Genomic DNA, 55,301 nt, shown 5'->3' on the forward strand with positions numbered 1-55,301 from the left:
CGCAACTCGTCACAAGATTGCCAAAGGGAGGAATAGAGCTCGGATTTCTTTATTGCCATAATTTGCTTTTTTAAATTTCTTATTTGATACAGAGGGTTATGTGACTATTCTAATTTACATGCACATGCCACCATCTAAATTTATTAACTACTAGATTAAGCTGATATCTTCATCATCGTCACCCTCAATATCAGCACCATCAGCCATTAACTGGTCTAGGTACTGCGTGCGTACATCTCGTAGAGACTGTTTAGTGAGGGGGTCCAATAACCAAAAGCCCCAACCGTTAATTGCCCTCTTTCTAAGAAATTTACCCGCACCAGATGGTGTATCAGAAATACTGACGCCAATGCCAATCGAGCCATCCTGAAGAATCACTGCAGTTTCGTCTATAGATTTTGAATTGCTGGGATAAAGAACTTGACCTGGATGCAAAAGATCGGCGGCAATTAAGTCCTGAATGGTCACTCTGATCGTACTTACTTCCTTTTTAGTTCTAGCACTTGATTGGTGCCCAGGAGGGACTGGCCATATCGCCAGGATGTCATCAATCAAGCCTTCTGTTCGGTCATCAATCTTCCCCTCATCCCAAACTAAAGCAGCATCATCAGTAACGGATCTATTTAGAAATAAAACATCGCGCTTAAGCAAGCTATGCCTTTTACCTTCTTCGCCACCCCATAAGCCATTAGATACCGAGCTATTTAACTTACTACTAAGTAAAGTTAAGTTACCCAGCTTATGAATACGATCATTGCGATTTTGCTCCGTACATCCATCCGTTAATGGCCAATGCCTCTCCCAGCTCTGTGGCATAAGATGTTCAATTGCATAAGTACCGCGACGGACTCGCACGCCTGACATGGAAACTTGATCTCCAATCCAGCCGCGACGGTAATCTTCGATTGCCTCTAGTACCATCCTTAACCTACCGCGCCCAATCTTTCTGTAAATCATTAAATTAGAAAGCTCGCTCTTAACTTCCTTGTCATCCGGCCAATAGGAGCTATCACTTGTTTGATTTGAAAGGAATGCTCTTAAGGCGCTACTCAGCTGTCCTGCCGGAGTTTTTTGAATGACCTTGATCATCTCAGTCATAATTTTGTTATAGGCTTTAGTTGTGCCCCTTACCAACATGCGCCTAATAAGCCATGACTCAATGATTTCTAAAGATGCATTGGTATCGTTAAGGTCTATTTGATCTTGGTCTCTATCAAATATTGCCAATAGCACTGGCTTTACAACCTCCATCTCCATTGCTTTAGTGCGATATAGGAACAGGCCAATACGGTCTATAGCGCCCTCAAGCACATCACCCCTATCAATAAAATCTTTGTACTTGATTGATGCCGCATGAATTCTTGCCAATAGTTCGGGCATTGTCATAGGCGTGACATCGTAATCTGCGAAAGATTTAAATCTTGAAAACACCTCCCTAGATACAATTTCCTCGGTGGTTTGGCAGATTAGCCAATGGTTCAAAAAGATGGACGATCTTGGTGCTTTGACGCGACCAACGCTAATCTCCTGCTCCCAAAATCCTGTTTCAAACTGTTTCCAGTGATTGGAGTACGAGCTTTCAATATCTGCGCCCTGCTCTAATAGCCTTTGAAAAACAAAATTCTTAATAAGGTCTGCGGCAGTTAACTGAGAGCCTCTAGCATTAAGGGTCTCAAAGATCTCTTGGGCGTTTTCACTAGCAGTTAAGTCGATCACCACGATCTGAAGTAATTCTCGCGTTGTACGCTCAATAGCCTTCACACGTGCCGGAATCTCATCAGTCCCACCCTCATTTAGCCACCGCTTAAATTGCTCGGAAAAGAATTGATGAGCAAGCACTAGCTTTGAGCCTTTATTCTTAATGCTCTGGTAAGTAGCTGGCATGTCCATAGCCATTACTTCATTGAAGGCTTGACGATCTTTATTAGTTGGCCAGACTTTAAATTGATCCTCATGATGATCGCAATATTCTTTAGGATTTCTAATAAGCAGCTCTAGTCTTTTTGATGCATCAGACTCGCCAACTAAATTAATTTCAGCGTGTAAAGAGTCAAGCAAGATTTGTAATGTAGTTAGTCTTTGCTGGCCATCAATAACCGTTCTTTGCTGGAGATTACCCGTAGGATTTTGAATCTGCTGAAAAACTACTGCGCCCAAAAAATGAGGCTGATGTTGGTCTGAGCTAGCTAACAGTCGATTTGCTATCCTTTCTAAATCCTGCCACAAGGGCATCCATTGACTCTCCTGATTCCAGACATATGGTCGCTGAAAGAGTGGTACCAGCAACCTCTGGGGTTGCATAAAAATTTGCTGTGGAGTTCTTACTTGTGTATCCATATTATCAACCTGCTACTAGGGGCTCTAAATTAACTAATTTGTTGGTCTTATTAGCATATTAAGGCATTAAAAATTACTTTCATTTTTAAAACTTTATTAGCTAGTAGCCCCACATAACAGCCATTGAAAGAGATTTAGATTTAGGCGCTAGCTCTCCCCATTCGTGAATTTGTATTTTTGACCTCTAATTAATTATCTATTTACGTAGATAGGATTGAATATAGGCTTTTCTCAGCCCTGCTTGGCTAAAAGCGATTTGATCTGATGATGTTTGCAAGATGGCCAAGGGTTCTTGCATGATGATTTTTTCTGCGAGATAACGGTTACCATTGCTATCTCTGAGTTTGAGCTTAGGTAAACCCAGTATGCGGGCGCAATCGACTACCGCAGCCACCATCAGAGGCTTATCGAGCACATGGGCTGGCTTGATACTTGGGCTCATCTGTAGTGGCAAGATTGTCATGAATACGAGGGCACTGGTCAGCATGTGGCTCTTTTGTTGATTTATTTAGATATTTCATTTTCTTGAGCTACTAGCTCATTAGGTGAGCTTTGAGGTTTTTATTCTGTTGATATGAAAACTCTTAAGAGGCTCACCATGAAATACCTCATCACCCTTCTTCTCTTGGCTCAGTGCGTCATCTTGGCGCGTACTGCTTCTGCGCAGGCCATCTATGGTCCTGCCGGTAACTATTTGGGCTATAGCCAAACTGCACCCAGTGGTGTTACCAATGTCTATAACGCTACTGGTCAGAGCGTGCAGTCATTTCAGACGGATAGTGGGCAGACTAGTTTCTATAGCCCTAGCGGCACCCATCAAGGTACCTCTACTGCACCAGTTATTACGACACCCAATTCCACGATCAACTCACCACGTCAAGTGCCACAAGCACCCTCTGTGAAAGGCTGGTAATTCAAATGGGTAACTTGAGGCTAAGGCTTCAAACCCATCGATGTACTTTTGGGTTTATCCAATACGCTCCTGATTAATGAAGTTAAAGGTAGATAGTCTGCTTAGAGGCCCGCCTATTTATCAATAATTTCCTACAAACATTTCAGTAAAAGTTGATGTAATATACGTATCATAATTGGTACGCTATTAGGATGAGAAATCCCATCCTGGAGGTCTACTTTTATGCAACTGAACAAGGCAATGAGCCTGTAAGACAGTGGCTACAACTACTGAGCTCAGCAGATAAGAAGCGAATTGGTGAGGACATTAAAACTGTTCAATTTGGATGGCCATTAGGAATGCCACTTGTAAAGCATCTTGATGGGGATATTTGGGAAGTACGAATACATCTGAGCACAAGCATCGCTAGGGTGTTATTTGTCTTAGATAAAAATTCGATGATTTTGATCCATGGTTTTATCAAAAAACAGCAAAAGACCTTAAAGTCTGATTTAGATTTAGCAAAAGACAGAGTAAAGAAGCTAAGGAAACGCACATGAAGAAAAAACATATCGGCAGTAGCTTTGATGATTTCTTGAGAGAAGAATCCATCTTTGACCAGTCCACTGCTGTAGCAGTTAAGCGAGTGATTGCCTGGCAGATTGAACAAGAGATGATCAAGCAAAAGCTTACTAAGACAGTAATGGCCAAAAAAATGCATACAAGCCGAGCTGCTCTTAATCGATTGCTAGATGAGTCGGATACCAGTCTTACGCTACTCACACTCACTAGCGCTGCATCTGCCTTGGGTAAAACAATTAATCTCAAGCTTAAGGGAACAACTACCAAGGCAGCTTAACTATAAAAAAATGGCTGGGGCCTGAAGTGGGCTCTTTGAGGTAATTCAGCAGAATTTTGTCTTTTGGCACCCTTGGCTCATCGGGTGAGCTCCTATCCTCCTAGTATTAAATCGTTAATCCTAGGAGATGATCATGAAACGTATTCTTTACACCCTTACTTTTTTTCTAAGCAGCCTTGCCAGCTCGCTCTTACACGCCCAAGTCACGAGTTGGGAGAACAGTCCGCTCAATTATCAAAATAGCCCGCTGAACTATCAAAATAGTCCACTCAATTACAACAACAGCCCGCTGAACTATCAAAATAGTCCAATGAACTACAACTCCAATAATGGGGTTTACGACAACAGTGGAAAACGTATTGGCTATGAAGTCACTGCACCTTCTGGCGTGACCAATATCTTTGATAACAATGGCAACCGCACTGGTTACTCGCCATCAAAACGCTGATTTAGCACTTTAATTACTTCAATTTTCCCTTAGCTCAAAAAATGAGCTATAAAGTGTCTAAAGTTCTGAAAACAATAAATGTTTCTCTTCTTTAGATTGGGTCAATATGAGCGATATGGAGCGGTTGCATCGTATTAAGTACATGATTCAGCAGCGTAAATGCGTGCCTCGCGAGGACTTTTTGTCTGAGCTGGAGATCTCTCCTGCTACCTTTAAGCGAGACCTTGAGTATCTACGTAGCCGAATGCAGGCATCTATTGTGTATGACCGCTTTATGGGCGGATATAAGTTTGAGAATTCCTCCTCGATTGAGAGAATTGAGATGCCAGGTCTCTGGTTCTCAGAAAAAGAGGCTACTGCCTTAGTACTGATGCAACACTTACTCTCCTCTCTGGATCAAGGCGGCTTGATTGGCCCTCATATTGAGCCCCTTACAGCCATCATTGACGGCATCCTAGGGCAGAGTGATGCTACAGCTAAAGAGCTGCGCAAACGCATCAAGGTGATTGGCATGGGTTCACGCAAGAACTCTATTGAGAACTTCTCGGAAATTGGTTCTGCCCTACTGAAACGTAATCGTCTAGAGATTCACTATTACTCTAAAGGCAAGGATGAGAACACTGCCCGTGAAATCTCCCCTCAACGCTTGATCTATTACCGCGAAAACTGGTACCTCGATGCGTATTGCCACTTACGCGATGGTTTACGGAGCTTTTCTGTAGATGGCATTCAGAATGCGGTACTGACCAATAAGAAAGCGCAAGAAGTTTCTGAAAAAGAATGTCAGGAACACTTTGCACAAAGCTACGGCATCTTCTCTGGTAAGGCTACGCAAAGAGCCAAGTTGCGCTTTAATCCCGAACATGCTCGTTGGGTAGCTGGTGAACATTGGCATGGCCAACAAGTAGGTAGCTTTGATAAAGACGGCTACTACACGCTCGAGTTTGATTTTGGTCAGGATCCGGAGCTCATTCGGGACATCATGAAGCATGGCTCTGGTGTAGAGGTACTGGGGCCGGCCAGTCTTAAGGCAAGGGTGAAGGCAGAATTATCTAAAGCACTCAGTTTGTATTGAGGCTTTAGCTAATAGCTTTATCTACATCCACTAAATCTGATCTCCAGCCTTTGTTGCGAACCTCGCGAACAAGGATGTTCTGGTGAATGAGCCGCTCCACTGCACTAATACGCGCCATCACTGAGCTGATAGCTTGATCCCCATCTACGTGAGCAATAAATAGAACTCGGATCAGCTTGTCCGCCCATTTGGGTAATCGTCCATGCTTCTCCCAGCGGGCAACTGTTTGGACATCAACACCCATCATCGAAGCTAATCCAGCCTGAGATAGCAACATCCCCCCACTTCGTACGTAACGGAATTCCACTCCAGTTAAGGAGCTAGACTTATTGGTTAAAGCCAAGCAGATCGCCTTGGTTAAGCCATCTACGTCATGTATAGCCACACCCTTCCCATAAGGTGTCTTACGGACCTCAAATCCGTTCTGGAGCCAAACATTTTTTAACCCCCCATCGGTATAGTGAAACATTTTGTTTTTCATGAGATCCCAAATACGGTTATTACCACCACTCCATCAGACGGAAAGTCAACATTTACCACCACGGCAATATTGCTACCACCGCTGTATCGCTCCATTTGGCACTTGATGCCACTGTGTCTTAAATCTGGCTCAGGTTCACGGCGTATCAATCCATGCCTCAACACATCGAACAGCATGGCATTAGTTATCTGGCGCTCACGCATACGAACATTTGCATGCTGTGTAACAGTCACATTGATAGACACCATAGCTACCCGTCTAATATGAGTCTGAAACTGAATTTTGCTCAACTTACTCAAATTCAGCACCTATCAAATTGATAGGTCTCCATAGTATATCAATTTGATAGGTAAGGATCATATATTCCCAGCTAATTAAAGGCAGTGTTGCCTTGAGCAAGAAATCTTAAAGGTGTCAATAAACCCAATTAGATAGTGGGTAAGGCACTTTTGGCAAATACTTCATTCATAAGCCAGATCAATAATGCTGATTTCATTACCCACATTAATACACGTTAGAAAACGATATACCGCCAATAGCTTTTCCGTAGGTAAAAAATGGAATTGATGAGTTGTTGCTCTGATATGTGACATCAATACTGGGGCGCAATCCAAGAATGTAAAGATCCCTCTTGGTTACCGAAAAGAAGTATAGGCGTCCTGCATCTTGTCTCACCTGCCCCCACAGTGGGTCAGATTCCCAGTAATTTCTCTGTAGAGCTGAGGCCTTGATAGTTGCCTGCACATTCGTTGCATCATGAGCGAGTTGAGTGCCCAGCGTGGCATACATTCCATATGAGCTATAGGCTTGTTGAGTAGCAGTGGTTCTATCTATGCCCGCTTCAAGATAAGCGCTTATATTTCGCGTGATGTTGTGGTTGTAGAAGGCTGAAGTAAGAGCCTGCACACCACTTAAATAAGAATAAGTTGGGTAGTCAATAGTTCCGCCCTTCAAATTAAATCCGTAATAATCCTGATTTGTTGAGTTAAATACGAAGCGGGTAGATACATAGGGATAGTTGTAATAGGTGTAGCCACCGTAATACATAGTTTCAAAACCGAGTTTCACATCTTTGTAGTTGTAATCTTGCCATCGCTTAGTCACACTCGCATCGTAAGTTTGCTTGTTGTAGGCACTGGTTTGATAAGTTAGGGTGTTAGCTCCTAATTGGGCAAAATAGCCAGACCCAGTCCCAATCTCTCGCTCTGCTTGCACTCCAACATTTAAAGCTGTTTCTGTCTTAGCAGGCTGAGCTGGCTGATAGCTCAATGTTTGACCCAAAATACTGACAGTTCTAGTGCTTGTGATGTATCCAGGATTTGAGTCCTGAAAAAGGCTTACGGTAAATCTGAAACTTTGTTGCTTCTGAATTTCACCCACATACCATTCCACCTTATCCCTAACAGTAATAGGGATAGATTCTGGTTTATTCAAAATATCAATAAATTGCACCTTGGCTTCAGATAAGCGTCCAGCAAGATACAGGCTCCTTGCCCACTCCAACTGAATACGAACCGCCTTAGTTTCTTGATATAGATCCCCAAATATTTGTGCTGCTAAGTTAGGGTTAGATCCCATGACTGCAATACCCTCTTCAAACCGTTGTTGGTATATTCGAGGAGTATTGGCTTGCGTATGGCCGACAAGAAAAAAGGCGCTCATCACAAGCGCCTTGAACTTAATGTGCATGACTCTGATTAACGTTTTCCTCCGAATCCACCTATTAAGGACTCCAATCCACTACCAGCTTTGACGGCGTATGTACCACCAATTTCCGTTGCAGTTGGACCATAGAACTTACCAATAGCGTTGCCGGTTAGCCCTGATCCAGCACCCGCAGCCGTTACTACTCCACTAAATGCATTGGCACCAGCAGCATAGGTAAGAGTCCCCGACATATTTAAGTCACTTCTTGCAGTAAATGACGTAAAGTTATTGGTCGTGTTCGTGGTTGATGTTGAAAATCCAACCGCTCTTGTACCAAAGTTAACAGCAGCACTCATGTCGGCAATCGTAAAAGAAGAAGCCCCTGATGGAGCGACATAAAGGCCTCCAGCTGTACCTACAAATGTAGCTATACCTGTTGCAGGCATTCCCGTTACTGGAGTAGCGCTACCAACCGATGCAGCACCAGCAGTTCCGTTACCCAAACCAGTCGCCGGATCAATTCCATTGATCCAAACTCCATATGACTGATAGTTCCATCCACACGGATTAGAAGGGCACGGCTCTGCAAACAATCCAACTGCAGAACCATTGGCTTTTGCTGCAATATTCACGTCTCCTGCAAACGGCCCAACTGCCAGCGGCTCTATAAAATCGCCAGCAGATTTATCAAAAGTAATTGTTTGCCCCAAGCCGGAATTAATTGTTGCTGAATTAATTAAGCTTGATCCATAAGACAAGGTCATTGAGGCACCGCCAGAGGTTTGAGAGGCAGTGGAAATGGTACTTACTAGCCCTGTACTTGGATTATCGACATAAGAGACTTGGGAGGCATCTCCATAAGCTATTACAGTTGTATTTGGCTGTATAGAACTCCAACTGGTAAATGGCGTTACAGTTACTCCGCCGCTTGAGGATGATCCACCTCCACCCCCGCCGCCAGCACAAGCAGTGAGTGTTAAAGCAGCAATAGATATAGTTAATAAGCTGAAAGTTTTATTCATTTGTAGCCTAGATAAGGGAGTGGACAGAAATAAAGTTTGCATTTTTTACATCTGCATTTAAAGACCGAGTATCCATATCTAAACCAAGCAAAACAATTAAAATCGAGACCTAAATTTATGCATATTAAATGTGCATACTTTCATGAGATACATTGTTTTGCGTCCCACCAGACTCTAGTAGTCCATCTACCAAATGAATAAGTTTGTCTGTAGCATTTACAAGCCGATGTCGCTTGTCGTGAACACCATTTGAAAGAACAATCCAACCATCATCGATCAGTAGATTGATATGTTTTCTGGTATTGAGGGTGCTCCTAATTGATCCAGTGCACAGCTCTTTGATTGTGAGATTTCTATTCTCTAAGTGCGCCTTCAACACATCAAGGATCAAATCGTAGGTAATTAATGCATGTCCGGAATACAGTTTCTTATCCAACACTTCTCTAAGTTCTATCAGTTTATTTATATTTTTAATATGCACTTTTTCCATCCGTCTATATATAAAGACTGTTTATAAAAAAATCTATAAAAGAAATAGAATGAAAGTTAAGCAATTAACTATGCATAGTTACGTTATCTACTTCCCATTGGCTTTCTGGGTTTGAGTAGATTAGTAAGTTGATAGCTCATCAACTGAGCTTACTGAAAACAAGTTCAAATATTTATAAATACTGTGTTTATATACAGTATCACAATAAATAATTTATTCATGTGCTCGAAGTGCGTTCAAAAATTTTCTACGAAGAAAAGCAAAGTCATTGCAACTCGAAGTTTGATTACATCTAATACTTTGAATTGGTCATGGATAAGTTGAAACATGGCTCTAGTCAATGGGCCACAGCATTAGATTGAAATGAAATCTATTTATGATTTATGGCACGCAGAACTTAAGCTTGGGGTTGAGCTCGTCTACCCTCTCCAATAGATTTGATATATGTCTATTGCCTATAGAGCAACGATTGCTGCCTATTTGTATTAGATATTGCTATTTTTTAGCACAATCATGCTACTATTTAGCAATGTCTCTATCAAGCGCTCTTTTCTCACCCAGTCAAAGCCTAGTTCTAGGGTGGATCTTTGGTCACCCGGAACGAGAATTCCATCTTAGTGAATTATTACGCCTAACTAAATTAAGTAGCGCATCACTTCAGAGGGAGCTAAACCGACTTTCAGAAAGTGGGATTATTAATTCATCAAAGCTTGGAAACTTGAGAATCTTTAAAGCTAATCAAAGCTCACCTGTTTACAAAGAACTTCATAGTCTCGTAAAGAAAACATTAGGCGTTGATCATGAAATCAATGTTGCATTAGCATCTTTGCATCAAGACTTACAGCACGCATTGATCTACGGTTCGGTAGCTAAAAATACCGATACAGCAAGTAGTGATATTGACCTTCTCTTAGTCGGAAAAAATTTACGTCTTAGTAAAATATTGGATCTACTCACTCCAGTTGAACATAAGTTAGGACGAAAAATTAATCCCACCTGCTACACACTAAAAGAGTTTGAAAATCGTCGCGCAGAACGAAATTCATTTGTTAATAAAGTTTTAGGACTAGCTACTATCTCCGTGTATGGTACCTCAATTGACTAATAAAAATTTAGATAATTTAGTCAAAATTGGTCAACTTAAATCAGAACCTTCTGAAGGAATTGAAATACTGAGGATGCTTGAGATTGCCTATAGACGTTTGCTAGACTCCGGAATCGCGGAAGTGTCTATAGAGGGTCGATTTACGTCTGCCTATAATGCTGCTCATGGTGCGGCACTTGCTGCCCTGCGCTGGCATGGATATAGAAGTGAAAATCGATTTATGGTGTTTCAATGTCTCGGCGACACGCTAGGCTGGCCAACTAATAAATGGCGAGTTTTTGATGCAGTTCATCAAAAGCGCAATTTGGCTGAGTACGAAGGCTATTTAGAGATTGAAGAGTCAACCATTGACGAGTTACGCGACCTAACAGCATCTTTGATTAAGGATGTTATGGTGCTCGTCAAGGCACAATAGCTACCTAACCAAACGCTACCTAAAGAAGCCCTCATGCCCCAAGCCATTATTTTTGATGTAGAAGCAACCGATAAGAACGATGCCGTCATCATTGAAGCGGCTTCTTTAGATGTGACCTCTATTAATCCATTGGCTGTTGGCAATCCTTGGGTGCAACGTTACAACCCTGGTAAACCGATTAGCTTGGGTGCTTTAGCCACCCATCACATCCTTGATGAGGAGCTGGTTAACTGTCCCGCCAGTAGCTCATTTAGATTACCTGCTGGCACCAAGTACATCATTGGTCATAGTGTAGATTTTGACTGGGAGGCTATTGGCAAACCTGAAGTGAAACGTATTTGCACACTTGCTCTTGCCCGTAGTCTTTGGCCTCATTTAGATAGCCATACACAAAGTGCCCTACTCTATTACTTTGAACGCGCTACTGCTCGCGATCAATTACGTGATGCGCATAGCGCATTAGCCGATGTGTGGATCTGCTCCAAAATTCTTGGGCAGATTATTGAGAAGCTTCACCCTGCTTCTCTAGATGCTTTATGGGAAATGTCTGAGAAAGCCCGAATTCCGACGATCATGCCTTTTGGCAAGCATAAGGGTGAGTTAATCAGCCAGGTGCCATCAGACTATAAGCAATGGATGCTACGTCAGGACAACGTCTCCGAATACCTTCGCAAGGCCCTGCAGGCCTAATTTTTGTTTAACTCTGATTTTGTTTTAATGCTGCTTATGTGCTGAGGTCACTAGCTTTTCTGTATAGGCAATCGCTACAGCTGACAACACAAAGGTAATGTGGATTAAGGTTTGCCACATGAGAGTCTTTTCATCATAAGAGGCTGCGTTGATAAAAGTCTTCAGCAAATGGATTGATGAGATACCAATGATGGCGGTTGCTAGCTTTACCTTGAGTACGCCGGCATTGACATGCGATAGCCACTCAGGTTGATCTGGATGGTTCTCTAATTCCAAACGAGATACAAAGGTTTCCCATCCACCAACGATCACCATCACCAGCAGGTTAGAGATCATTACGACATCGATCAATCCTAGGACCACCAGCATTAGCGCGGTTTCAGTCATCGACTTATCCGCCATCATGCTAATGAGATGAACCAACTCTAACCAAAACTGCCAAACATAGACACCTTGGGCAACAATCAGGCCAATATAAAGTGGCGCCTGTAACCAGCGGGACATAAATATCCAGCGTGGTAATGGTCGTAATTTTTTATCGAGGTAGGTTTGCTTATCTTCAGTCATGTTGGAATTTTATCCATTTTTATGACTTTCCCATGACATCAATGCGCCCATCTAATGTAGGGGAATTATCTTTTTTTCTCTTGAAAGCTGCCCAGCACAGGAACAGTAAAGCTAGAGAGGTTATGGCTGCAGGCCACCTCAATCGCTCGCGAGCCCTAGACCGGACCTCACGCATCACAAATGTTTCACCTTTAATCATTTCATTATAAGACTGTTGAAACGATGAAATCTTTTGCACCAAGAAGTCATCAGTCTCAGTATTCTCATAACGATTGCGCGCCTCCATCTCACCAAGACGATTGAGCTCCGCTGTGTATCGAGTAATATACCGCTGGGCATCCTCGTGCATTAATTTTTCATTCATGGTGAAGTAAGTATTACGAATGCCAGGAACATATCTTTCAACAGAGTCTAATAGGGGCTGATCAGCCCTCGGATTTATCGCAAGCCATCCAAGCGATGCAGCAAGCAAGAGCAGTAATCCCAAGGCACCAGCCCTGAGCAATGATGCTGCCCCAAGACCACTCTTGCGGCAGACATATCCTAAGAGGAAAAGTATCAAGAGCAATCCAAACGCGCAAACAATGGTTGCACCTGTTGATGTATCTAGCCAGTAAGATGCCAATAAGCCAATTAAAGCAGCAAGGCAACCGACCATAAATCCATATAGCCATTGACGTATCGTGTCTCGCGCCAAGAGGAGGCCGATCAGTGCAGGAATAATCAAAAATGAAAATACTAGCAACACACCTGCAATTGCAACAGAGCTCGTAACAACCAGACCAAACGCTGAATAAAAAATAAGGTCTACCACCCACCCTTTTGCACCACCTACTTGCAGCCATTGTTTTTTAGTGGCAATGGCTAATAAGCTTCCAATCACAACATAGAGTGCTATGACGCCATAAAGATCGTTGATATCTACCGTCAGAACACTTCCAGTGAGGATTTGCTTTAAGTGCTCCGCACCCTGAGGAGCTCTTTCAATTAAAAGAATCGCTGCTGCTGCAGAAACGATATACAACACTCCAACCAAAGCTTCTGCAGGAATTTTTTCTGGAGCAAAGCGTACAAGAGATAGAAGCAGCGCAGCCGATAAGGCAAACCCCAGAGACCAACTATAAGCACCTAGTGACTGAGGAAGATGCCCCTGCATAAATGCTACTGTCGCCCCAAGTGCAGCGCATTGCGCTAGCGCTAAATCAACAAAGACGACATTTTTCTTTAAAACATGTAAGCCAAATTGGCAATGTATTGCAACCAATATGACGCATGCAAAAAATGGTACCGCCAGTAACCCTAATAAATCAGTCATTTCGAATTCTTATTAAATGCAGCTAGTAAGTTTTTAATATTGTTATCCATCATTTGGATATAGCTCTTTGCACCATCATCTCCAACAGAAGTACTCAATACAGCGATTTGCGCTCCCAATTTTTTTACCAAGAAATTAACCTCGCGATTAGGTTCTTGTGGACGCTTCACAATCACATGAATCTTTTCTGAGCCCATCTTAGTAAGAAGGCGGGATAACTCAGCAGCACTTGGAGATACTCCAGGCCGCGACTCAACGGTCCCTGCAAAGTTGAGACGAAAGCGTCTAGCAAGGTAGGGCCAATTGTTATGGTAGGTCAGTAGTGGCTTGCCCCTCAGAGGCTCAAGCTTCTCCTGCCACTCTAGGGTCTTGCGATCTAAGCTCGCCAGAAAATCAATTCTTTGCTTCTCATAATATTTTGCATTGGGTACATCAATACGTGCCAATGCTTCTACGATATTTCCGGTAATGACAGCGGCATTATTAGGATCAAGCCAGTAATGCGGATTGCCAGCTCCATGGGCATGGCCACCGCCGCCTATGCCTCCCCCCTTTACCTCCAAAAGAACAATCGCATTGGATGCATCAACATAAGCCGCTCCACCCTTAACTAGCTCAGGCCTGCCAGTTTGGCGCAATATGCGATCCAACCATAGGTCATAATCCAAGCCTACTCGGACAACTAGGTTTGCAGTCTTTAGGCGATCTAGGTCTTGAGGTTTAGGCGCGTAGTCTTCTGCCTCGGCACCTGGCAATACCATAGATATCGCCTGAACCTTATCGCCGCCAACATACTCTACAAAGCTCTTTAAATCTGTGGTCGTAGTCACGACCTTAATTACGGCAAATGCCGCACTACTCATGCAAGTAGCACTGATCAAAACACCAATAAAAAAGGCGCGAAAGATTACTCTCTCGCGCCTGAACTTAAAAATCATTTTTTAGCAGTTACCCAAACACTCTTAGGCAATACACAATGAATGGATTTTTGAGGACCGTTCATTTCTCCAACACGGCAGTCCATAGCTACGGAAGCGAGTCCATAAGCATCAAGACGTGTCATACCTTTTTTCTGCTGCAACAACTCAATCATCGCCATTGAAGCGGTATCCATTGCTTTATTGGCATCAGCATCAGTACCCACAGTTACAAACTCAGTTGGCGTTTCAGCTGTTGGACGTGGAGGAATGCCTTTAACCTTGACATCCTTAGGCGTCATGCAGTGAATACCTTTTTTCACGTTCACCACTTGCGATACGCGGCAATCGGAAATACTAGGCATCAACTTGGCTGCTGCATCAGGACTAACACCTCTTTGCTCAACGATAAATTTGACAGTCTGGGCTTTTGCACCATCGATAGCTAGATTGAGATCCTTATCAAAACCTACAGTAATCCAGCTCTTATCTGTTTCGATACGTGGCATATCAAGCTTCTTGTTCTTGAGGACCTCTACAGAGACATTGAGCTCTTTATATGCGGTTTCAATGGCAGTCAAGTTGACCTCTCCGTTACCTTGTGCGGCATGAGAGTCACCAGACCAAAATAAAGCACCCTTAACCCAAACAGGCAGATACAAGGTTGCACCCTCTGTCATGTCACGAATATCCATATTTCCACCGTATTCTCCTGGCGGCACACTTGAGTACTGGCCCGGCTCTGCTCTGGCCACACCAATAGTTCCAGGAAATGGTCGTAAAGGAATTTCAATTCCAGGGGCAAACTCTGCAACCTTGCGATTCATATCTAGGTAGAGATATTTAACCTGTCCATCTTGGAAGTCTTTTGGAAATTGGCCAAACATGCCTGGAATATTGAAGTTAGTTCCGTATGCGCGTGGGACGATGCGGTTTAGCTTCACTTTTAGCACGTCGCCAGGCTCTGCGCCCTCAACATAGATAGGGCCAGTTAATGTATGTGGTCCACGTCCAGGATTATCAGTACGGAGTTTTTTCAACTCTTCAATACTGACTCCCGGGATCACCTGATTGTGCGCATGCATCATGGTTTCCATCACCACCGTATCACCAGACTTCACCTTCAGTACGGGCGGTTGCGCATTATTAAACCAGCCCCACTGTGTAGTTTCTAGGGTTGCAGGGAGCAAATAGGTTGTTCCGGGGAATTGACTGGCATCAGTCTTTGATTGTGCGGATAAAAAACTTGAGGCTACCGTGCCAACAACGGCGAATGTGGCAACAGCTGATAAATGAATTAATCTCTTTTTCAAGCACTTCTCCTTGATGTTTATAAGTACTGGTTAGTATCGACACATCATCGAACACCCCACATGTATTACTCACTTCAAGTTTCATATTGCCATCTAAAAATCGATTGAAGATTTCAATGTGAACCTTATTGGTGACACTAGCACCAAAATTGTGCTTCAGTAAGAGCGTCAATCAACTTTTAATACTTATCCGCACAATACTGGTGAAAACACCTAGCCTGTAATTGAGTTTGTATGCGTTAGCTGTACAAGAAAAAGGGCAAGGAATCCGTGATTTCCTTGCCCTTTACTTTTTTAAACAACAGATCTTCTTATTGCCTGCGTCCTACTGCTGCTAGCCTTACTGATACTTGCGGCTGAATACTTGCGCCTTACTGCGCTGATGACGCTTCGTGTTTTTTAATACTGCGCAGTAAGACAAAGCAATGATTACTACGAGTGAGATGCCGTTGAAGTTATTAATTAGTTCCATTTGATTTCTCCTGATGTGTACTTTTGTTAATGAGTTTTTTACTTCTATTTAGCTTCTGTTTTGTTTCAATGTGTTCAGAATATTGACTTACTAGCTCAGAAAATGAGCTAGTAAAATTAGCTTCGTTATTCATTGTTTTTTGTTGTTCCTTTATTCATCTTTTTAATGCTTCCTTGCTTATTCATTAGCGCACTACGGGCAATTCATCCCACTGCGTGGTGTAGTTCGGCGATCTATTGCCTGATCTCATCTTCCAGTCTTGCTTGGTTCCAGCGGCTGCAGTTTTGATAGCAGCATTACCAAAACGACTATTAATCGAGTCCATGGCTTTCATGAGGCCAGCAGATTTACCTTTGACTTCTACATCATCAAAGAGCGATTGCTGCATGGTGGGTTTGTCAGCTAAGAGGTTAAAGATCACTCCTGCCTTCTTGTACTTAAAGCCGGTTTTGTATATTTGCTTTAAACCTTTTAATGCCGCGCTGGTCAGCGTCAAGGTGTTATCACTAGGGTCACTCAGAGCGACTGTGATGCTTTGGTGATGCTGTGGCTCAAACGGTTTATGCGAATTAGTTTGCACAAAAATAGTGAGTGCGCCCGTGACTGACTTTTGGCTTCTGAGTTTTTCAGCACCTCTTGCAGTATGAGTCGCTACAGACTCAGCCAACTCTTCCATGGAAGTTACGGGCTTGCCAAAACTTCTTGAAGAAATAATCTGCTGTTTAGATGGCGCTACTTCTTCAAGCTGCAAGCAAGATACGCCACGTAGTTCATAACAAATACGCTCAATCACAACGCCAAACTGTTGGCGCATGGTTTGAGGGGAAACTTGTAGCAAGTCAAAGATACTGTTGATCTTGAGCTCTTTGAGTTTCTTGGCAGTCTTGCCACCAATCCCCCATACCTCACCTACTGCCGTCTCTGTCATCCATTGGTAGAGCATTTCTTTTGGCATAGCGCTGATGTCACAAACACCAGCAAACTGAGGATTCTTTTTAGCTAAGTGATTCGCCAACTTAGCGAGCGTCTTGCTAGCGCCAATACCTACACATACGGGTAAACCTGTGGTGTCTTTAACATCTTGTTTAATGATTTGACCTAGGCTTGTAGGGTCAGCATATTGCTTGAGCACCGTCTCAATTTGCAAAAAGCTCTCATCAATACTGTAGACCTCTAAATTGGGTGTGAACTTTCTTAAGACCTCTACTACTCGGCTGCTCATATCACCATACAAGGTGTAGTTGGAGGAATAAGCTTGGATGCCGTGCTGCTTAGCTAGGTCTTTCATCTGAAACCAGGGAGTACCCATCTTGACGCCTAGTGCTTTGACTTCAGCACTGCGCGCTACGGCGCAACCATCATTATTCGATAGCACCACCATCGGCACATCTTCTAACTTAGGTGCAAATACGCGCTCGCAAGATACATAGAAGTTGTTGACATCGACGAGCGCAAAAAGTTGCCTGGTTTCGCCTGCTTGATTCATGGTGCTCATATCGATTTACCATTTCTGCTGCTAGCGTGACTGTACTTACGCACTACTCCAACGACGACACCCCAAATTTGGAGCTGGCTACCCTCATGAAAAGTGATGGGTTCGTAGCTCGGGTTTTCTGGCTGGAGCTCAGTTTTTCCGCGTAACTGATACAGGCGTTTAATGGTGTACTCATCATCGACTACAGCTACTACGATGTCTTTATGTTTTGGTTTGAGGGCTTTATCCACTACTACCTTGTCACCATCGCAAATACCCGCACCCATCATCGAATCACCCTTGACGGTGAACATGAAGGTGGCTGGCTTGTTTTGGACGAGGTAGCTGTTTAGATCGAGGCCTTCCTCCGCATAATCAGCTGCTGGACTCGGAAATCCCGCTGAAATGCGGTGACTCAGAAGCTTGAACTCATAAGCACCATTGGCCACCAAAGCTTGTGGGGCCTGGGTTAGAGTGCTTTCTGAGGAGCTTTGTGGAAGTGCGATAAGTACCATGGGTTCTAATATACTGTATATCCATACAGTATTTCAATACCTAGGCTTTATTTTTTCCAAAACGTGGTTTTTGACCCCTTTTTAGGAGGGGCTGGCATAACAAGCCCCTCTGAAATCCGGCTGCAATGTATGGCCTAGGTAGCCCCTGGCGAGGGGTATATTCGCCACTCAATGGCTGTAATCGACCCGAAGCAGTCCCATAAAGAAAAACCACCCGAAGGTGGTTTTAGTATTTCTTGCCTGGGGCGGTATCGACCAGGACCCCAAATTCTTTGCAAATATTAATTTAACTTGCGACTTTAAACTTCAAAGCTATCAACGTCGTCTATTTGGGGCACCAGCAAAAGATTGCCTATTCTCAATATGTCTAAAGGTAATACGGCCTTTACTCAAGTCATATGGCGAGACCTCTAAAGAAACCTTATCTCCAGCCAATATTCGAATGTGGTTTTTTTTCATTCTTCCGGCTGTGTAGGCGATAAGCTTATGACCATTGTCTAAAGTAATCCGATAACGCGAATCCGGCAGAATTTCATCAACAAGACCTTCCATTTCAAGCAACTCTTCTTTAGCCATTTAACACCCTTAATAAAAATAAAAAGCCCAGTCATGCTGGGCTTTGGGCCAGGCAAATAGTTTTCGCCTGGCATTTACTACTGATTTAAGCAACTTGAATATTGGATGCCATTTTGCCTTTAGGGCCTGTAGCAATATCAAAAGTCACCTTTTGACCCTCAGCCAATGACTTAAATCCATTGCTGTTAATTGCTGAAAAATGAGCGAACAAATCATCTCCACCTAGATCAGGGGTAATAAAGCCGAAGCCTTTAGCGTCGTTAAACCATTTCACAATTCCGTTTGCCATATCTGACTATTCCTTAAAAAAATTTACAAAAGGGCATATGCCCTAATAGGGCGAGAGTCAAGAATGGCGGGGGAGATGCTAAGAAGAACTATCGCAGAATTGCGGTATTAATTACTAGTACAACACACTATTAGCTTGAAAATCGCTGTGATCACTTTACCCTACTTATTCAGTAAAAGGTGAAATAGATACAATTCGATGACACAAGCTTCTCAATGGTGTTTTTTCTCTCGAATCACCGACACAAGAATTTTCAATCTTCTACTTTATCGACTGCTCTTGGCCGAAAGCAGACTATCGGCGCCAAAAGAAAACCACCCGAAGGTGGTTAGCGCAAATAAGTTAACTGGATTCCAGCTGGCTGGATTATCAAGGAAGGCGTTAGATGTATAGATGCTTGCCCAATACAGTCAAGCATGCCCCACTTCGATGAACTCGATTACTCGCTCCATTAGCCGAGATAATCCGCTTTACCCAACTCAACACCGTTGTGACGCAAGATGTTGTAAGTGGTTGCTATATGGAAATAAAAGTTTGGAATGATCCAAGTCATTACATATTGCTCACCCACAAACTCAAAGCTCCACTCTTTAATCGAGAACTTGATCTCTTTTGCTTCTGTGCCATCAATCTGCTCAGGCTGAATGCTATCCATAAAGGCAATTGTTTTAGCAATGCGCTCTTTTAATTGAGCAAGCGTGCTTTCAGCATCGTCAAATTTAGGCGCTTCAACACCAGCCAAACGCGCTAAACCAAACTTCACTTGATCACAAGCAATTTGCACCTGCTTAGCCAGAGGAAACATATCCGGAAATAAGCGCGCCTCTACCAAGACCTTGCCATCAATTCCTTTTGCGGCTGCATACTCTTCAGCCTTCGTCAAAATGGTAGTCAGGTTGACCAGCATTTTCTTTAACTGAGGAACCGAGGCTTGGTACATGGAAATTGCCATAAATACTTTCTTATATGGATACTAGATGCAGAACGAATTAAACATCACTCATAAAATCGCCACCACCGCTGTCATCCCATGAGCTTGCACCACCATCATCCCAAGAGCTGGCGTCATGCACGCCAAAATTAGGATCTAAGGATGCTGGACCGCCCACTTGGTTCATATTAGGATTGGCATTGGCGCCGGAATGACCACCATCGCGACCACCCATGAGGCTACCTGCTAATGCTTGACCAGCATACATACCAGCACCTAAAGCTGCGCCAGTAGCCAAGCTACCCATTAAGCCGCCACCCATGCCACCTGCTGCTGGAGCACCAGGGTAACCAGGGCCGCCAGGGGCGCCGGGTCCACCCGGATGGCCAGTAGGGCCGCCTGGAGTACCAGGGTAACCAGCGTTTGGAGCGTTATAGACCTGCAATGCCTCTGCCTTACGGCGCTTCATCACAATAATGACGCCCACTACCAAAATGGCAATCAAACCCCAAAAGAGTGGATTGCTAAAAATGGAAGATGAAGATGCGCCAGCAACAGAACCACCTGCGCCACTCGCGAGTTGTACTTGCAGTTTTTGCACGGATTCTGGTTGAGCAAAAGGCAGGCCCGGAGCTAAGTTTTGCGCTTTGATGAAATGATTACGCGCAAGCTCTACCTTACCCTCTTTGAGATAAAGCTCAGACGCCACATAATGCGCCTTTGCACTATTAGGATGGTTTTGCAGCACTTCTTTCATCATGGCATCTGCTTTAGCCATCTGCCCAGATTGCACCGCTTTATATACCTCGGGCAAAGTGGCCTCGGCAAATGCTGCGTTGCTAGTGAGCAATACCGCCGCTGCGAATACGCCAACTACTAAATTGATTACCTTACGAATGTTCATCAAGACTCCTTGTAGGATGTTTCGTGCGAATTTCATTATCCCTAGTTTGGGGATTTTTGCTACACCCTACTGATATAGGGTCTTTAGGGTAGATTTCAAGGTGTTGTTTGATAAATTGAAATCGTAATTCCCTTAATTTTTGTAGCTATATAAATTCATTGCTGATATGATTTAACGTAACTACAATATTTCCGATAAAATTATCTTATGATTCAGCTAAAAATGATTCAAATATTCAGAAACATGGTTTATCGCTTGCAGAGGCTAGACTGCTTGAGTGGAATACAGCCCTAGAGTGGATTGATGGCAGGAAAAATTATGGTGAAGAAAGATACATAGCACTAGCCCTAATGAAGCAACGCCTGTACTACGTCGTTTACGTTGAACTAAAAATAGGTATCAGAGTTATTAGCTTGAGAAAAGCAAATATTCGAGAGGTAAAAAAGTATGAAAAAGAAAATAATTAGGCCTACTGCAGCAGAAGATGCTGCAATCACAAAAGCTGCCATGGCAGATCCAGACTCCACTCCATTTACCGATGAAGAGTGGGAGCAAGCTAGACCCACAATGGTTCGTGGTCGCGGCAGACCCTTGGGTAGCGGCAGCAAAGAGCAAGTTACCCTGAGAATCGATAAAGATGTTTTAGATTTTTACAAATCCAAAGGGGAGGGTTGGCAAACCTTTATTAATCAGGTGTTAGGTGAAATTAAAAAAGAAGCTAAATCTATATCGGTGGTTGAGAAGAAAATCATCAAGGGCAATTTAATATCAAACAAACTAAAAATCGCCGCCTAAGAATGCACTTAATTGACTTCCGCAATCTCACCTCTAGCAGAGATTAAAAAGGCCTTCGCTGGCTTATCTGGACGAATCCTACCGAGCTCCTGCTTGTAGTTGTTTAGTTGTGCGCGGTATTTGTTGTGAGTCCTACCGCCTACCTCGGGGATCGTGAGTTTGTAATCGAGGATGGCTAAGTGATCGTCGAACTCCACCAAGCGATCTAGGCGGAAGCTCTTGCCATCTAGGCTCACAAGATCAATCTCATTCCAGGCCTGTACCCACTCATCATCGGTGAGGTAGGGCTTGAGACTGGGTGCACTCATCACACTCTGCACTCGCTCCATGAGTTTTTTGGCGCGTGCTTGATCAATGCTGAGCCAATCCATAAGCTCTTGCTCGCTTGGCATCGGAACTGTTACCTGGCTACCAGAGTGTGTAGTTAAGAACTCCAATAGTTTATGAAAATGCGTACCCTCTTCCAAAATCTCTGGATCGGGTTGCTCTAATACTTGCGCCCGCTCTTTTGCTTTTTTGGCAATTGCTAGTGCACCACTTTCAATATTGGCAATCGTTTCTTGATGAGATTGCTTGGCAGCATCCCATGACAATTGGAAATGATTCATTTGGAATGGTTCACTACCGCTGGAATTAATCTTCTCTTGCTCTTGGGCTGGCGCTTCACCTAACTGGGTCATATCTAAGGTCTCTATCCCCGCTGCAAGCGCCCTGCCATACCAAGATTTTTGGCTAATGCCATCTTTGATATGAGATTGAACGCCACTAATCCATAAACCTTGCTGCGCACGCGTCATGGCAACGTAGAGGACATTCCAATTTTCATTCTCACTCACTTCATTCTCTTTTGCGTAGATTGCCGCGCGCCCCTCAGTCAAAGACTTGGCGGTGTAAAGAGAAAGGTGGCTTGGACTCACCTCATCCGGAGGCCAATCGAGTAGTACGCCACGATTGGGCGCTTTCCACTCGGTGTGGTTGGCATCGAGCATGACGACAAAGGGTGCTTCCAAGCCCTTGGCACCATGGATCGTCATAAGGCGGACACGCTTGTGCCGATCTTCCTCAGACATTTCGCTATCAAGATCTACTTCACCAATATCGTCTTCAGCCTCTGCTTCTACATCTCCCTCATCCGGGGTCTCATCATCGTCACCCCGACGCATCGCATTAATCTCTTCGATAAAGCGACTCAAGCTTGGATAACGACCACCATCCTGATTTAAGGCAAGCTCCAAGAAAGCATCTAAATTAGCTAATACTTGTGCACGCGCTAGATTTTGAGAGGCCACCGCATAACTGACTCGTAAATGACTCTCTTGATAAATCAGATCCAGTAGATCGTGTACAGGTAATGCTTCACCCAGACCTCTCCAGCGCTCTAAATAGCGTGCCGCCCTCTGAACTTCTGCCTCAGAACTGCTTTGCAAGGCATCCCACCAAGAAACTTGAGTTTGACCCTGACTTTCGATATGGCTGTAGCTGTCGCCCACATGACTACTGAGCTTTTGCATTTGTTGCTCAGTAAAACCAAAGATAGGGCTACGTAATACTTGCGCCAGCGGCAAGTCATGTCTTGGGGATACCAAGACGGTGAGTAAAGCAATTAAGTCATCAATCTCTAGAGTATTGAGCAGACCTCCTAAGCGAGAACTATCGTAAGCCAAGCCTGATTCACGCAGGGCTCGCTCAAATTGCGGCAAGTAGGCGCGGCGTTTGACGAGCAAGATAAAGTCGCTAGCCCTTGCTGGTCGCCAGCACTCTTTACCATCTTTCTTATCAATCACTTGGCGTGTTGCCAGAACATGATGAATTAAGCGACTGACTTGTTGACCTTCCCAGTAGCGCTGCTGCACGCCAACAGTCAGGCCCGAATCCTCAATCGGATTATCCAGGGCACTACCAGTGCGTTCAACTTGGTCTTGCTCGACACGCTCAATCAGTGGCAATAACATCGCCTCACCCTTGGCGGCAAACTGATGATCAGCAATACCTTCTGCTGGCGCCTTCCAGTCCGTATCTTGCTCGGCAAACACATAACTTGATGGAACTGAATCCATCAAAAAAATACTATTTACAGCCTCATTAATTTGATCGGCATTTCTGCGGGTAGTGTTCTTTTCCAAATACTTCGCTTGCAAAGTAGATTCCAAAAATTTTCTAGCGCTAGTAAATAGTCTTGGGTCAGCACGGCGGAAGCGATAGATTGACTGCTTGGGATCGCCCACAATAAATACGCTGGGACGAGATCCATCTTGGCCATAACCCTCTAGCCAAGAGCGCAATATCTGCCATTGCAGTGGATTGGTATCTTGAAACTCATCAATCAGAATGTGACTGTACTTGGCATCTAGTCTTGCCTGCAGGTAAGCGGCATTGGCTGGGTCGGCCATCAACTGACTAACACCAATTTCTAAGTCGTCAAAGTCTCGCACACGCATCGACTCTTTGGTCTTTTGCATATGACATAGCATGGCTTCACTCATAGCAAACCAAGCGGCATTGATTGCACTAGCATCTTGATCTTTTTTCCAAGGGAACCATGCCTCATATGCATCTATCCAGGCATTCCGAATGGCGGCGATCTGCGTTGGGTCGCCGCCAGTCGTAGCAAGGTACTTTTGCATCGGCGAGGAGATCTTAGCGATATCTTCCAATGGAGTGAGTGTGCTTTTAGCGTAGAAACAGATTTGCCATTCATCTGCAATCTCCGCGATAGATTGCCCTGCTGCGTGAAGCGCAATTGCCCTCTGAATCAGTGGCACCCTTTTATTGTGAGTGGCAGTGCTATTACTGAAGCAATCGAGCATCACCTGTAAGTCTTCTTTTGTGCCAGGGCGTCGCCAAAATTCTTCTAGCGGGTTTGGTAAAGACAAATTGGGTAGGCATTGCGCTAAAGCCTCGACCGGACTGATGCCCCTAGCCTTGCAAGAAGCCAAAAAGAATGTCCAAGCGCCTCTTTGTTTAAAGAGGCTGTAATTGCCCATCAAGAACTTATCAGTCTCAAAGGCGCCAAACTCTCTGAGCAAAACATCGTAGTGTTTTTTAAGATCAGCAGGTAAATCTCCCCACCAGTCCTGCATGCACTCTTCTTGCAAGCGCTTGGCGTCCTCACGAAGATTAAATCCTGGCTGCACCTCTGCTGAGATTGGCGCCGCTCCGAGCAGCCTACCGAACCATCCATGAAAGGTGTCAATCACAATTGATTGAGGACTCATCAAAACCTTGAGATACAGGGCCCTTGCTTGCGGTAGCAACTTCTTAGCCTCCACATCATCCAAGCCTCTGATTGTGAGCTCATGCATGAGTTGCTCGTCCGTCATTTGAGAAAACTGCTCTAGCAATCCGTATAAGCGGTCACGCATCTCTTGCGCAGCTTTACGAGTAAAGGTCAGAGCAAGAATCTCTTGAGGTTTAGCACCAGCCAGCAATAAGCGCACCATGCGAGCCACCAAGAGCCAAGTCTTGCCACTGCCAGCACACGCGGAAACAATAACTGAATTATTCGGGCTGCAGGCTAGGGGGTAATCAAACTTATCGTTCACCACATCCCCTTTCTACAAATGCCTCTAGCTTCGCAATACTGGCAAACGCTATCAGGTGCAAAGGCTTTCATGGGCTTGCGCGCCCATAGGACTTCTAGGTCTTCATTCAGTTGATCCGAAAACTGCTCCATCATCTCCGGCATCTGCTCCACCGAATATGCTCTGACAATTTTGTCCTCGGCTTTCTTAAGATCTGCTTTTAATGAAACCCACTCGGCCTGCTCAATGGTGCGCCCAGGAAGATGTGCTGCAATGGCATTCTCATTTACAGCGCGGGCATAGATTAGTAATTGCGGATCATCTAATAGACGCTCCGCTCGCTTCTTGATTTTAGTGATGCCTTGGTTCTTGTAATCAATGACTGCTGCGGCAGTAGGATTATTAGCATTTACATCAAAGCGGTCGGCGCGCCCCGCAATCCCAATCTCTCTCTGCACCCCATCAGGGTCAGTCATCGTCACCATGAATCCAACTGGTAACTCTGCATCGTGATATTGCCAACCATCTGCCTCACGCTTTAGCTGCCAATCTACAAAGTTAGGAATCTGCTTTTGCCAATCGCGTAAAGTACCCGTGACCCTAGCATCATCCTTAATCAAGCGCTCAAACTCTTTTTCGGAGTGCTTTGTAAGATGTTCTTGCATCCAATCACGACGTGCATCTTCACCTTGATGAATACTCGACAGAGATTTTTTCTCTTCCGTTTTTAATGCCTGAAAGAAGTTTTTTAATAAGGTGTGTAGTACCTGCCCTGCTAATGAGGCATCAAACCCCTCCTCAAATTCTTTTGCCTTACGCAAACCCAAGATGCTGCGAACATAGTATCGATAAGGACAATCTCTTAATGCTTTATAAGCGCTAGGAGACATGCTAATCGGCAAAGCAATATCTGAGTTAACCGTTACAACTGACTCCAGCAATGGAGCGGAGTGACCTACATGGGTGTCAGACCTTGCCTCTAATATTGGCCAATCTGGAAGTTGGGTACGTAGGCGACTAATCCAAGCTGATGGCCTGAGGGGCTCACCGCTTTTACTTTTACTTTGCCAAAGCAAATCCACCTGAGGACAAGAGATTAACAGTTGGGACAAGTCCCTTGCTTGCTGAATATATTGCGCCGTAACAGTAGAGGCTTTTAATAAACGATTGAGCGTATCCGAGAAAAATAATGGCGGCTCAGAAAATGCTGGCAACTGTTGTTCATCGCAGCCCACCAAGACAACAGCATCAAACTCACGCAAACGTGTTGAGCTCAGAGGCAGAATACTCAAAGTTGCCTCGGCCTGCTGACCTACTTCTTGATAAGAGGCTTCTTCAATAATCGTCTTGAGTAAGCTCAGCCATTCTGGTAAGCGCATAGCGACCTGTCGGTAAGTCCCCGTACCTAAATCAAAGGTCTTGAGTACTTCTAGCAATTGCTTGCCGGCAGAATCTTTTTCAAGTTGCTGCGCCATACCCATCTCTTGTAGATTAGCATTTAGAAGCGCATAGGCATTTTCACAATCAAGCTTGAGCTCTAACCACTGAACGTGATGTCGTTGCAAGAAAGTGAGCAACCCCAAGAGTGACTCATGAGGCACGCTACCACGCGATGATGAATAAGCATTGGCTCTCTCAATAGCCATTCTGAAGGTTTCCCAACCCGACTTCGCTTGGCTTGCAATCAAGATGTCTTCAAGCTGCGCAATCAGGCTGACACAGGCCTCTGCCGGCCTTTGCAATGTATGCGCAATATCAAAAAATGGATTTTGTAAAAACTCGAGCAAGGCGCTTGCACTCGGCCCTTCTTTGGGCGAGCGAATCAGCTCTAACCAACTATTGAGCGATGCGGCAGCACGGGTGGTTGACAGCTTCCAACCGGTTTCATCACGAATGCGAAGACTGGGGCCAAAGCGTGACAACAAAGCCCGCGCCCTCCTTGCGGCCAAACGATCTTGTGCAACTAAAGCAATATTGGTCTTACCGGCAATTAAGTGTGACTCAATAGATTTGGCCGCTGCCCAAGCCAATTCCTCAAAGCGTCTAGCTGCTAGCAACTTCCAGCCATTGTGAAAGCTGGCTTGAATATTACGATCAATCAGCATCTGTTGTTCATCATCTACTGGCTTGAGCTGCCCTTCCAGATCTTGACCAGTTAATGCTTCAGACCACAGGGCTACTGAATGCCAATCCATTCCAATACTCACTACAGGGGCAAATTGTGAATACTCAAACAAATACTGAGAGATCGCCTCTTGATCAATTGGCTTAGGATCGGCAGTCTCTACCCAAATCAAAGGTCTTGCCAGAGATTGATTGGCGCTTGCTACTTGCAAATGGGCAGCTAATGCAAAATGCTTACGTATGACAGGATCCCCAGGGCTACTAAGGTAGCGCCAGAAAGCCAACAAAACTGTGGATTCTTGATCAACGACTTTTCGGGATAACCCAACGTAGGCTTTAGCGATCGCTTGATCTAATAGCGTTTCTACTTTCTTGACCCACAACTCTGCATCGAGAGTTTGGTTTTGCACTAAGGTATTAATCTCGCTTTGCATTAGCGGCACGACTGCTTCTGACAATGCATCGCATGCATCGATCACCGCTTGCGCTAAACCCCAAGCTCCCGCTTCACTCTCAGCCTTAAACCAGCTTTGCAATGTTTTGTGTTTGCGTAGATTGATGTAAACAGATAACCAACGCTCAAGATCCGTTTGTTTCTTGGGAAACTTCCATGCACCTGGCGCTGCTTCTAGCCAGTCGTTAAAACTCATGACTTGAGGTAAGAATGCGATATGGCTGGGTAGATTATTGGGTCGATACTTTTCTAGAGCCGCCCTGACACCCATCAGCGGTCCAGCAGTGCTCAGTACCACCAAGGGGCGCTGGTTTGTTTGCACCGCACAATTCCAAATGCCCTTTGCAAGCTCTTTAAGCGCGCCCGCATTGGGTGTAACGGCCCAAGCATGAGGCCGCTCTTGATGAGAAAGCGTTGGAAATGGCTGAAACATGCGAAATGGAGTTGGTCTTGTTTTAGGGCTGATTGAGAGTTTTGGGCAAAAAGCTTAGCTTATTGCTAATATTAGCTTTGTATTGCAATCACTATATAAAACTAAGTAAGACCAAATAAGGAATTTTCATGAGTGCCGGCATCAAATATGTAACTGACGCTTCTTTCGAGCAAGACGTTCTCAAGTCCGATAAACCTGTATTGCTCGACTTCTGGGCTGAGTGGTGTGGCCCTTGCAAGATGATCGGCCCTATCCTTGAGGAGCTCGCTGGCGAGTACGGCGATAAGATCCAAATTGCCAAGATGAACGTCGATGAGAACCAAGGTGTTCCTGCCCAGTTCAATATTCGGGGCATTCCGACATTGATTCTCTTTAAGAACGGCACTGTTGCTGCTCAAAAAGTAGGCGCTTTGGCTAAATCCCAGTTGACTGCATTTATTGATAGTCATCTGTAAATAGTCCCAGATCACAGGTTCACTGAGTGAGCCTGTGGTTTTTAACGGTTTTTAGTGTAATATCTAATTCATCAGTATTCCAACGCACTTTCAGTGCCCCTCTTTTTAGTAGACTCCCCCAAATTTCTGTTTTCCCCAAATCTGTCTGATGTCCATCTAGACAGCAATACCCCAAAACACATTCATATCCTTATTTACACCCGAGAACCACATGCAATTATCTGAACTCAAAGTACTCCACGTATCCGCCCTGCTTGAAATGGCAGCTAGCCTGGAAATTGAAAACACCCAACGGATGCGCAAACAAGAATTGATGTTTGCCATTCTCAAGAAGCGCGCTAAAGAAGGTGAATCCGTTTTCGGTGACGGTACTTTGGAGGTATTGCCTGATGGCTTTGGTTTCTTACGCTCTCCAGATGCCTCTTACATGGCCTCTCCGGACGATATCTATATTTCTCCCGCACAGATCCGCCGCTTTAACCTGCATACTGGTGATAGCGTTGAAGGTGAAGTTCGTACCCCTAAAGATGGTGAGCGTTACTTTGCACTAGTTAAAGTGGACAAGATCAATGGTTTGGCTCCTGAGGCCTTGAAGAACCGCATCATGTTCGAGAACTTAACGCCACTGCACCCAAATCGTGTCATTCAGTTAGAGCGTGATATCAAAGCTGAAGAAAATTTAACTGGTCGCATCATCGACATGATCTCCCCGATTGGCTATGGCCAGCGTGGCTTGATCGTGTCTTCACCTAAGTCCGGTAAGACCGTGATGATGCAGCACATCGCTCATGCGATCTCTGCAAATAATCCTGATGCGATCTTGATCGTATTGCTTGTTGATGAGCGTCCTGAAGAGGTTACTGAAATGCAGCGCTCTGTACGCGGCGAAGTGGTTGCCTCGACTTTTGATGAGCCAGCAGTGCGTCACGTTCAAGTTGCCGAGATGGTGATTGAAAAAGCGAAGCGCTTGGTAGAGATGAAAAAAGATGTCATCATCTTGCTCGATTCGATTACCCGCCTTGCTCGTGCTTACAACACCGTGATTCCTTCATCCGGAAAAGTACTTTCTGGTGGTGTGGATGCAAACGCATTACAACGTCCAAAGCGCTTCTTCGGTGCAGCGCGTAACGTTGAAGAAGGTGGCTCACTCACCATCATTGCAACCGCCTTGATTGAAACTGGTAGCCGTATGGATGACCTCATCTATGAAGAATTCAAAGGTACCGGCAACATGGAAGTTCACCTTGAGCGTCGTTTGGCTGAGCGTCGTGTTTACCCATCGATTAACCTCAACAAGTCCGGCACCCGCCGTGAAGAATTGCTGGTTAAAGCAGAAAACCTCCAGAAAATTTGGGTTTTACGTAAATTGCTGGCCGATATGGACGATATTGAGGCGATGAACTTTATCGTCGATAAACTCAAATCCACCAAAAATAATGGTGAATTCTTCGATTTAATGCGTAAGGGTGGCTAATTTAACCATTCCAAGTAGGTAAAAGCGGGCTTTATTGCTGATTTCATGGCATAATTTCGCCTTTACTGCTTTACTAATTTGCATTTAACTTGGGTAAGTATTTGGGTCCGGTGTTTATATACCTCCACCAAACGGCTGCCTGCTAATAGGACTCAATAATGAAACCTGGCATTCACCCCGAATATCGTGAAATCGTCTTTGTAGACGTTTCTAATAACTTCAGCTTCAAGACTCGCTCCACTATGTCTACTAGAGAGACAATCAAGTGGGAAGATGGCAAGGAATATCCATTGTCCAAGATCGAGACTTCATCTGAGTCACACCCTTTCTACACTGGCACCCAAAAGATTATGGATACCGCAGGTCGTGTTGAGAAATTCCGTCAGAAGTTCGGTACTAAAGCAGTTGCTAAGGCAGCTGGTGATGGCGCCGCTAAAACTGCTGAGAAAAAAGCTGCTGCTGCAGAAGCAAAAGCTGCTGAAAAGCCAGCTAAAAAGAAGGCTTAATAATAGGCTTACTCAATACAGGGATTGGGCATTCGCCCTCCCCTGCGAGATAATGAAGGCAGCGTTTGCTGCCTTTTTTATTGCCCGCTGTAGATGTACTAATTTGCATTGCCCTACTTGAGCTACCTAACGCATGGTTAAACTCACCGCCGCTGCTACCACCTCGATTCCCCGCATTATCATTTTTGCGTTGACCTTGATCTATGGTCTAGCTGGACTCTTTGCACGCGATCCCTGGAAAAATGAAGATGCTATCGGCTTTGGTGGCATGTGGGCTTTGCAGCAGGGCAAAACACTGGATTGGATTGTTCCGCACTTAGCTGGTCGCGATACTTCTCTTGGGGCGCCTTTCCCATACTGGCTAGGTGCCACCCTCATGGATTGGTTTGGTCCATTAATCGGCATGAGTAATGCTGCTCGTCTCTATTCCGCAATCTGTTTCTTTTCTGCCGCCCTGGCAATTTGGTACGCCACTTACCTTTTAGGCCGTCGCCAAGAGGTACAACCAATGGCACTAGCAGTTGGCGGTCAACCGGGCCGTAAAAACTACGGCATGACATTGGCTGATGGGGCATTGCTGATTTTCTTGGCCTGTATCGGTCTGGCGCAACGCGCCCATGAGACCACGCCAATGATGGCGCAGCTCATGGGTATCAGTATTGTGCTGTACGGCACAGTACGTGGGCTAGATAAGCCCTGGCAAGGCGGTCTGTGGACTGGCCTCGGAATAGCGATTGTTGCCCTCTCCAGCAATCTCACGCTCAGCTTACTCATCGTGAGCTCTACCATCATTGCAGTGATTGCCAGTAATGCCAAGTTGCGCTTTCGCTGGACCTTAACTAGCACTGTATTGGGCCTCATTGGTTTTGCCATTTGGCCAGCACTTTGGTATCTCGGTAACCTGACTCCAGAATGGCAGCATACTGCATTAGAGGGCTGGCGCAATGTGCCAGAAATGCGACCCACTCCGTCCATTGAGTCCCTCGGATTTTTGAGTGTGAACTTTTGGGCTTATGCCTGGCCAATTTGGCCATTGGCCATCATTTCTCTCGCACATTGGGGTCGAGTAAAAGAAGCAGGTCAATGGCGCGCACCTCATCTTTGCATTCCACTCAGCTTGTTTGCCGCTTGCTTAATTTATGTTTTGTTCAGACTTGAAGCCAATGAACATGACTTGATCATTTTGATTCCGAGTCTCTCGATCATTGCTGCATTTAGTTTGCCAATTTTGAAACGCAGCCTCATTAGCTTCATCGACTGGTTTGCGATGTTTAGCTTCACAATGATTGCCTTGGCCATTTGGATTATTTGGTTAGCAAAAATTACCGGCTATCCAGAATCTACTGCCGCCAATTTAGCGCGTCTCTTACCTGGCTTCCAGGCGCAATTTGATTACATCGGCTTTATAGTTGCCCTCCTGATTACTGCCGTGTGGCTGGCAATTGTGCGCTGGAGAACTTCTCGTGCTCCAAAAGAAATCTGGCGCTGCCTCATTATTTCCGCATCCGGCACGACGCTCATGTGGGTGCTATTAATGACATTGTGGTTGCCAACTATTAATTACGCCAAGACCTACCGCTATGTCTCCGATCGTTTGGTAAGCATTATTGCTAACACCCCCGGATGCATTGATACCAGCAACCTAGGCCCCGCTCAATTAGCCTCATTTAGCTATTTCACTAAACTACCTTTACGTGATGATCCTAGCTGTAATCTCATGCTGACCCATAGCTCTCTTGAGGCAAAGGCATACGCTAGCCTGAATAAAAAGACAATTGAATTGCTTTGGGAAGATCGCCGCGCAGCAGACCGAGATGAGCGTCTGCGCCTTTACCAAATTACACCTGCAGGCAAAGAATAAATCGTGCTGCACTTTAAGTTATCGCGTTTGCGCGAGGATGTTCCCTCCCTTTTAAAGCTGGCCGGACCGATACTCATTGGTCAGCTGGCAGTGATTGCCTTCGGCGTTTTAGATACTGCTATGACAGCCCGCTACTCTGCTGATGACTTGGCAGCCCTAGCAATGGCTTCAGCTATTTTCATAAGCATCTATGTTGGCCTTACTGGGGTTATCTCTGCGCTGGCACCAATTGCCGGACAGCTCTTTGGCGCTAAACGGTTTAGTGAAATTGGTGAGGAGGTCCGGCAAGCGATGTGGCTAGCTGTGGGTCTCACGTTATTAGGATGTGTAATCCTACTCAATGCCGATCTTTTATTAGAAATTTCACAAGTCACGCTCGATATTGAGGGTAAGGCCCGTCTTTATCTCAGCATTCTGGCGATTGGATTGCCAGCAAGTATGGCGATGCGCGTCTTGATCGCCTTACACAATGCCGTCTCAAGACCCACGGTGATTACAGTCGTCCAACTCGTTGGTCTCGGTTTAAAACTGCCACTCAATCTCTTATTTATTTATGGTGGCTTTGGGATCGAAGGTATGGGCGGGCCTGGTTGCGCCGTTGCAACTGTCCTCGTCAGCTGGTTCTGGCTCATCTCTACTCTAGGCTTCGTACTATTTGACCGCTTTTACAAACCCTTCAAGATATTCGCACGTTTTAGTTGGCCTGACTGGCATCGTATTTGGACGCTACTCAAATTGGGTGCACCGATAGGTTTTAGCTACTTGATTGAAGTAACCTCATTTACCTTTATGTCGCTGTTCATCGCCCGTCTCGGTACCACTGCTTTAGCGGGACATCAAATTATTGCCAATATGGGAACCGTGATTTATATGGTCCCCTTATCTCTTTCAATTGCAACGATGACTTTAGTCTCGCAATCGATTGGCGCGAACAAACAAGAGCGTGCCGAAGAAATTGGTTGGTCAGCAGTATTCTTCACCACTACTTTGTGCGTATGTATTGGTATAGCGGTATGGATATTTAGAGTGGCCCTATTGGATCTTTATGATCCACCCGAAGAGGTGAAGGCGTTTTCGATTCCACTGTTTTTGTTTATCGCCTTTTACCAATTTTTTGATGCCCTACAAATTACCGCGGCATTTATTCTGCGCGCCTATCGTATTGCCTTTTGGCCGATGCTCATATACGCAGGTTCACTATGGGGTGTTGGGCTTGGTGGCGGCTACTTGATGGGCTTTAATGTATTTGGCAATACCCCAGAATTTTTACAAGGTGCCAGCGGTTTTTGGGCTGGCAACAGTTTGAGTTTAGGCCTAGCTGCACTCTTACTGCTTTACCTCTTCAGAAGAACGGCAGCGCGCTTTGAGAAAACGCATCCGCCGGTCGAGGTTTAGTAATCCGACTTACTGAATAGGTCTGAAGCCGCTATTCGTATTGGGAGGAGCGTAATTAGATTTCCCTCCCTGCGCTGGATAGCTAGGAACTTGATTGCCTTTGGAATACATGCACTGTTGATAAGCAATGTTGTATTGCACCTGTCCTTGATTTTGTTTCCCAGAAGAATTCATGGCGCCTAAAGCAGCGCCACCAAGTAAACCAATGCCGGCACCGGTTCCAATGTTTTGACTACTTCCACCTTGAATGACTGCGCCGGCCGCTGCACCCAAAGCAGCGCCAATGGCTGCACTAGTCGCACCTTCTTTTAATGCGGCGTTACTTGTATCTTTGATTGCATTCGCAGCAAACTCACGACATTGCTGGTCTTCTTGCTGAAATACTTCAAAAGGCTTTCCCTCGCGCGGCATGATAGCAATCGTTGGGCCAGTTGGTGCGGACACGCAAGCAGCTAAGGAGCTAATTGCGATCAGAGTCAGTACAGTGCGTTTCATATTCAGTCCTTGAATCTTTTCTTCTGTTAATTGAATCAGTTTTGAGTGCGTTTAGGTGCAGCGTTGCTTGATGCACTAGACGGCGGTACTGCTGGCTGTGTTTGCCAGCCCGAAGCGCAGCTTTGTACATACGGAAAATATTGCCCACTAGCTTCACAGTAATACCAAACCGGTGGTTGTGGTTGCGCTGCCAATACCATCGGTTGTGACGGGGTTGCAGGAGCTGCGAACACCACTGGTGGCGAATAGTAGCCTGCCGCATAAGGGTAGCCGTAGCCTGGGCCGTAATAAGCACCACGCCAAGCAGGACCCCACCCACCGCCCCACCCTGGGCCATACGCTGGACCATACGCTGGACCATAGGCTGCCGGTCGCCAACCACCTCCATAGCTTCCACCGTAACCACCGCCAACTGAGACCGCCCAGCCAACATTGCCAGCCTGGGCTGTGAGAGGAGCGAGCGCGATTAAACCGGCTGCGCTGAAAAGTGTCAGGACTGCTTTGTATGCAAGTAATTGAAGTTGCTTTTGGCTTGTTTTCATAGTGGACCCTATTAGTTGGTCGCCTCCTACTACCTATAACGCTTCATCCAAATCCAGGCTGACAGGAATTGGGGTTTTTATTGACTTATTTATTCAATCAATGATCACATCACCGTAAAAGGCTATTGCTCTAATTTTGCGCCTGATCTGTAAATGACTCTACCCCATTTATTGGTTTCAGATTGAATCAATTTGGAGAGGTCTTGGGGGCTGCCTGGTGCAGGATCAAGCCCGCTTGCTAGAAGCTTGTTTTTAACATCAGCTTGATTCAGGGCTTGACGAGTCAGGGTATTTAAGCGCTTTTGCAAGCCAGGTGGTAAGTTAGCGGGCGCCATGAGCGAGAACCACGAGGTTGCCTCAAATCCAGGCAAGCCTTGCTCAGCCATGGTTGGTATCTCCGGAGCGGCTGGGGAGCGTTTTAAGGTGGTTACCGCCAAAGCCTGCACCTCTCCTGACTTAATGAGGGGCAAAGATGAGGAAAGATTGTCAAAGAGCATCGAAATACGCCCACTAATTAGATCAGGCAATGATTGCGCCCGACCCTTATACGGAATATGACGAATTTGGACGCCCGCCATTTCCTTAAACAATTCACCTGACATATGCAAAGACGTTCCTACTCCGGATGATCCAAACGTCAGTTCATTGGGTTTCGCTTTGGCCAGCTCGATCAGCTCATGCAGGTTGTTCACACCCAACTTCTTGTTCACCACCAACACATTAGGGGTGCTGGCTAAAAAACTAATAGGCGTGAAATCGTGGATCGGATGAAAGGCTAATTTGTCATACAGAGCGCCATTAATCGCATGAATACCTACCGTACCGATTAATAAGGTGTAGCCATCCGGCTCACTCTTAGCTACTAAGTCGGCACCAATATTGCCACCATAACCAGGGCGATTTTCAACCAATACGGGTACACCTAAACTTTGCTGCCAACTTTCAGCGAGTACGCGCGCCAGAACATCGGGGGCGCCACCAGGGGTGAAGGTCACCACAATCCGAATTGCTTGTTTAGGCCAGGCGCCATTGGATTTATTAGTTTGAGCTTGAGCGGGGCTGTTGAAGATGATGCAGATCAGCAGTAATGCTAAGTTCTTTATGAGTCCTGACACTACCGTCATGCAATCACTGAGGCTGGATTAAAAACCAAAACGGTTGCACAACCAAATCCATCCATCGTATTGAACAGGATCATCTGCACAAGGACCAATGCCACACTCCAGCAGGGTGGACACCAGGTTAGCAAAAACGATAGTAATAAATGAGATCACCAAGATATTGGCAATCAATGAACGAGAGCGGACATCACGATTCGGCAACATCAGCAAAATAGCGAGGCCAGCAATCAAACCAACATAACCAACAAACGCCCAAGTATAAAAATGCAGTTCTAGAAAAGTTGCGCCAAATCCTTTATCGCCAGGCAAAATATGTAAGAGCACTTGACGCAAAGAAACCATCATCCCGACTAGGCCGCCAATAATGCCCCACCCATAATGTGCTGAGTGCGCACCACAGCGAATGTTGAGCACCAGCGCAAAACCAATAATGACAAAACCCATACGCTGCATCAGACATAGTGGACATGGAAGTTCACCAAAGTAGATCTGATCTACAAAAGCGTATGACAGCATGCCAATGATGGCAACCAAAGCCAACTGGTTACCAAGGCCCGCTAGAGAAGGAGAGGCAAACTTACTCACAGTGATCGCATTTCCTCACAGACTAATATTGAGATGACTTGTGGCATGCACTCGGAACCAGAACATCAGAATGCCGACAGTAATGGCCAGCATGATTAAAGCGGCCAGACGTTTCTCAAACCATACCAGGACTAGGCCGATAAAGGCTGTCAGAAAAGGTAGGAACATGTACATAGAAGAATTCTATCTCAGGTCGATCTTGATCTGAAAAACAAGCCTTTAGAAGGGTCTTTTGCTCAGGAGGGGGTCATAAACCCTATCCTGAACTTGATCAAACAATCTTAGTTTTGAGTGGTGTTAGACCTTCCACCATTCCCTCAAGCACATCACCCTTTTTAACGGGACCAACACCTGCGGGGGTGCCCGACATAATCAAATCACCTGGTTCCAGCGTGAATAAAGTAGAGAGATAGGCGATGGTATCGGGAACATTCCAAATCAATTGATTGAGGTCACCTTCTTGGCGTACTTCACCGTTTACCAACAATGTCACTTTACCTTTGCTAGGGTGGCCAAGTTGCGCAGCAGGCGTGATGGCAGCACAAGGAGCAGATTGGTCAAATGCTTTGCCAGTATCCCAAGGGCGCCCCATCTTCTTCGCCTCGCCTTGAAGATCACGACGAGTCATATCTAAACCGACACCGTAACCATAGACGTGCTCTAACGCTTTATCAGCAGGAATATTTGCACCGCCTTTACCGATGGCTACAACCATCTCAATCTCGTGATGCACATCCTGAGAAAGATTCGGGTATGCCATATCTTTGCCATCTGTGACGATCGAGTTCGCTGGTTTCATAAAAAAGAATGGTGGCTCGCGATCAGGATCATGGCCCATCTCACGTGCATGATCAGCATAGTTACGGCCAACACAATAAATCCGGTTCACAGCAAAACGACGGGTATCACCCACCACGGGAAGTGAAGCAACAATTGGTGGATCGATAACGTAAGTAGTGCTCATGAATAACCTTTCTAAATGGAATCTAGGGTTTTATATAAATGCTGAATAAATTATGACATCCCCGAAAAGAATGTCATTTTGTTGGGCCAGCGCGAAGTTTGAGCACCAGAATGCTCAGCGCTAAGGCAAAGGTCAAGGCATTGGCCAAAATGAGGGGCCACTTTTCAATAATGAGGCCGTAGATCAGCCACAAACCAACTCCTGCAGTAAAAAGGCTATACATCCCTACTGAGATGCCAGAAAGATCTCGAGTGCGCCACGATTGAATAGCCTGAGGTAGAAAGGCAATCGTTGTCAGAAATGCGGCGCAATAACCAATGATTTCGATTTGGTGTGGCTGCAGATCCATTGAAATGGTGAGGTGGTTAAGCAAGTAGATTAAGTGAGGGGATTAATCTTGAGTTTACTTTTTCCTGTTTAAGTCAGCCTTACGCGCTTCAATTTCTTTATTGATGGCGGTAAGTGTTTTTGCATCGGGCGACTTCCAGTTGCCGCCAGACTTATTGACCATATAAGCTACCGCATCCGAGAAACCCTCAACGCTGAGATTGGGATTACCACCCTTAGCAGGCATGCTGCGTACGCCAACATAGCCATGCGCTGTCAACACAACCTGCCCTTCAGCAATCAAGGGTGCCCACTTTGCTTTATCTCCAACCTTAGGCGCATTCAAAACGCCCGAGCTATGACAAGCTGCGCAGACTTGTTTGTAGGTATTCTCACCAGGCTCAGCGAATGCGTTTAGGCTGAGAACGCAGGCAAGAGCCAGAATCCATAGGCGGAGTGATAAGTTCATGTGGAGCACCAATTAGTAGTTCATCGTGATTAACGACAATGTATCTCAATTTGCACTTAGCCGCCCAAAAATCGCCCTAAACGTAGCTGTAATAAGCTGCCATCCGTTGGTTTGTAAAGACTCTAGACCCCAAAAAAGATTACTTAACCCTATCGAGGGATAGAGTAACCGTTTTTCACCAAGATCTGCTTTGCAGCAGCTCCCTGAAGATAGTCATACAGTGCGACTGCGGTAAGTGGCGGATTTCGCTTGAGAACCATGCGTTGCAAAATAGGCTCATATAAATCATCCGGCAAAGCAAGATATTGAATCGTTGAGCTCAACTCAGGAGATTTTGCTAGAGATAAAGCAGTAATACCAACCTTGATGGCTCCAGTACTTACATAAACAGTCGCAATGGAAATATTTTCTGCGAATATCAAGCGCCCCTGCACCTCATCCCATAACTTCATCGCCTGAAGATACTGAACGGCGGCTCTACCATAAGGCGCCAAATCAGGATTGGCTATCGAGATCTTCTGAGCGTTTCTCAGCAAGGTTTTAATACTTTCCGGGTCTGCACTTAACTTGAGACCAGCGGCAGAATTTGTAATAAGCGCCAAATGCCCGGTCGCATAAACCACTCCGCGATCACGAGTCAGGCCAGCCTCTACCAATCGCAGGGGATAAGACTCGTCTGCAGAGATAAACAAATCATAGGGTGCGCCCTGCTTCATCTGGCTGGCGAGATTACCCGATGATCCATACACAATTCGAATATTGCTACCTTGGGGATAAACCTGCTTGAAGCCCTTGATGATCTCCTCAAATGCTGGCTTGAGATTGCTAGCTATGGCGATAGTGACTGGCTGCGCATAAGCAAAAGAGCTCAGTAGACTCCATAGCAGCAATCCCAACAGGCCGATACTTTTTCTCATGTGGAATAGTTTATAGCCAACCTGCAATCTGTCTCTTCAAGCCAATTGACTTGTATCCCGGAGTCTCACCGGAAAGCGCCCGAATTTTTCGCATCAGTCTAGCAAGGTCTTTATTAGTACTCAGCTCCTCACCCATAGCCAAGAAAAAGATTTCGTCTTTTAATAGAATAAAGTCGAGGCCATTCTCGATGGCGACACTCTTCACGCCCATGCCTACATCTGCCTTTTTCGCCAAAATAGACATCGCGATCGCGGAGTGGGTGAACTCTTCGTTCTCGTAGCCTTTAATAGCGCGTGGGTCGATTCCCTCTTTATTCAAAACCTTATCTAGTAGTAGACGAGTGCCCGACCCTTTTTGTCGATTAATAAAGCGGATCTTCGTTCGCAAGAGATCTTTTGGGGAGGTAATGTTGTGAGGATTGCCTTTTGCCACCATCAAGCCCTGAACACGCTTCATTACTGGAAATATTTTCATCCCCTCTTTTTTTAGCCGCTGCGAAATAATCTGAGAGCTTGGTGCATCAGAGATATGAAAGCCTGCAATATCAACCTCATAATTGAGTAGACGCTCTAAAGCCTCGCCTGATCCTGCCGTGCTTAACTCAAAGCCGCCGACATCCATTACCGCCTTCTGAATAATCGGGTCACTACTACTAGCGAGTCGCCACTGTTTTTTTGCCTTGACCCTAAACTCAGCAAAGCCTTCTTCTAAGTGCGATAGGCTGGTTTGACCTAAACGCATTGTCTTTTGATCAAAATCATCGGTAAATTGAATCAAGTATTTGGCATATTCAGATAGTTGGGACCCATGGCCCCTCACTCTGTCCATGAGCTTGAATCCTAGAGCTTGCTCAACTTCATTGAGTTTTTGCCAAACATTGCGATAGGAAAGCCCCATCTTTTTACAGGCAGACATCAAGGTTTTGCCGTGCTCAATGTCTTTTAGCAAGCTACAGAGCCATACCAAGTCGACAACAGCCGGATCTTTTGCGTTTTTATTACCAAAAACAAGGGTCGGCCGAATCTGAATTCTCATATGTAATTTTTTGCATATTCATTGTTTGTATTATGTCAAATCTTAACCGAACATATACAAGGAAGCGAATTCAAATGAAACCCTCATTTAACCGAATATTGGCTGCCGCCATCACCGCGGTCACTTTATTTACCAGCCCTGCCTTTGCACAAGAAAAAAGTATTGTGCTGTCCTCCACTACCTCTACAGAACAATCCGGCTTATTTGGCTTCATGTTGCCAATTTTCAAAATGAAAACAGGTATCGATGTCAAAGTAGTAGCCGTGGGTACAGGCCAGGCACTCGATATCGGCCGTCGTGGTGATGCTGATGTGGTTTTTGTACATGACAAACCGGCTGAAGAAAAGTTCGTCAGCGAAGGTTTTGCCACCAAGCGTACTGAAGTGATGTACAACGACTTTGTGTTAATTGGGCCAAAGTCAGATCCAGCAAAAATTGCTGGCGGCAAAGATATCAAAGTCGCATTTCAAAAGATTGCTGCAGCACAAGCACCCTTCGCATCTCGCGGCGATAAAAGTGGCACTCACGCTGCTGAATTGCGCTATTGGAAGGATGCTGGTGTTTCTGTAGCGCCCGGTCCTACTTGGTATAAAGAAACTGGATCAGGCATGGGTCCAGCTTTAAACACTGCTTCAGGAATGAATGCTTACATCTTGGCTGATCGCGCTACCTGGCTCAGCTTTAAGAATCGCGGCGATCTTACTATTCTTGTTCAAGGTGATCCAAAACTCTTTAACCAATACGGTGTCATGTTGGTGAACCCAGCCAAGTATCCTCATGTGAAAAAAGCTGAAGGCCAAGAATTTATTGATTGGATTACCTCTAAGAACGGTCAAGACGTCATTGCTAGCTATCAAATCGGTGGCGAGCAACTCTTCTTCCCTAACGCTAAGAAATAAGGCTCATGAGAAATCCACACCTACTAATCAGCGCACTGCTCACCACTCTACTCATGGGGCTTGGCATGCAAACATCCATCGCGCAATCCAACCCTCCAAAAGTAGAGGCCACGTATGGACAAGGCGCTAAGAGTTTTAAATTAGCAACGGGTAGTCCTGGGGAACTAGGTCTATTACAGGCACTTGGTGAAGCCTTTGATAAAAAAGAAGGTGCGCGCCTGGTGTGGATTAAGGCTGGAAGTGGTGCATCCCTCAATCTACTGAAAAGTCAGCAGGTTGACATGATCATGGTGCATGCACCTGACGGCGTTAACAAGGCTATTGCTGAGGGATGGGCAACCGGCAGAACGCTTATTGGCTCTAACGAGTTTTATATTGTTGGTCCTAAAGCAGATCCAGCTAATATCAAATCTTCAACCAGTGGCGCAGATGCCTATGCAAAGATTGCGAAGGTGCAGGCTAATTTCATCTCCAGAGGTGACAAATCCGGCACGCACCAAAAGGAAATGGATATCTGGAAAAAGGCAGGCATTGCACCTGCAGGGAGTTGGTATATCTTAACCAATGACTTTATGACAGCCTCACTGAAGCGAGCCAATACAGATAAGGCATATTTCATGACCGATAGCAGTACCTGGGTTGCAGAAAAGGATATCGCTCCTGATTTGCAAATTTTGTACCGTGGTGATCCCTACCTCGTCAATACCTATGACGCCTTAGTGGCTCCTGTAGGCGCCACTGAGAATCGCGATATTGCTGCGAAGTTTATTCAATTTGTGGCATCTGCTGAAGGTCAGGCCATTATTCGCAATTACGGAAAAGCTCAATATAAAGAGCCGCTCTACAACGATGCTGTCTATGCTAAACAATATGTCTACTAGGAAAAATCATGGAACTTAAAGTCAAACTCAGCGCACGCAATACCCTCAGTGGCAAAGTTGTTGAACTCAAAATGGGTCAAACTACTTCTCACGTGAAATTGGATATTGGTGGGGGTCATATCGTGACCGCATCGATTACCAATGAGGCTGTAGATGAACTTAATCTCAAGGTGGGTGATCAGGCTTGGGGTGTAATTAAGGCCTCTGACGTCATGATTGCTAAGGACGCTTAATCGGGCGCTTAATCAGACATTTAACTAGACCTGAATCATTTCTTGTTGTACAAAAGGCCCGCATTTGAACTGACCCACAAAAGCTGGACAGTTTAATTAGGTTAGCACGAGGGATTGAGTTCGGTAATTAACTGGACTTAATCCCTTTAGCTTTTGTTTGATCCGATCATGGTTGTAGTAGTCGATGTATTCCCTCAGTTGCGCTTTAAATAATTCGATAGTCTCAAACTTCTGTTGGTAGAAGAACTCGGTCTTCATCACTCCAAACCAGTTTTCCATGACAGCGTTATCCAAGCAATTACCTTTCCTGGACATGCTCTGAGTAATGCCTTGCTGGTGCAGGGCCTGCTGATAAATACCCATCCGGTATTGCCAGCCTTGGTCTGAGTGCAGCATGGGTTTATCTTTTGGTTTTAGTTGCTTAAAAGCTTTTTGGAGCATCTGCATGACTGAGCTAATCTGTGGTCGATCCGCAATCTCATAGGAGATGATCTCTTGGTTATATAGATCTAAGATGGGTGAGAGATACACCTTCTGCCCTCCGATATTGAACTCGGTGACATCAGTAACCCACTTTTGATTGGGTTTGCTAGCTACAAAGTGGCGCTCTAGCAAGTTGGGGGCTACCTTACCCACAGACCCCTTATAAGACTGGTAGCGCTTAGGGCGAACGGTGGATTTGAGTCCAAGTTGTCCCATGAGCTTTTGTACAGTCTTAGGATCAAGGTAGTGTTGCAAGTTACCGAGCTCCAAATGGACTCGCCGATAACCATAGCGCCCTTTGTGGCGATGGTAGATGGCGCTGATCTGGGTCTTGACTGCAAGATAGGGATCAGTCTGCTTACTAAGCCCCACCTGGTAGTAATAAACACTTCTAGCCATCTTGGCGACAGCCAAGATGATCTGTAAGGGGTATTGCTGCCTTAACTCAGTAATTACTTGGGCTTGTTCTTGCTTGCCAAGTGTTTTTGCTGGGCTAAGGCCTCGAGCTTTTTTAGGTAATCAGTCTCCACCCTGCGGTACTCAAGCTCTTGCATGAGCTCTTGTGGAGTCATCTGGGTCACCGGCTTATTAGTCGGAATAAATGGTTTACAGGGTTTTGACATGGGTGGCCGTCCCTTGGGCTTAGGTTCTAGGGCTGTGATACCGCCTTCATTGTAAAGACGTTGCCATTGACCAATCGTGCTGGGTGCGGGGATATTAAAGTGGGCTGCCGCTTGATTAATGGAGAGCTGGTGCTGCCCCATATGCTGCAAGACAGATAGCTTGAAGGTAGGCGTGTACTGGACGTAACTCTGATTGAGGCTGTGTGGGCCATGGGCTTTGTAAGCATGAACCCATTTGCGAACATAGGCGTATTTAACGCCGTATTGATCTCCAATAGTTTTAAAACCACCCCTACCGGAGAGGTAATGCTGAATAACTACTAGCTTAAACTCTTTGCTGTATTTGGACATGAGACTGACCCTGTTGAGTTGGATTGGGTGTCCAACTTTTGTGGGTCAGTTCAATTGCGGGCCTTTTTATTTACAACCTCAGCACTTAGTAGTGATGAAGTTAAGGTTTTAAATGCTTACTTCTTTGGCGTTACAAAACCAATCGCTGTATCGTCAACAAACTCTACGATGACTTCATCACCAGCTTTGAATTTCTCGAGGCCTAGCACGCTTTGATCCACTTTCACTCTTTGCTTCTCACCTGAAGGCAATGTGAATGTCACAACACGAGTTTTTGCATCGATCGTAGTGATTTTCACTGTTGCATAAATAGTGTCAGTAGTTTCTTCAAACGGCTTAACAGAACCTTTGCCAGCAATTACAACTGAACGCACGCCAGAAACGCCTGGTTTTGCACCTTTAGGGGCTGCCACTAAACCAACTGCAATCGCTTGAGCATGCTCAACAACAAAAAGGTCGCCCTTCTTCACTTTGTCCAAATCATTCACTTGCTTAGATACGTTCATTTGCGCCAAATTACCGTTAGCATCTTTCAACACGACGATACGCTTCTGAACATCAACAGAATCCACAGTAGCAGTTAATACGACTGCTTCAGCGGCCAATGGCATCATTTTTGTTGGGGCCTGAGCAAATGCAGAGCTGGCAACAACTAAACCGAGTGAAGCGACTAATGTAGCTAATAAAGATTTCTTCAAAATAACTCCTAGATAAAGGTTTTTTAAGGAGGCGCTGAATTACCAGCACTTCAAATTCATTCTAACCCTGAAGTGTGTTGCTTATATGACCTATAACTAGTATTTGAGGCACAAAAAGACTCTATTTGTTACATTAGAACGTGTAGGCCACCACTTTACTTTTGATAAATAGACACCGTGATATTGATAAAACCCTGGAAAGATGCTCTAAAAGAGGCCTACCCCATCCGTAAGACTGTTTTTATTGAAGAGCAAGGTGTTCCAGAGTCCATGGAGCTAGATGAATTCGACCCCCTGGCTCAGCATGCCTTAGCCTACCAAGGAAGCCACTGTATTGGAACCGCCAGACTGATCCTCTTGCCTGGACATCAGGGTCATTGCGGTCAAATTGGTCGAATGGCTGTATTGTCAGCCTATCGAAATCAGGGTGTTGGTGGGCAACTACTCCACGCCTTGCTTGAGGCGGGTCAATCTTTAGGTATTCGTCAATTTAAATTGCATGCCCAACTTTCAGCTATTCCGTTTTACGAGCTCCATGGATTTATCGCGCAAGGGGATATCTATGATGAGGCGGGGATAGCGCATCGCGATATGATCTGCACTATCTAATGGCTACACATTACTTCTGATTGATTACCCATGATCCCAACAACTAACCCACCCTTCCTTTTTCGTGTCTGCTACTCAGATACCGATGCAGCAGGATTTATCTATCACGCTCGCTACTTGGAAATCTTTGAGCGTAGCCGCTCAGAGTGGCTTCAGCAAAGAGGATTGAGCCCAACAAAACTAATCAATGAGTTTGGCATCTTGCTACCAGTTCGTGAAATCACTATGAACTTTCATAGACCGGGGCGCTTGGATGATCTGTTGAGCATCGATCAAGTTATTGAACATCGTGGTCGCACCCAAATTGCAGTTAAGCAAACTGCTCAACGCATTACCGAGGGTGCTGAGCCAGAACTCATTGCCAGCGCCCTACTGCATATTGTTTGCGTTGATACTAAAACCCTCAAACCCAAAGGATTACCAGATTGGCTTTTTAAAGCCGATGAGTAATATTGCCATTCAGGAGGGCACGATGCACGAAGGTAAATTACTGACATTTGTAAAAAGTCTTGCCATGCTTCTAGAAACTGATCCTAACGAAGAGCTTATTTTTTCTCAGGGAAGAGTCCTGTTAGAAAACCTGATTAAGGTAGATGACTGGCTACCCCCTGAGTTTTGCAAACCGCATCCACAGTATTACCAGCAGTACCTACTCTATGCAGACCCACTGGATCGCTTTTCAGTAGTCAGCTTTGTTTGGGGCCCTGGACAAAAGACCCCGCTACATAACCATACTGTTTGGGGAATGGTGGGTCAGCTACGAGGACAAGAACGAAGCTCAAACTATTGCCAACAATCCGATGGCAGCTTCAAGGCGGATGGATCGGTTGTTTGTAAACCAGGTCAAGTGGCAACGGTATCTCCTCAAACGCATGATATTCACATGGTGGAGAATGATTTAGAGGATCAAATCTCGATTAGCATCCATGTATATGGCGGTAATATTGGACGGATTGAGCGGGCAGTTTTTGATCCCATTACCGGTACTGAAAAATTATTTATCTCAGGCTATGCCAACACCGTAACCCCGAATCTTTGGAATACCACTGTCAGTCCTACCTAATAGCTTAAAATAAGGCCTCTTTCTGCAGACACTTCAAGTGTGGCAGCTCACCCCATTGGCCGGGACAGTCGTTTAATTGAATACGGGCCAATATTTATTTGGCTCCTATGTTATTTACAGATCTTGGTTTATCAGAATCCATTCTTCGCGCTATTAGCGAGGAAGGCTATACCAGCCCTACCCCTATTCAAGAAAAATCAATCCCTGCCGTTTTAAAGGGTGGCGATTTACTTGCTGCAGCTCAAACCGGCACCGGCAAGACCGCTGGTTTCACCCTGCCGATTCTTCAGCGCCTAACGACTACCGCCAAGACTACTGGCAAGCGTCAATTGCGCGTGTTGATTTTGACTCCCACCCGTGAATTGGCCGCTCAAGTTCAAGAATCCGTAGTCACCTATGGAAAATATACTGGCCTCAAATCCACGGTGATTTTTGGTGGTGTCGGCGCCAACCCGCAAATTAAAGCTATTGCAGCGGGGCTTGATATCTTGGTGGCAACGCCCGGCCGTTTACTGGACTTAATGTCTCAGAACTGTGTTTCCCTCGCTCATATTGAAATTCTTGTGCTCGATGAAGCTGATCGTATGCTCGATATGGGCTTTTTGCGTGACATTAAAAAGATTTTGGCTGCACTACCAAAGCAGCGTCAGAACTTACTATTTTCCGCAACCTTCTCAACTGAGATCAAGGCTTTAGCCGATGGTTTACTAAACTCTCCGGCGCTAATTGAAGTGGCTCGCAGTAATAGTACAAATGATGCGATTGCTCAACTGATCCATCCGGTAGACAGAACTCAGAAACATCCCTTATTGGCGCATCTGATTAAAACCAATCAGTGGCAGCAGGTCCTGGTGTTTACTCGCACTAAACATGGCGCTAACAAACTGGTTACGCAACTAGAAAAAGATGGTATTACAGCCATGGCGATTCATGGCAACAAGAGTCAAAGTGCGCGCACTAAAGCATTGGCAGAGTTTAAGGATGGAAAAATTACCGTCTTAGTTGCTACTGATATTGCTGCACGTGGTATCGATATTGATCAGCTCCCCCATGTTGTGAACTATGACCTGCCAAATGTCTCAGAGGATTATGTGCACCGCATTGGTCGAACTGGTAGAGCGGGCTCTAACGGGGTCGCAGTCTCTTTAGTCTGCGTTGATGAACATCAAATGCTCAGAGATATTGAAAAACTCATTAAGCAGAAACTACCTCAGGAAGTGATTGCTGGATTTGAGCCAGATCCAAACGCAGTAGCACAACCTATTCAATTACGTAGTCAGCAACATCAGCAATCCAGAAAACCTCGTCCGGCTGGTGCGGGAAGTGGTGGCAGTGGCGGTGGTGGCGGTAGTGGCGGTGGTGGCGGTGGTGGTAAGCCGGCAGCTAAACGCACTAGTCCACCCAAGCGTAGTTTTAATCGGTAACTTTCACTGGGATCACCGTCATACCATGAGGTATGACGGTGATTGCTGAGATCTATCCGATGCAATGGCCCTGCTTTAGTCCACTGTTAGATTAAATACGCTTGAGAAATCGAGCGCTCCGTTGCCAGCCTTACTGTGAGCCTCATATAGTTTGCGAGATAACTCTCCAAGAGGAACGCTCGCATCTAGGGCTCCGGCATTGTCTGTAGCTAAAGAGAGATCCTTCAACATGAGATCCACTCCAAAGCCCCCGACATACCCTTTTGAAGATGGCACGTTCTCCATCACTCCTGGGCAAGGATTGTATAACTCTAAAACCCAGTTACGACCCGAACTCTTAGACATAATGTCTGAGAGCACTTTGGGGTCCACCCCATTAGCCAAGCCCAAACGTAGGGCTTCGCTAGTCCCTAGCATTTGAATGCCAAGCAACATGTTGTTACATACCTTTACAGTTTGTCCGCTACCGCTTGCGCCTGCATGAAAAATATTCTTACCCATTTTTTCGAGCAATGGTCTAGCTCGATCAACATCGATAGCGTCGCCACCGACCATAAAGGTTAAAGTTCCAGCTTGAGCGCCTGCAGTTCCACCTGAGACTGGGGCATCAATCATGGCAAAGCCTTGAGATTTTGCAACCGCTGCTATAGCCTGAGAAACCTTAGGAGAGATTGTTGAGCAATCGACCAGCAAAGCCTTCGGATTGGCAGTAGCTAGCAAACCCGAGTCGCCCAAATACAAAGCCTCCACATGATGTGATGCGGGTAGCATACTAATGATGACATCCACATCTAGAGCGGCCTGCGATGCACTACCCATCGAAGTACCCCCTGCTGCTGCAAAAGCATCGAGCTGAGACTGAACCAAATCAAAACCATTGGCCTGATAACCCGCTTTGATTAGATTAATTGCCATAAGCAAGCCCATATTACCCAAGCCTAAAAATGCGATCTTCATATATGCCTCATTTAAGATAGTGAAGTATTGATCTCTCACTATAGCCTGCTTATAAACTAGGGAGATAAATTACCGGGAGATGAAATGACGATTAAAGTAATCGGCCTCATTGAGTTAAATAATCTGGCAGCTTTTGAGGAATACCGCAGCCAAGTTGGGGATACGGTAGCGCTGTATGGGGGCACAATTACTTCCCGTGGCACATTCACCAGTTTCCTCTGGAATGAATTGGAGTGCAAATCTTTTAACGCATTTGTAGAGTTGGAGTTTTCGGACTTAGCGCACTCTCAATCTTGGGCAAATAGTCCCGAGTACCAAAGGCTACTATCCGTTCGCAACAAGGCTATGAAGCTGACCTTGTTTTCCGTTACCACCTAAAAATAAAGCCCGGCTCCTTTGGGGGGCCGGACTGAATTCATTTCGCAGTTTTTTGAATCGAATTACTTCTTCGCTTCCATAGCTTCTTTAGTTGCGGTAATTTCTTTGCGGCGCTCTTTGCATGCGCCAGCAATTTCTTGCAAAGCCTTACGAGCGCGCGCAGCAGATGCCTTTACACCCTTTTGAATAAACTTTTCGTTCTCTGCCTTGTAAGCTTCAAATGCAGCCAACAATGTATCGTGTTGTGACATCTTGTCTCCTAGATTTTTAATCAAAGTTTGAGGTTTAAACTCGAAAATAGTATATCCCCGTAAAAAGCAAGGGATTGCAGGTACAGCCCTAGGGATAACTCTTAGATTCAGCAAATCCTCCAAAATGTAAAAATGACCAAAACCTATGAAAATCGGCTTCAAGATCACCAATATGGGTATATTTTGAGGTCTAGGTACCCCAACTCCCCTAACTGACTCATATAGAAAATTCTGAAGAAAAATTGATATGTCCATTCCCACCCAAGACTACCTTTTTGTCCGCAATAAGCTTCTGAATAAAGAGGAGATTGCATTGCTCGATGTTCGTGAAGAAGATCCACATGCTCAAGAGCACCCATTGTTTGCAGCTAATGTTCCACTGTCTCGCATTGAAACCGATGCATTGAGCAAGCTTCCCAGAAAAGATGTGGCGATTGTCACGCTCGATGATGGTGAGGGCTACGCACAATTAGCAGCAGAACGACTGATCAAGCTTGGCTACCTGGATGTATCTGTCTTCCAAGGTGGTATCAGTGCATGGAAAGCAGCTGGTGGCGAAGTATTTAAGGATGTCAATGTCCCCAGTAAATCGTTTGGTGAATTTGTAGAGTCTAAGAGACATACGCCCTCCCTATCAGCTCAAGAAGTAAAGCAACTCATCGATAAGAATGAAGATGTGGTTGTTGTAGACGTTCGTCGCTTTGATGAATACAACACAATGAGCATCCCTACCGGTATCAGCGTACCGGGAGCTGAACTGGTTTTACGTGTTCCGGAAATTGCACCCAACCCAAAGACCAGAATAATCGTCAACTGCGCAGGAAGAACCCGTAGCATCATCGGCACTCAGTCCTTAATCAATGCGGGCATTCCGAATGAAGTGAACGCATTGCGCAATGGCACGATTGGCTGGACTCTAGCTGGCCAAGAACTCGAGCGAGGTCAAAGTCGCAAATTCAAAGAAGTTAGTGATAACACTGCAAACGAAGCCGGTCAGCGCGCCCGCAGCGTAGCTGATCAAGCTGGCGTTAAGCGAATTAGTCTTGCGGATATTTCGCAATGGAAATCACAGGCAGATCGAACTACTTATTTCTTTGATCCTAGAACGCCAGAAGAATACGAAGCGGGCCATCTCCCTGGATTTCGCTCGACACCGGGCGGTCAACTGGTACAAGAAACAGAAATGGTTGCGCCTGTTCGAGGAGCGCGCATAGTCTTATCTGATCCTGGTGGCGTTAGAGCAAACATGCCAGCCTCATGGCTTGCTCAAATGGCTTGGGATGTATATGTCATTGATGACATTAAGACTTCGGACCTCACGGAGAAAGGCCCATGGGTTCAACCCTTACCGAAAGCTACTGAAATTCAAACAGTAGATGCAATGACAGCCTCAGAATGGTTGAAAAATGATAGCGGTACTATTTTTATAGATTTAAGTACCCATGCTAATTATGTCAAGGGACACATTCCAGGTAGCTGGTTTGCACTGCGTTCCCAGTTCTCTGCCGCTTTACAGAAATTACCAAAAGTTGATCGCTTTGTTCTGACGAGCACTACCGGCGAGCTCGCTGTCTTTGCTGCACAAGAAATTGCAGCGCTCGCCAATGTTGAAGTGGTGGTGTTATCTGGCGGAAATAAGGCTTGGACTGATGCCGGCCTTGAATTAGAAAAGGGCGCTACCCACTTGGCCTCACCTGCACTAGATCGATACAAACGACCCTATGAGGGCACCAATGTAGATCCCGCAGCCATGCAGGCCTACTTGGATTGGGAGTTTGGTTTAGTAGAGCAACTGGGTAAGGATAGCACTCACCACTTTTGGGTTCTATGAGAGACTCCGGTAAATGAGACAAGCACATCCACTTTGCGTTCTATTGGTACCACTAATCCTGTTGACTGGCTGCGATCGCGATGCCTACACCACTTGGTCCTGTAAAGACGCCAAGGGGGAGAAGTCTTCCATGATTATCAAAAAAGCGCAGATGCAATTTCAGGATCGCCAATATGATTACTGCGGAAGCCTTGGCCCTCAGACCTATTTTGACTTGAAGTGTCCGCTTCAGACCCAAGATGCAAGCAACATTTTTACACCCGGCTCAGGTAAGCTGATCAGCAATACTCAGGAATTTCAGTGCAATGCTCTCTAAGCAGAAAAATCCTCTCAGCCCCAAGAAGCTCCTACTCACTAAATGGACGGCAGTAAATCCGAGCAATAAGCGCAAGCACTTCTTGGTCAGCAAAGTCATTCTTCCAGATCTACCTGAACAGTCGATTGAGTATGTGGAGCTAGAAGCGGTCTTTGATAAACAAATTCAACTCATCCGTTGGCGCGAGTTAAGTGATAGCTCGATTTGGCTTCAGGGCTGGCTATAAAAAAACCGCCTTGGATTGCAGGCGGTTTTTACTTACTAAGAAAATGATTTTATTCATTCATTGATTCGTTTACTTCTTCTTAGTGTCAGAGCCTTTTCTCAAATGCTCTTCAATATTCTTTTCTGCAGTGTCCGCTACATGATTCACAATCTTGCGACCCTCTTTAAACATTTTTTGGCCGGTTGTGGACATCTCATGTACCACCTTGGATAACTTATCTGCGTGACCCGGGATTTTATCCTCCACATCCTCTAACCAGCCTACCAAAGAACTGCGCACTTTTTCTAAATGCTTCTCAGTGCCATCAGCAGCGTCCTCACCCAAATCCTTCAGAACTGACTTCACTTTCTTTTGATAAACAGTGGCACGTTTTGCGGCTTCTTGTGCAGCTGATTCCTGTAACTCCTTGAGCTTAGTCAGATCATTTTTTGCAGCTGACTTCGCACTCTCCATGGCATTTTTCATGCCCCACTGAATCTCCGCAATATGGTGCTCGCTCAGATCTTTAGCGGCATCCAGTAATTTATGGGAATAGGCAAATAACTCCCTCGCCTTTTCTTGCTGCCATGCTTGAATGTCTTTCTTATCCATTACATCCCTCCTTTGGTTAAATGCGAGCGTTGAACAATTAAAAAGTAGATACTTCCACTCTATACCCAAATCTGTGACTTGCCAATTCCCCCCTGTGTTGGCATTAAAATTGGGGCATGAGCGAAAGAAAAAGCCCTTACGAAATCATTGGTGGCGCTATAAAGGTTGATGAATTAGTGGACCGTTTCTACGATTTGATGGCGCTAGAGGAGCCCTTCGTAGATTTACGCGCTATGCACCCTCAAGACCTTTCAAGCTCTAGAGAGAAGCTCAAACTCTTTTTATCAGGTTGGTTGGGAGGCCCCGATGTCTACTCCCCTCGACATGGGCACCCCATGCTACGTGCCCGACACCTCCCTTTCAAGATTGGCCTTCAAGAGCGCAATCAATGGCTGGCCTGTATGTATCGCGCCATGGAAGACTGTGGCATTGATGGCCAGATTGGCTCCCAGTTAGAGGAGTCCTTCTTTAATACTGCCGACTGGATGAGAAACCAGCCAAACTAATCAGGTAAGACGGTTTTATAGAAACCCTAGAGGGATTGGGCGCAAGCAAACCCACTGGCCCAAGCCCACTGGAAATTATGGCCGCCAAGATGTCCAGTGACATCAACACATTCACCAATAAAAAAGAGTCCAGGGTGATTGCGAGCCATCATGGTTTGGCTATCCAACTCTTTGGTATCTACACCACCCAACATCACTTCAGCCTTCTTCCAACCCAAGGTTCCTGCCGGCTTAACCGACCAGTTGGTAATTAGTTCTTTGAGGGCCTGACGATCCTTTTTAGAGACCTCAGCCCATTTTTTACCTAATAAATTCTTCTGCTCCGCAAATGCTTTAGCAAGACGTAAAGGCATTACGGAGGCTAATATGTTTTCGGTCAGCTTTAGGCGATTGTCTTCGTTATTGAAAAGCTCATCACAACTAAAGCGTCCATTGGCCTCGACTGCGCCAAGCCAATCAATATGAATAGCCTCGCCCTCAATCCAATAACTACTGGCCTGCAATACGCCCGGCCCTGACAAGCCTTTATGTGTAAGCAATAAATCCTCATTAAAGCGGGAGGCGCCATAACGGTGACCTTTAGATCCAGCAGCAATCCGAACCGGTAGGCTGAGACCAGATAACTCCGTCAGATTATCAAACTCACCAGATGTAAATGAGAGCGGTACCAGTGCGGGGCGTGGGTCTATGATCTTCAAACCAAACTGCTTAGCAATATCTAGCGAGTAAGCTGTAGCACCAATTGCGGGGACTGGTAAGCCTCCTGTTGCCATGACCAGCGACTTTGCTCGCTCGGTACCAGTAGAAGTTGTCACCAGCCACTCACCCCCTTGATTCGAGATGGAGTTTGCAGTTACCGGATAGCGAATATCAACATTACCTTTGGCGCACTCTTGGAGCAACATCTCGATAATTTGCTTAGCCGAGTCATCACAGAATAGTTGTCCCTGATGTTTCTCATGATAGGCGATACGATAAGACTGCACTAGCTTGATAAATTCTTTTGCAGGATAGCGCGCTAAGGCGCTCTTTACAAAATGGGAGTTGAGGGAGAGGAAGTTAGCTGGACTACTATGCAGATTGGTAAAGTTGCATCTGCCGCCACCGCTAATACGAATTTTTTCACATAAGATATCAGCGTGGTCTATCACCAATACTTTTTTACCTAACTGACCAGCAACGCCAGCACAAAATAGTCCAGCTGCCCCGCCACCAATCACAATGGCATCCCATGTTTTACTCATGATTTACTTAAATCGCTCGATGACTTCAGGGGGCAATTTGAGTTTTTGCATATGCAAACGGGTATAGGCTTGACGAAAATTTCTGGTCATCGAGATCATGACTGATGCCGTCCAAGCAAAAGCAAACATCCCTGAAAAAGCAATCATGATGGCCAACATCTTCCAGCCACTAGGCAGGAGGTCATCCATAAAGCCCATTGCCGTATAAGTGCTACCGCTAAATAAAATGCTTTCACCTAAATTCGGCAATAAATTAAACGCTCGTAAAGCGATACCCCAAAGGATGATCTCAAAGATATGGATAAGAAATAAACATAGCACGCTGACATAAAACACGATTGCTACTGAGGAGTATCGATGCTCCGATAGGTATAAAAATGACTTCACCTCGAAGCGTTTAGCAATTTGGAGCAATGCCACGCCATGCACTAGCATCACGACCAGCAGCATGGCAATGCCAAACAAGTACGCCGGTAAATCTAGTTCGGTAGTTAGGGTTACGTAATTTGAAATAGTCATAGTGTCTTCGAGCTCATTTTACAGGTCTCCCAGCCAAAACCTTTAGGCCAATTGATACCATTTGTTGATAACGGCCCATGCTTCTTCAGCGGTTTCTACAAAGTGAATCAAGTCCATATCCGCTTGCTCAATGACGCCATGTTCCAGCATCTTTTTGAAATTAATGACTTCACACCAAAAATCCTGGCCCACCAAGATGACCGGAAAGCGGATAGCTTTCTTAGTCTGCATTAAGGTCAGCACCTCAAAGAGCTCATCAAAGGATCCAAAGCCGCCTGGATAGGCCAAAATTGCCCTCGCCCTGAGCATGAAGTGCATTTTACGAAGAGCGAAGTAATGAAAGCGGAAACTCAGCCCCGCCGTGAGGTAAGGGTTGGGATACTGCTCCTTAGGTAAGCTGATATTAAAACCAATGGACTTATCCCCCGCCTCAAATGCGCCACGATTCACTGCCTCCATAATTCCAGGGCCGCCACCAGTGGCGATATGGAGTTTATTTCGATCTTCTTTTTGAGTGGCGTTATAGTTCGCAACTAATGTCCCGAACTCACGAGCAGAGTCATAGTACTTCGAGTGCAGCAAGGCTCTATCAGCTTGAGCAACTGCCTGCGGAGTTTTTGCAACCCGCCTCATCTCCTGAGCTACTTCGGAACTCACAAATCGTGTTGAACCAAATACAGTAATCGTGTGCTCAATGCCGCGCTCATGAAGGAGGATTTCTGGCTTTAACAGCTCCAATTGAAAGCGCAGACCCAGCGTTTCGCGGCGAGCTAAAAAAGCTTCGTCCTCAAAGGCAAACTTATAGGAATCTGCGGAATTATCCTCAGCCATTTGATTGTGGTGTAGATTCAGAAAATCGGTAATGGTTTGAGAATTATTTACAGGCAACTTGGAACTCATGTTACAACCCTTAAAAATAGCGGCTCATCTTTAGCCAGATCAGTATTACTACCTAGAATATTGCATTAATTGAGGATCTAGGGCTTATTTGGATTTACCACACGTCTTTC

The 55,301-nt window shown here is 45.4% G+C and carries 66 protein-coding genes (1 of these 66 only partly in view); 27 read left to right on the forward strand and 39 right to left on the reverse strand.

Going from position 1 to position 55,301, the window contains the following annotated elements; genetic code table 11:
• The 3 genes from DN92_RS06565 to DN92_RS06575 form a co-directional block, all read right to left on the reverse strand.
• Positions 1-59 carry the 5' portion of a type I restriction-modification system subunit M gene (locus DN92_RS06565; RefSeq protein ID WP_173960483.1) on the reverse strand. 2,398 nt of this gene lie to the left of the window's left edge, so the window shows 59 of its 2,457 coding nt (coding positions 1-59); its start codon is at positions 57-59; its stop codon lies beyond the left edge, outside the window.
• 91 nt (positions 60-150) lie between these two features.
• On the reverse strand, positions 151-2,337 hold the full coding sequence (locus DN92_RS06570; protein ID WP_173960484.1) for a GmrSD restriction endonuclease domain-containing protein: 2,187 nt from the start codon (positions 2,335-2,337) through the stop codon (positions 151-153).
• A 196-nt stretch (positions 2,338-2,533) separates the two neighbouring features.
• Positions 2,534-2,824: a hypothetical protein gene (locus DN92_RS06575; protein ID WP_173960485.1), complete on the reverse strand. Its 291-nt coding sequence runs from the start codon at positions 2,822-2,824 to the stop codon at positions 2,534-2,536.
• A gap of 111 nt (positions 2,825-2,935) precedes the next feature.
• Between DN92_RS06575 and DN92_RS06580 the strand changes: the two genes are divergently transcribed.
• The 5 genes from DN92_RS06580 (at position 2,936) to DN92_RS06600 (ending at position 5,611) form a co-directional block, all read left to right on the forward strand.
• A complete protein-coding gene (locus DN92_RS06580) occupies positions 2,936-3,250 on the forward strand; it encodes a hypothetical protein (protein WP_173960486.1) in 315 nt (104 codons plus the stop codon).
• A 191-nt stretch (positions 3,251-3,441) separates the two neighbouring features.
• Positions 3,442-3,789: a type II toxin-antitoxin system RelE/ParE family toxin gene (locus DN92_RS06585; RefSeq protein ID WP_173960487.1), complete on the forward strand. Its 348-nt coding sequence runs from the start codon at positions 3,442-3,444 to the stop codon at positions 3,787-3,789.
• On the forward strand, positions 3,786-4,088 hold the full coding sequence (locus DN92_RS06590; protein ID WP_173960488.1) for an XRE family transcriptional regulator: 303 nt from the start codon (positions 3,786-3,788) through the stop codon (positions 4,086-4,088). Before DN92_RS06585 ends, DN92_RS06590 begins: the two co-directional genes overlap by 4 nt.
• Before the next feature lie 133 nt (positions 4,089-4,221).
• Complete coding sequence (locus DN92_RS06595) at positions 4,222-4,536, forward strand: hypothetical protein (RefSeq protein ID WP_173960489.1); 315 nt, start codon at positions 4,222-4,224, stop codon at positions 4,534-4,536.
• A gap of 106 nt (positions 4,537-4,642) precedes the next feature.
• Positions 4,643-5,611, forward strand: a complete 969-nt coding sequence (locus tag DN92_RS06600) for a helix-turn-helix transcriptional regulator (RefSeq protein WP_173960490.1) — start codon at positions 4,643-4,645, stop codon at positions 5,609-5,611.
• Positions 5,612-5,615: 4 nt separating this feature from the next.
• On the opposite strand, the gene DN92_RS06605 is transcribed toward DN92_RS06600, so the two are convergent.
• The 5 genes from DN92_RS06605 to DN92_RS06625 all read right to left on the reverse strand — a co-directional run bounded on the left by DN92_RS06605 (position 5,616) and on the right by DN92_RS06625 (position 9,197).
• On the reverse strand, positions 5,616-6,092 hold the full coding sequence (locus DN92_RS06605; RefSeq protein WP_254598268.1) for a helix-turn-helix domain-containing protein: 477 nt from the start codon (positions 6,090-6,092) through the stop codon (positions 5,616-5,618).
• Complete coding sequence (locus DN92_RS06610; RefSeq protein WP_173960491.1) at positions 6,089-6,391, reverse strand: DUF4258 domain-containing protein; 303 nt, start codon at positions 6,389-6,391, stop codon at positions 6,089-6,091. The genes DN92_RS06605 and DN92_RS06610 overlap by 4 nt, the downstream gene beginning before the upstream one ends.
• A 205-nt stretch (positions 6,392-6,596) precedes the next feature.
• On the reverse strand, positions 6,597-7,754 hold the full coding sequence (locus tag DN92_RS06615; protein ID WP_173960492.1) for a surface lipoprotein assembly modifier: 1,158 nt from the start codon (positions 7,752-7,754) through the stop codon (positions 6,597-6,599).
• 35 nt (positions 7,755-7,789) lie between these two features.
• Positions 7,790-8,761, reverse strand: coding sequence for a transferrin-binding protein-like solute binding protein (locus DN92_RS06620; protein WP_173960493.1), 972 nt, complete (start codon positions 8,759-8,761; stop codon positions 7,790-7,792).
• Positions 8,762-8,885: 124 nt separating this feature from the next.
• Complete coding sequence (locus DN92_RS06625; RefSeq protein WP_173960494.1) at positions 8,886-9,197, reverse strand: hypothetical protein; 312 nt, start codon at positions 9,195-9,197, stop codon at positions 8,886-8,888.
• A gap of 583 nt (positions 9,198-9,780) precedes the next feature.
• Here DN92_RS06625 and DN92_RS06630 point away from each other — a divergent pair.
• The 3 genes from DN92_RS06630 to DN92_RS06640 are packed head-to-tail and all read left to right on the forward strand — an operon-like array spanning position 9,781 to position 11,461.
• On the forward strand, positions 9,781-10,356 hold the full coding sequence (locus DN92_RS06630) for a nucleotidyltransferase domain-containing protein (protein ID WP_173960495.1): 576 nt from the start codon (positions 9,781-9,783) through the stop codon (positions 10,354-10,356).
• Positions 10,349-10,771 carry a hypothetical protein gene (locus DN92_RS06635; RefSeq protein ID WP_254598269.1) on the forward strand — a complete coding sequence of 141 codons (423 nt, stop codon included), beginning with the start codon at positions 10,349-10,351 and terminating at the stop codon, positions 10,769-10,771. Before DN92_RS06630 ends, DN92_RS06635 begins: the two co-directional genes overlap by 8 nt.
• Positions 10,772-10,804: 33 nt before the next feature.
• Entirely contained in the window at positions 10,805-11,461 is a 657-nt protein-coding gene (locus DN92_RS06640; protein ID WP_173960497.1) for a putative quorum-sensing-regulated virulence factor, read from the forward strand.
• A gap of 24 nt (positions 11,462-11,485) precedes the next feature.
• Here DN92_RS06640 and DN92_RS06645 read toward each other — a convergent pair whose 3' ends face one another.
• The 11 genes from DN92_RS06645 to DN92_RS06690 form a co-directional block, all read right to left on the reverse strand.
• Positions 11,486-12,028, reverse strand: a complete 543-nt coding sequence (locus DN92_RS06645) for a TIGR00645 family protein (RefSeq protein ID WP_173960498.1) — start codon at positions 12,026-12,028, stop codon at positions 11,486-11,488.
• Between the two features lie 19 nt (positions 12,029-12,047).
• Positions 12,048-13,343 (reverse strand): metal ABC transporter permease, encoded by a 1,296-nt coding sequence (locus DN92_RS06650; protein ID WP_173960499.1) that lies wholly within the window; start codon positions 13,341-13,343, stop codon positions 12,048-12,050.
• The gene (locus DN92_RS06655; protein WP_173960500.1) at positions 13,340-14,206 is read right to left on the reverse strand and encodes a metal ABC transporter substrate-binding protein; all 867 of its coding nucleotides are present in this window, start codon (positions 14,204-14,206) and stop codon (positions 13,340-13,342) included. Before DN92_RS06655 ends, DN92_RS06650 begins: the two co-directional genes overlap by 4 nt.
• A gap of 71 nt (positions 14,207-14,277) precedes the next feature.
• On the reverse strand, positions 14,278-15,573 hold the full coding sequence (locus DN92_RS06660) for an acetamidase/formamidase family protein (protein ID WP_217426014.1): 1,296 nt from the start codon (positions 15,571-15,573) through the stop codon (positions 14,278-14,280).
• Between the two features lie 340 nt (positions 15,574-15,913).
• Complete coding sequence (locus DN92_RS10705; protein ID WP_302479685.1) at positions 15,914-16,045, reverse strand: hypothetical protein; 132 nt, start codon at positions 16,043-16,045, stop codon at positions 15,914-15,916.
• A gap of 184 nt (positions 16,046-16,229) precedes the next feature.
• A complete protein-coding gene (locus tag DN92_RS06665) occupies positions 16,230-17,540 on the reverse strand; it encodes a Y-family DNA polymerase (RefSeq protein ID WP_173960501.1) in 1,311 nt (436 codons plus the stop codon).
• The gene (locus DN92_RS06670) at positions 17,537-18,034 is read right to left on the reverse strand and encodes a LexA family protein (RefSeq protein WP_173960502.1); all 498 of its coding nucleotides are present in this window, start codon (positions 18,032-18,034) and stop codon (positions 17,537-17,539) included. Before DN92_RS06670 ends, DN92_RS06665 begins: the two co-directional genes overlap by 4 nt.
• A 315-nt stretch (positions 18,035-18,349) precedes the next feature.
• Positions 18,350-18,610, reverse strand: a complete 261-nt coding sequence (infA, locus tag DN92_RS06675) for a translation initiation factor IF-1 (protein ID WP_173960503.1) — start codon at positions 18,608-18,610, stop codon at positions 18,350-18,352.
• 85 nt (positions 18,611-18,695) lie between these two features.
• Positions 18,696-18,899 carry a cold-shock protein gene (locus tag DN92_RS06680; protein WP_173960504.1) on the reverse strand — a complete coding sequence of 68 codons (204 nt, stop codon included), beginning with the start codon at positions 18,897-18,899 and terminating at the stop codon, positions 18,696-18,698.
• A 451-nt stretch (positions 18,900-19,350) separates the two neighbouring features.
• Positions 19,351-19,851, reverse strand: coding sequence for a DUF1993 domain-containing protein (locus DN92_RS06685; protein WP_173960505.1), 501 nt, complete (start codon positions 19,849-19,851; stop codon positions 19,351-19,353).
• 37 nt (positions 19,852-19,888) lie between these two features.
• On the reverse strand, positions 19,889-20,734 hold the full coding sequence (locus DN92_RS06690) for a tetratricopeptide repeat protein (RefSeq protein ID WP_173960506.1): 846 nt from the start codon (positions 20,732-20,734) through the stop codon (positions 19,889-19,891).
• A gap of 233 nt (positions 20,735-20,967) precedes the next feature.
• Here DN92_RS06690 and DN92_RS06695 point away from each other — a divergent pair, with 233 nt between their 5' ends.
• A complete protein-coding gene (locus tag DN92_RS06695; RefSeq protein WP_254598376.1) occupies positions 20,968-21,201 on the forward strand; it encodes a BrnT family toxin in 234 nt (77 codons plus the stop codon).
• Positions 21,182-21,529, forward strand: coding sequence for a BrnA antitoxin family protein (locus DN92_RS06700; RefSeq protein WP_173960507.1), 348 nt, complete (start codon positions 21,182-21,184; stop codon positions 21,527-21,529). Before DN92_RS06695 ends, DN92_RS06700 begins: the two co-directional genes overlap by 20 nt.
• Positions 21,530-21,537: 8 nt before the next feature.
• On the opposite strand, the gene DN92_RS06705 is transcribed toward DN92_RS06700, so the two are convergent.
• Positions 21,538-25,071: a UvrD-helicase domain-containing protein gene (locus DN92_RS06705; protein ID WP_254598270.1), complete on the reverse strand. Its 3,534-nt coding sequence runs from the start codon at positions 25,069-25,071 to the stop codon at positions 21,538-21,540.
• The gene (locus DN92_RS06710; RefSeq protein WP_173960508.1) at positions 25,068-28,061 is read right to left on the reverse strand and encodes a PD-(D/E)XK nuclease family protein; all 2,994 of its coding nucleotides are present in this window, start codon (positions 28,059-28,061) and stop codon (positions 25,068-25,070) included. The genes DN92_RS06705 and DN92_RS06710 overlap by 4 nt, the downstream gene beginning before the upstream one ends.
• Before the next feature lie 128 nt (positions 28,062-28,189).
• Here DN92_RS06710 and trxA point away from each other — a divergent pair, with 128 nt between their 5' ends.
• From trxA to DN92_RS06735, 5 genes are all read left to right on the forward strand, one after another.
• Entirely contained in the window at positions 28,190-28,516 is a 327-nt protein-coding gene (gene trxA, locus DN92_RS06715; RefSeq protein ID WP_062309025.1) for a thioredoxin TrxA, read from the forward strand.
• A gap of 211 nt (positions 28,517-28,727) precedes the next feature.
• The gene (gene rho, locus DN92_RS06720; RefSeq protein WP_046330324.1) at positions 28,728-29,990 is read left to right on the forward strand and encodes a transcription termination factor Rho; all 1,263 of its coding nucleotides are present in this window, start codon (positions 28,728-28,730) and stop codon (positions 29,988-29,990) included.
• A gap of 158 nt (positions 29,991-30,148) precedes the next feature.
• Positions 30,149-30,496, forward strand: a complete 348-nt coding sequence (locus tag DN92_RS06725) for a type B 50S ribosomal protein L31 (RefSeq protein ID WP_173960509.1) — start codon at positions 30,149-30,151, stop codon at positions 30,494-30,496.
• Positions 30,497-30,629: 133 nt separating this feature from the next.
• Positions 30,630-32,357, forward strand: coding sequence for an ArnT family glycosyltransferase (locus DN92_RS06730; RefSeq protein ID WP_173960510.1), 1,728 nt, complete (start codon positions 30,630-30,632; stop codon positions 32,355-32,357).
• Between the two features lie 3 nt (positions 32,358-32,360).
• Positions 32,361-33,752 carry an MATE family efflux transporter gene (locus DN92_RS06735; RefSeq protein WP_173960511.1) on the forward strand — a complete coding sequence of 464 codons (1,392 nt, stop codon included), beginning with the start codon at positions 32,361-32,363 and terminating at the stop codon, positions 33,750-33,752.
• A gap of 9 nt (positions 33,753-33,761) precedes the next feature.
• On the opposite strand, the gene DN92_RS06740 is transcribed toward DN92_RS06735, so the two are convergent.
• The 10 genes from DN92_RS06740 to DN92_RS06785 form a co-directional block, all read right to left on the reverse strand.
• The gene (locus tag DN92_RS06740; protein ID WP_173960512.1) at positions 33,762-34,247 is read right to left on the reverse strand and encodes a glycine zipper family protein; all 486 of its coding nucleotides are present in this window, start codon (positions 34,245-34,247) and stop codon (positions 33,762-33,764) included.
• Positions 34,248-34,282: 35 nt separating this feature from the next.
• Positions 34,283-34,789, reverse strand: a complete 507-nt coding sequence (locus DN92_RS06745; RefSeq protein WP_173960513.1) for a hypothetical protein — start codon at positions 34,787-34,789, stop codon at positions 34,283-34,285.
• A 122-nt stretch (positions 34,790-34,911) separates the two neighbouring features.
• Positions 34,912-35,913, reverse strand: a complete 1,002-nt coding sequence (locus DN92_RS06750) for a Bug family tripartite tricarboxylate transporter substrate binding protein (protein WP_173960514.1) — start codon at positions 35,911-35,913, stop codon at positions 34,912-34,914.
• An 18-nt stretch (positions 35,914-35,931) separates the two neighbouring features.
• Positions 35,932-36,495, reverse strand: coding sequence for a disulfide bond formation protein B (locus tag DN92_RS06755; protein ID WP_217426015.1), 564 nt, complete (start codon positions 36,493-36,495; stop codon positions 35,932-35,934).
• A gap of 15 nt (positions 36,496-36,510) precedes the next feature.
• A complete protein-coding gene (locus DN92_RS06760) occupies positions 36,511-36,669 on the reverse strand; it encodes a DUF5993 family protein (protein WP_173960515.1) in 159 nt (52 codons plus the stop codon).
• Positions 36,670-36,766: 97 nt separating this feature from the next.
• Entirely contained in the window at positions 36,767-37,459 is a 693-nt protein-coding gene (locus tag DN92_RS06765; RefSeq protein ID WP_173960516.1) for a fumarylacetoacetate hydrolase family protein, read from the reverse strand.
• 73 nt (positions 37,460-37,532) lie between these two features.
• Positions 37,533-37,808, reverse strand: a complete 276-nt coding sequence (locus DN92_RS06770; RefSeq protein WP_173960517.1) for a SemiSWEET transporter — start codon at positions 37,806-37,808, stop codon at positions 37,533-37,535.
• Positions 37,809-37,862: 54 nt separating this feature from the next.
• Positions 37,863-38,255: a c-type cytochrome gene (locus DN92_RS06775; protein WP_173960518.1), complete on the reverse strand. Its 393-nt coding sequence runs from the start codon at positions 38,253-38,255 to the stop codon at positions 37,863-37,865.
• A 149-nt stretch (positions 38,256-38,404) separates the two neighbouring features.
• A complete protein-coding gene (gene modA / locus DN92_RS06780; protein WP_173960519.1) occupies positions 38,405-39,172 on the reverse strand; it encodes a molybdate ABC transporter substrate-binding protein in 768 nt (255 codons plus the stop codon).
• Between the two features lie 10 nt (positions 39,173-39,182).
• On the reverse strand, positions 39,183-40,208 hold the full coding sequence (locus DN92_RS06785; RefSeq protein ID WP_173960520.1) for a substrate-binding domain-containing protein: 1,026 nt from the start codon (positions 40,206-40,208) through the stop codon (positions 39,183-39,185).
• A gap of 74 nt (positions 40,209-40,282) precedes the next feature.
• Here DN92_RS06785 and DN92_RS06790 point away from each other — a divergent pair, with 74 nt between their 5' ends.
• The 3 genes from DN92_RS06790 to DN92_RS06800 are packed head-to-tail and all read left to right on the forward strand — an operon-like array spanning position 40,283 to position 42,221.
• On the forward strand, positions 40,283-41,107 hold the full coding sequence (locus DN92_RS06790) for an ABC transporter substrate-binding protein (RefSeq protein ID WP_173960521.1): 825 nt from the start codon (positions 40,283-40,285) through the stop codon (positions 41,105-41,107).
• A 5-nt stretch (positions 41,108-41,112) separates the two neighbouring features.
• Positions 41,113-41,988, forward strand: coding sequence for an ABC transporter substrate-binding protein (locus tag DN92_RS06795; protein WP_173960522.1), 876 nt, complete (start codon positions 41,113-41,115; stop codon positions 41,986-41,988).
• An 8-nt stretch (positions 41,989-41,996) separates the two neighbouring features.
• Positions 41,997-42,221, forward strand: coding sequence for a TOBE domain-containing protein (locus tag DN92_RS06800; protein ID WP_173960523.1), 225 nt, complete (start codon positions 41,997-41,999; stop codon positions 42,219-42,221).
• Positions 42,222-42,317: 96 nt separating this feature from the next.
• Here DN92_RS06800 and DN92_RS06805 read toward each other — a convergent pair.
• Positions 42,318-43,678 (reverse strand): IS3 family transposase gene (locus DN92_RS06805; RefSeq protein WP_173959528.1). Its coding sequence is split into 2 segments (ribosomal slippage): positions 42,318-43,219 and positions 43,219-43,678, totalling 1,362 coding nucleotides; the frame shifts between segments, so codons are not numbered across the junction.
• Positions 43,679-43,794: 116 nt separating this feature from the next.
• On the reverse strand, positions 43,795-44,376 hold the full coding sequence (locus tag DN92_RS06810) for a hypothetical protein (RefSeq protein WP_173960524.1): 582 nt from the start codon (positions 44,374-44,376) through the stop codon (positions 43,795-43,797).
• 177 nt (positions 44,377-44,553) lie between these two features.
• Here DN92_RS06810 and DN92_RS06815 point away from each other — a divergent pair, with 177 nt between their 5' ends.
• From DN92_RS06815 to DN92_RS06830, 4 genes are all read left to right on the forward strand, one after another.
• Positions 44,554-44,985 carry a GNAT family N-acetyltransferase gene (locus DN92_RS06815; protein ID WP_173960525.1) on the forward strand — a complete coding sequence of 144 codons (432 nt, stop codon included), beginning with the start codon at positions 44,554-44,556 and terminating at the stop codon, positions 44,983-44,985.
• Between the two features lie 30 nt (positions 44,986-45,015).
• Positions 45,016-45,435, forward strand: a complete 420-nt coding sequence (locus DN92_RS06820) for a YbgC/FadM family acyl-CoA thioesterase (RefSeq protein ID WP_173960526.1) — start codon at positions 45,016-45,018, stop codon at positions 45,433-45,435.
• Positions 45,428-46,048, forward strand: coding sequence for a cysteine dioxygenase family protein (locus DN92_RS06825; RefSeq protein ID WP_415836395.1), 621 nt, complete (start codon positions 45,428-45,430; stop codon positions 46,046-46,048). The genes DN92_RS06820 and DN92_RS06825 overlap by 8 nt, the downstream gene beginning before the upstream one ends.
• Positions 46,049-46,155: 107 nt before the next feature.
• Positions 46,156-47,472 (forward strand): DEAD/DEAH box helicase, encoded by a 1,317-nt coding sequence (locus DN92_RS06830; RefSeq protein ID WP_173960527.1) that lies wholly within the window; start codon positions 46,156-46,158, stop codon positions 47,470-47,472.
• A gap of 75 nt (positions 47,473-47,547) precedes the next feature.
• Here DN92_RS06830 and mmsB read toward each other — a convergent pair whose 3' ends face one another.
• Entirely contained in the window at positions 47,548-48,429 is an 882-nt protein-coding gene (gene mmsB, locus DN92_RS06835) for a 3-hydroxyisobutyrate dehydrogenase (RefSeq protein WP_173960528.1), read from the reverse strand.
• 84 nt (positions 48,430-48,513) lie between these two features.
• Here mmsB and DN92_RS06840 point away from each other — a divergent pair, with 84 nt between their 5' ends.
• Positions 48,514-48,807, forward strand: coding sequence for a DUF1330 domain-containing protein (locus DN92_RS06840; protein WP_173960529.1), 294 nt, complete (start codon positions 48,514-48,516; stop codon positions 48,805-48,807).
• A gap of 62 nt (positions 48,808-48,869) precedes the next feature.
• Here the strand turns inward: DN92_RS06840 and DN92_RS06845 are convergent, their stop codons facing one another.
• Entirely contained in the window at positions 48,870-49,058 is a 189-nt protein-coding gene (locus DN92_RS06845) for an Hc1-related histone H1-like protein (protein ID WP_173960530.1), read from the reverse strand.
• Between the two features lie 247 nt (positions 49,059-49,305).
• Between DN92_RS06845 and DN92_RS06850 the strand changes: the two genes are divergently transcribed.
• The 3 genes from DN92_RS06850 to DN92_RS06860 are packed head-to-tail and all read left to right on the forward strand — an operon-like array spanning position 49,306 to position 51,431.
• Positions 49,306-50,889, forward strand: a complete 1,584-nt coding sequence (locus DN92_RS06850; RefSeq protein ID WP_173960531.1) for a rhodanese homology domain-containing protein — start codon at positions 49,306-49,308, stop codon at positions 50,887-50,889.
• 13 nt (positions 50,890-50,902) lie between these two features.
• Entirely contained in the window at positions 50,903-51,205 is a 303-nt protein-coding gene (locus tag DN92_RS06855) for a hypothetical protein (RefSeq protein WP_173960532.1), read from the forward strand.
• A complete protein-coding gene (locus DN92_RS06860) occupies positions 51,195-51,431 on the forward strand; it encodes a TIGR02450 family Trp-rich protein (protein ID WP_173960533.1) in 237 nt (78 codons plus the stop codon). The genes DN92_RS06855 and DN92_RS06860 overlap by 11 nt, the downstream gene beginning before the upstream one ends.
• A 69-nt stretch (positions 51,432-51,500) precedes the next feature.
• Here the strand turns inward: DN92_RS06860 and DN92_RS06865 are convergent, their stop codons facing one another.
• A complete protein-coding gene (locus DN92_RS06865) occupies positions 51,501-52,022 on the reverse strand; it encodes a phasin family protein (protein WP_173960534.1) in 522 nt (173 codons plus the stop codon).
• 116 nt (positions 52,023-52,138) lie between these two features.
• On the opposite strand from DN92_RS06865, the gene DN92_RS06870 reads away from it, so the two are divergent.
• Positions 52,139-52,528 carry a group II truncated hemoglobin gene (locus DN92_RS06870; RefSeq protein ID WP_173960535.1) on the forward strand — a complete coding sequence of 130 codons (390 nt, stop codon included), beginning with the start codon at positions 52,139-52,141 and terminating at the stop codon, positions 52,526-52,528.
• 26 nt (positions 52,529-52,554) lie between these two features.
• Here DN92_RS06870 and DN92_RS06875 read toward each other — a convergent pair whose 3' ends face one another.
• Genes DN92_RS06875 through DN92_RS06885 form a run of 3 tightly spaced genes read right to left on the reverse strand, consistent with a single transcriptional unit; the run spans position 52,555 to position 55,191 of the window.
• Positions 52,555-53,772, reverse strand: coding sequence for a BaiN/RdsA family NAD(P)/FAD-dependent oxidoreductase (locus tag DN92_RS06875; protein ID WP_173960536.1), 1,218 nt, complete (start codon positions 53,770-53,772; stop codon positions 52,555-52,557).
• A gap of 3 nt (positions 53,773-53,775) precedes the next feature.
• Positions 53,776-54,291 (reverse strand): hypothetical protein, encoded by a 516-nt coding sequence (locus DN92_RS06880; protein WP_173960537.1) that lies wholly within the window; start codon positions 54,289-54,291, stop codon positions 53,776-53,778.
• Positions 54,292-54,333: 42 nt separating this feature from the next.
• On the reverse strand, positions 54,334-55,191 hold the full coding sequence (locus DN92_RS06885; RefSeq protein WP_173960538.1) for an LOG family protein: 858 nt from the start codon (positions 55,189-55,191) through the stop codon (positions 54,334-54,336).
• Positions 55,192-55,301 lie beyond the last annotated feature (110 nt).

The sequence above is a fragment of the Polynucleobacter arcticus genome, assembly GCF_013307205.1.
Classification (GTDB): domain Bacteria; phylum Pseudomonadota; class Gammaproteobacteria; order Burkholderiales; family Burkholderiaceae; genus Polynucleobacter; species Polynucleobacter arcticus.

Bases quoted from the DNA above. Each gene is read 5' to 3' on its own strand.
- DN92_RS06570 (WP_173960484.1), bottom strand. From the start codon at position 2,337: ATGGATACACAAGTAAGAACTCCACAGCAAATTTTTATGCAACCCCAG.
- DN92_RS06575 (WP_173960485.1), bottom strand. From the start codon at position 2,824: ATGCTGACCAGTGCCCTCGTATTCATGACAATCTTGCCACTACAGATG.
- DN92_RS06580 (WP_173960486.1), top strand. From the start codon at position 2,936: ATGAAATACCTCATCACCCTTCTTCTCTTGGCTCAGTGCGTCATCTTG.
- DN92_RS06585 (WP_173960487.1), top strand. From the start codon at position 3,442: ATGAGAAATCCCATCCTGGAGGTCTACTTTTATGCAACTGAACAAGGC.
- DN92_RS06590 (WP_173960488.1), top strand. From the start codon at position 3,786: ATGAAGAAAAAACATATCGGCAGTAGCTTTGATGATTTCTTGAGAGAA.
- DN92_RS06595 (WP_173960489.1), top strand. From the start codon at position 4,222: ATGAAACGTATTCTTTACACCCTTACTTTTTTTCTAAGCAGCCTTGCC.
- DN92_RS06600 (WP_173960490.1), top strand. From the start codon at position 4,643: ATGAGCGATATGGAGCGGTTGCATCGTATTAAGTACATGATTCAGCAG.
- DN92_RS06605 (WP_254598268.1), bottom strand. From the start codon at position 6,092: ATGAAAAACAAAATGTTTCACTATACCGATGGGGGGTTAAAAAATGTT.
- DN92_RS06615 (WP_173960492.1), bottom strand. From the start codon at position 7,754: ATGAGCGCCTTTTTTCTTGTCGGCCATACGCAAGCCAATACTCCTCGA.
- DN92_RS06620 (WP_173960493.1), bottom strand. From the start codon at position 8,761: ATGAATAAAACTTTCAGCTTATTAACTATATCTATTGCTGCTTTAACA.
- DN92_RS06630 (WP_173960495.1), top strand. From the start codon at position 9,781: ATGTCTCTATCAAGCGCTCTTTTCTCACCCAGTCAAAGCCTAGTTCTA.
- DN92_RS06640 (WP_173960497.1), top strand. From the start codon at position 10,805: ATGCCCCAAGCCATTATTTTTGATGTAGAAGCAACCGATAAGAACGAT.
- DN92_RS06645 (WP_173960498.1), bottom strand. From the start codon at position 12,028: ATGACTGAAGATAAGCAAACCTACCTCGATAAAAAATTACGACCATTA.
- DN92_RS06650 (WP_173960499.1), bottom strand. From the start codon at position 13,343: ATGACTGATTTATTAGGGTTACTGGCGGTACCATTTTTTGCATGCGTC.
- DN92_RS06655 (WP_173960500.1), bottom strand. From the start codon at position 14,206: ATGAGTAGTGCGGCATTTGCCGTAATTAAGGTCGTGACTACGACCACA.
- DN92_RS10705 (WP_302479685.1), bottom strand. From the start codon at position 16,045: ATGGAACTAATTAATAACTTCAACGGCATCTCACTCGTAGTAATCATT.
- DN92_RS06665 (WP_173960501.1), bottom strand. From the start codon at position 17,540: ATGAGCACCATGAATCAAGCAGGCGAAACCAGGCAACTTTTTGCGCTC.
- DN92_RS06670 (WP_173960502.1), bottom strand. From the start codon at position 18,034: ATGGTACTTATCGCACTTCCACAAAGCTCCTCAGAAAGCACTCTAACC.
- infA (WP_173960503.1), bottom strand. From the start codon at position 18,610: ATGGCTAAAGAAGAGTTGCTTGAAATGGAAGGTCTTGTTGATGAAATT.
- DN92_RS06680 (WP_173960504.1), bottom strand. From the start codon at position 18,899: ATGGCAAACGGAATTGTGAAATGGTTTAACGACGCTAAAGGCTTCGGC.
- DN92_RS06685 (WP_173960505.1), bottom strand. From the start codon at position 19,851: ATGGCAATTTCCATGTACCAAGCCTCGGTTCCTCAGTTAAAGAAAATG.
- DN92_RS06690 (WP_173960506.1), bottom strand. From the start codon at position 20,734: ATGAACATTCGTAAGGTAATCAATTTAGTAGTTGGCGTATTCGCAGCG.
- DN92_RS06700 (WP_173960507.1), top strand. From the start codon at position 21,182: ATGAAAAAGAAAATAATTAGGCCTACTGCAGCAGAAGATGCTGCAATC.
- DN92_RS06710 (WP_173960508.1), bottom strand. From the start codon at position 28,061: ATGTTTCAGCCATTTCCAACGCTTTCTCATCAAGAGCGGCCTCATGCT.
- trxA (WP_062309025.1), top strand. From the start codon at position 28,190: ATGAGTGCCGGCATCAAATATGTAACTGACGCTTCTTTCGAGCAAGAC.
- rho (WP_046330324.1), top strand. From the start codon at position 28,728: ATGCAATTATCTGAACTCAAAGTACTCCACGTATCCGCCCTGCTTGAA.
- DN92_RS06725 (WP_173960509.1), top strand. From the start codon at position 30,149: ATGAAACCTGGCATTCACCCCGAATATCGTGAAATCGTCTTTGTAGAC.
- DN92_RS06730 (WP_173960510.1), top strand. From the start codon at position 30,630: ATGGTTAAACTCACCGCCGCTGCTACCACCTCGATTCCCCGCATTATC.
- DN92_RS06740 (WP_173960512.1), bottom strand. From the start codon at position 34,247: ATGAAACGCACTGTACTGACTCTGATCGCAATTAGCTCCTTAGCTGCT.
- DN92_RS06745 (WP_173960513.1), bottom strand. From the start codon at position 34,789: ATGAAAACAAGCCAAAAGCAACTTCAATTACTTGCATACAAAGCAGTC.
- DN92_RS06750 (WP_173960514.1), bottom strand. From the start codon at position 35,913: ATGACGGTAGTGTCAGGACTCATAAAGAACTTAGCATTACTGCTGATC.
- DN92_RS06760 (WP_173960515.1), bottom strand. From the start codon at position 36,669: ATGTACATGTTCCTACCTTTTCTGACAGCCTTTATCGGCCTAGTCCTG.
- DN92_RS06765 (WP_173960516.1), bottom strand. From the start codon at position 37,459: ATGAGCACTACTTACGTTATCGATCCACCAATTGTTGCTTCACTTCCC.
- DN92_RS06770 (WP_173960517.1), bottom strand. From the start codon at position 37,808: ATGGATCTGCAGCCACACCAAATCGAAATCATTGGTTATTGCGCCGCA.
- DN92_RS06775 (WP_173960518.1), bottom strand. From the start codon at position 38,255: ATGAACTTATCACTCCGCCTATGGATTCTGGCTCTTGCCTGCGTTCTC.
- modA (WP_173960519.1), bottom strand. From the start codon at position 39,172: ATGAGAAAAAGTATCGGCCTGTTGGGATTGCTGCTATGGAGTCTACTG.
- DN92_RS06785 (WP_173960520.1), bottom strand. From the start codon at position 40,208: ATGAGAATTCAGATTCGGCCGACCCTTGTTTTTGGTAATAAAAACGCA.
- DN92_RS06790 (WP_173960521.1), top strand. From the start codon at position 40,283: ATGAAACCCTCATTTAACCGAATATTGGCTGCCGCCATCACCGCGGTC.
- DN92_RS06795 (WP_173960522.1), top strand. From the start codon at position 41,113: ATGAGAAATCCACACCTACTAATCAGCGCACTGCTCACCACTCTACTC.
- DN92_RS06800 (WP_173960523.1), top strand. From the start codon at position 41,997: ATGGAACTTAAAGTCAAACTCAGCGCACGCAATACCCTCAGTGGCAAA.
- DN92_RS06820 (WP_173960526.1), top strand. From the start codon at position 45,016: ATGATCCCAACAACTAACCCACCCTTCCTTTTTCGTGTCTGCTACTCA.
- DN92_RS06825 (WP_415836395.1), top strand. From the start codon at position 45,428: ATGAGTAATATTGCCATTCAGGAGGGCACGATGCACGAAGGTAAATTA.
- DN92_RS06830 (WP_173960527.1), top strand. From the start codon at position 46,156: ATGTTATTTACAGATCTTGGTTTATCAGAATCCATTCTTCGCGCTATT.
- mmsB (WP_173960528.1), bottom strand. From the start codon at position 48,429: ATGAAGATCGCATTTTTAGGCTTGGGTAATATGGGCTTGCTTATGGCA.
- DN92_RS06840 (WP_173960529.1), top strand. From the start codon at position 48,514: ATGACGATTAAAGTAATCGGCCTCATTGAGTTAAATAATCTGGCAGCT.
- DN92_RS06845 (WP_173960530.1), bottom strand. From the start codon at position 49,058: ATGTCACAACACGATACATTGTTGGCTGCATTTGAAGCTTACAAGGCA.
- DN92_RS06850 (WP_173960531.1), top strand. From the start codon at position 49,306: ATGTCCATTCCCACCCAAGACTACCTTTTTGTCCGCAATAAGCTTCTG.
- DN92_RS06855 (WP_173960532.1), top strand. From the start codon at position 50,903: ATGAGACAAGCACATCCACTTTGCGTTCTATTGGTACCACTAATCCTG.
- DN92_RS06860 (WP_173960533.1), top strand. From the start codon at position 51,195: ATGCTCTCTAAGCAGAAAAATCCTCTCAGCCCCAAGAAGCTCCTACTC.
- DN92_RS06865 (WP_173960534.1), bottom strand. From the start codon at position 52,022: ATGGATAAGAAAGACATTCAAGCATGGCAGCAAGAAAAGGCGAGGGAG.
- DN92_RS06870 (WP_173960535.1), top strand. From the start codon at position 52,139: ATGAGCGAAAGAAAAAGCCCTTACGAAATCATTGGTGGCGCTATAAAG.
- DN92_RS06875 (WP_173960536.1), bottom strand. From the start codon at position 53,772: ATGAGTAAAACATGGGATGCCATTGTGATTGGTGGCGGGGCAGCTGGA.
- DN92_RS06880 (WP_173960537.1), bottom strand. From the start codon at position 54,291: ATGACTATTTCAAATTACGTAACCCTAACTACCGAACTAGATTTACCG.
- DN92_RS06885 (WP_173960538.1), bottom strand. From the start codon at position 55,191: ATGAGTTCCAAGTTGCCTGTAAATAATTCTCAAACCATTACCGATTTT.